This is a genomic window from Burkholderia sp. Bp8992, from assembly GCF_003853705.1.
Lineage (GTDB): Bacteria > Pseudomonadota > Gammaproteobacteria > Burkholderiales > Burkholderiaceae > Burkholderia.
Window position 1 is genome coordinate 1 of the sequence record NZ_QTQI01000031.1, and the last position, 57,671, is coordinate 57,671.

Annotated in this window: 49 protein-coding genes (1 of these 49 running past the window's edge); 21 read left to right on the forward strand and 28 right to left on the reverse strand. The window is 67.5% G+C overall.

Features of this window, described 5'->3' with window-relative positions; all coding sequences use genetic code 11:
* The 5 genes from DIE03_RS32260 to DIE03_RS32280 all read left to right on the forward strand — a co-directional run.
* The coding region (locus tag DIE03_RS32260; protein ID WP_148092909.1) for an OmpA family protein at positions 1-642 on the forward strand (642 nt) is incomplete at its 5' end.
* A 382-nt stretch (positions 643-1,024) separates the two neighbouring features.
* Positions 1,025-2,170: a DUF2827 domain-containing protein gene (locus DIE03_RS32265; protein ID WP_124456222.1), complete on the forward strand. Its 1,146-nt coding sequence runs from the start codon at positions 1,025-1,027 to the stop codon at positions 2,168-2,170.
* Positions 2,171-2,184: 14 nt separating this feature from the next.
* Positions 2,185-3,339: a DUF2827 domain-containing protein gene (locus DIE03_RS32270; RefSeq protein ID WP_124456223.1), complete on the forward strand. Its 1,155-nt coding sequence runs from the start codon at positions 2,185-2,187 to the stop codon at positions 3,337-3,339.
* Between the two features lie 25 nt (positions 3,340-3,364).
* Positions 3,365-3,832 carry a DUF4019 domain-containing protein gene (locus DIE03_RS32275; protein ID WP_124456224.1) on the forward strand — a complete coding sequence of 156 codons (468 nt, stop codon included), beginning with the start codon at positions 3,365-3,367 and terminating at the stop codon, positions 3,830-3,832.
* 33 nt (positions 3,833-3,865) lie between these two features.
* On the forward strand, positions 3,866-5,002 hold the full coding sequence (locus DIE03_RS32280; RefSeq protein WP_124456225.1) for a DUF2827 family protein: 1,137 nt from the start codon (positions 3,866-3,868) through the stop codon (positions 5,000-5,002).
* Positions 5,003-5,030: 28 nt separating this feature from the next.
* Here DIE03_RS32280 and DIE03_RS32285 read toward each other — a convergent pair whose 3' ends face one another.
* The 3 genes from DIE03_RS32285 to DIE03_RS32295 form a co-directional block, all read right to left on the reverse strand.
* Entirely contained in the window at positions 5,031-5,447 is a 417-nt protein-coding gene (locus DIE03_RS32285; protein WP_124456226.1) for a hypothetical protein, read from the reverse strand.
* A gap of 46 nt (positions 5,448-5,493) precedes the next feature.
* On the reverse strand, positions 5,494-6,297 hold the full coding sequence (locus DIE03_RS32290; protein ID WP_124456227.1) for an EAL domain-containing protein: 804 nt from the start codon (positions 6,295-6,297) through the stop codon (positions 5,494-5,496).
* Positions 6,298-7,082: 785 nt separating this feature from the next.
* Entirely contained in the window at positions 7,083-8,225 is a 1,143-nt protein-coding gene (locus tag DIE03_RS32295) for a DUF2827 domain-containing protein (RefSeq protein WP_124456228.1), read from the reverse strand.
* Between the two features lie 413 nt (positions 8,226-8,638).
* Between DIE03_RS32295 and DIE03_RS32300 the strand changes: the two genes are divergently transcribed.
* Entirely contained in the window at positions 8,639-9,958 is a 1,320-nt protein-coding gene (locus DIE03_RS32300; RefSeq protein ID WP_124456229.1) for a galactosyl transferase GMA12/MNN10 domain protein, read from the forward strand.
* A gap of 81 nt (positions 9,959-10,039) precedes the next feature.
* Here DIE03_RS32300 and DIE03_RS32305 read toward each other — a convergent pair whose 3' ends face one another.
* The 6 genes from DIE03_RS32305 to DIE03_RS32330 all read right to left on the reverse strand — a co-directional run bounded on the left by DIE03_RS32305 (position 10,040) and on the right by DIE03_RS32330 (position 18,368).
* Positions 10,040-12,154, reverse strand: a complete 2,115-nt coding sequence (locus tag DIE03_RS32305; protein ID WP_124456230.1) for a phosphocholine-specific phospholipase C — start codon at positions 12,152-12,154, stop codon at positions 10,040-10,042.
* A gap of 42 nt (positions 12,155-12,196) precedes the next feature.
* Positions 12,197-12,400 carry a hypothetical protein gene (locus DIE03_RS32310; RefSeq protein WP_034190574.1) on the reverse strand — a complete coding sequence of 68 codons (204 nt, stop codon included), beginning with the start codon at positions 12,398-12,400 and terminating at the stop codon, positions 12,197-12,199.
* Positions 12,401-12,713: 313 nt separating this feature from the next.
* Positions 12,714-14,708 carry an acetyl/propionyl/methylcrotonyl-CoA carboxylase subunit alpha gene (locus DIE03_RS32315; protein WP_124456231.1) on the reverse strand — a complete coding sequence of 665 codons (1,995 nt, stop codon included), beginning with the start codon at positions 14,706-14,708 and terminating at the stop codon, positions 12,714-12,716.
* Between the two features lie 36 nt (positions 14,709-14,744).
* Positions 14,745-15,530, reverse strand: coding sequence for an enoyl-CoA hydratase/isomerase family protein (locus DIE03_RS32320; RefSeq protein ID WP_124456232.1), 786 nt, complete (start codon positions 15,528-15,530; stop codon positions 14,745-14,747).
* A gap of 17 nt (positions 15,531-15,547) precedes the next feature.
* Positions 15,548-17,155 (reverse strand): carboxyl transferase domain-containing protein, encoded by a 1,608-nt coding sequence (locus tag DIE03_RS32325; protein WP_124456233.1) that lies wholly within the window; start codon positions 17,153-17,155, stop codon positions 15,548-15,550.
* A 31-nt stretch (positions 17,156-17,186) separates the two neighbouring features.
* A complete protein-coding gene (locus tag DIE03_RS32330; RefSeq protein ID WP_069749126.1) occupies positions 17,187-18,368 on the reverse strand; it encodes an isovaleryl-CoA dehydrogenase in 1,182 nt (393 codons plus the stop codon).
* A gap of 170 nt (positions 18,369-18,538) precedes the next feature.
* Here DIE03_RS32330 and DIE03_RS32335 point away from each other — a divergent pair, with 170 nt between their 5' ends.
* Positions 18,539-19,285: a TetR/AcrR family transcriptional regulator gene (locus DIE03_RS32335; protein ID WP_124456234.1), complete on the forward strand. Its 747-nt coding sequence runs from the start codon at positions 18,539-18,541 to the stop codon at positions 19,283-19,285.
* Between the two features lie 72 nt (positions 19,286-19,357).
* Here DIE03_RS32335 and DIE03_RS32340 read toward each other — a convergent pair whose 3' ends face one another.
* The gene (locus DIE03_RS32340) at positions 19,358-19,804 is read right to left on the reverse strand and encodes a hypothetical protein (protein WP_124456235.1); all 447 of its coding nucleotides are present in this window, start codon (positions 19,802-19,804) and stop codon (positions 19,358-19,360) included.
* Positions 19,805-20,201: 397 nt separating this feature from the next.
* Between DIE03_RS32340 and DIE03_RS32345 the strand changes: the two genes are divergently transcribed.
* From DIE03_RS32345 to DIE03_RS32365, 5 genes are all read left to right on the forward strand, one after another.
* Positions 20,202-22,370, forward strand: coding sequence for a TonB-dependent siderophore receptor (locus tag DIE03_RS32345; protein ID WP_124456236.1), 2,169 nt, complete (start codon positions 20,202-20,204; stop codon positions 22,368-22,370).
* Positions 22,371-22,616: 246 nt separating this feature from the next.
* The gene (locus tag DIE03_RS32350) at positions 22,617-23,408 is read left to right on the forward strand and encodes a transcriptional initiation protein Tat (RefSeq protein ID WP_124456237.1); all 792 of its coding nucleotides are present in this window, start codon (positions 22,617-22,619) and stop codon (positions 23,406-23,408) included.
* Positions 23,409-23,416: 8 nt separating this feature from the next.
* Complete coding sequence (locus DIE03_RS32355; RefSeq protein ID WP_124456238.1) at positions 23,417-24,499, forward strand: extracellular solute-binding protein; 1,083 nt, start codon at positions 23,417-23,419, stop codon at positions 24,497-24,499.
* A 52-nt stretch (positions 24,500-24,551) separates the two neighbouring features.
* On the forward strand, positions 24,552-25,250 hold the full coding sequence (locus tag DIE03_RS32360; protein ID WP_124456239.1) for a c-type cytochrome: 699 nt from the start codon (positions 24,552-24,554) through the stop codon (positions 25,248-25,250).
* A complete protein-coding gene (locus tag DIE03_RS32365) occupies positions 25,247-26,188 on the forward strand; it encodes a c-type cytochrome (RefSeq protein WP_124456240.1) in 942 nt (313 codons plus the stop codon). Before DIE03_RS32360 ends, DIE03_RS32365 begins: the two co-directional genes overlap by 4 nt.
* Before the next feature lie 16 nt (positions 26,189-26,204).
* On the opposite strand, the gene DIE03_RS32370 is transcribed toward DIE03_RS32365, so the two are convergent.
* The 3 genes from DIE03_RS32370 to DIE03_RS32380 form a co-directional block, all read right to left on the reverse strand.
* Positions 26,205-28,130 carry an SMP-30/gluconolaconase/LRE-like region family protein gene (locus DIE03_RS32370; protein ID WP_124456241.1) on the reverse strand — a complete coding sequence of 642 codons (1,926 nt, stop codon included), beginning with the start codon at positions 28,128-28,130 and terminating at the stop codon, positions 26,205-26,207.
* A gap of 407 nt (positions 28,131-28,537) precedes the next feature.
* A complete protein-coding gene (locus DIE03_RS32375) occupies positions 28,538-28,969 on the reverse strand; it encodes a GFA family protein (protein ID WP_124456242.1) in 432 nt (143 codons plus the stop codon).
* Between the two features lie 93 nt (positions 28,970-29,062).
* Positions 29,063-30,256, reverse strand: a complete 1,194-nt coding sequence (locus tag DIE03_RS32380) for a porin (protein ID WP_124456243.1) — start codon at positions 30,254-30,256, stop codon at positions 29,063-29,065.
* A gap of 305 nt (positions 30,257-30,561) precedes the next feature.
* Here DIE03_RS32380 and DIE03_RS32390 point away from each other — a divergent pair, with 305 nt between their 5' ends.
* The 4 genes from DIE03_RS32390 to DIE03_RS32405 all read left to right on the forward strand — a co-directional run bounded on the left by DIE03_RS32390 (position 30,562) and on the right by DIE03_RS32405 (position 33,243).
* A complete protein-coding gene (locus DIE03_RS32390) occupies positions 30,562-31,194 on the forward strand; it encodes a LysE family translocator (RefSeq protein ID WP_124456244.1) in 633 nt (210 codons plus the stop codon).
* Positions 31,195-31,206: 12 nt separating this feature from the next.
* Positions 31,207-31,743, forward strand: coding sequence for a GNAT family N-acetyltransferase (locus tag DIE03_RS32395; protein WP_124456245.1), 537 nt, complete (start codon positions 31,207-31,209; stop codon positions 31,741-31,743).
* Between the two features lie 97 nt (positions 31,744-31,840).
* Complete coding sequence (locus tag DIE03_RS32400; protein WP_124456246.1) at positions 31,841-32,575, forward strand: metallophosphoesterase; 735 nt, start codon at positions 31,841-31,843, stop codon at positions 32,573-32,575.
* Positions 32,576-32,631: 56 nt separating this feature from the next.
* On the forward strand, positions 32,632-33,243 hold the full coding sequence (locus tag DIE03_RS32405; protein ID WP_124456247.1) for an alpha/beta fold hydrolase: 612 nt from the start codon (positions 32,632-32,634) through the stop codon (positions 33,241-33,243).
* Positions 33,244-33,317: 74 nt separating this feature from the next.
* On the opposite strand, the gene DIE03_RS32410 is transcribed toward DIE03_RS32405, so the two are convergent.
* Entirely contained in the window at positions 33,318-34,640 is a 1,323-nt protein-coding gene (locus DIE03_RS32410; protein WP_124456248.1) for an ATP-binding protein, read from the reverse strand.
* Positions 34,637-35,377 carry a response regulator gene (locus DIE03_RS32415; RefSeq protein WP_124456249.1) on the reverse strand — a complete coding sequence of 247 codons (741 nt, stop codon included), beginning with the start codon at positions 35,375-35,377 and terminating at the stop codon, positions 34,637-34,639. Before DIE03_RS32415 ends, DIE03_RS32410 begins: the two co-directional genes overlap by 4 nt.
* Positions 35,378-35,601: 224 nt before the next feature.
* On the opposite strand from DIE03_RS32415, the gene DIE03_RS32420 reads away from it, so the two are divergent.
* Positions 35,602-36,189 carry a thioredoxin family protein gene (locus DIE03_RS32420; RefSeq protein WP_124456250.1) on the forward strand — a complete coding sequence of 196 codons (588 nt, stop codon included), beginning with the start codon at positions 35,602-35,604 and terminating at the stop codon, positions 36,187-36,189.
* Positions 36,190-36,241: 52 nt separating this feature from the next.
* Here DIE03_RS32420 and DIE03_RS32425 read toward each other — a convergent pair whose 3' ends face one another.
* Positions 36,242-36,880, reverse strand: coding sequence for an FMN-binding negative transcriptional regulator (locus DIE03_RS32425; RefSeq protein WP_124456251.1), 639 nt, complete (start codon positions 36,878-36,880; stop codon positions 36,242-36,244).
* Between the two features lie 123 nt (positions 36,881-37,003).
* On the opposite strand from DIE03_RS32425, the gene DIE03_RS32430 reads away from it, so the two are divergent.
* Both DIE03_RS32430 and DIE03_RS32435 read left to right on the forward strand, forming a co-directional pair.
* Positions 37,004-38,512: a PLP-dependent aminotransferase family protein gene (locus DIE03_RS32430; RefSeq protein WP_124456252.1), complete on the forward strand. Its 1,509-nt coding sequence runs from the start codon at positions 37,004-37,006 to the stop codon at positions 38,510-38,512.
* 124 nt (positions 38,513-38,636) lie between these two features.
* Positions 38,637-40,865, forward strand: a complete 2,229-nt coding sequence (locus tag DIE03_RS32435; RefSeq protein ID WP_124456253.1) for a penicillin-binding protein 1A — start codon at positions 38,637-38,639, stop codon at positions 40,863-40,865.
* Between the two features lie 37 nt (positions 40,866-40,902).
* Here the strand turns inward: DIE03_RS32435 and DIE03_RS32440 are convergent, their stop codons facing one another.
* The 4 genes from DIE03_RS32440 to DIE03_RS32455 all read right to left on the reverse strand — a co-directional run bounded on the left by DIE03_RS32440 (position 40,903) and on the right by DIE03_RS32455 (position 46,074).
* Entirely contained in the window at positions 40,903-42,792 is a 1,890-nt protein-coding gene (locus DIE03_RS32440; protein WP_124456254.1) for a WG repeat-containing protein, read from the reverse strand.
* Positions 42,793-42,872: 80 nt separating this feature from the next.
* On the reverse strand, positions 42,873-43,319 hold the full coding sequence (locus DIE03_RS32445) for a hypothetical protein (RefSeq protein WP_260434988.1): 447 nt from the start codon (positions 43,317-43,319) through the stop codon (positions 42,873-42,875).
* 259 nt (positions 43,320-43,578) lie between these two features.
* Positions 43,579-44,679, reverse strand: a complete 1,101-nt coding sequence (gene add / locus DIE03_RS32450; RefSeq protein WP_124456255.1) for an adenosine deaminase — start codon at positions 44,677-44,679, stop codon at positions 43,579-43,581.
* A gap of 45 nt (positions 44,680-44,724) precedes the next feature.
* Entirely contained in the window at positions 44,725-46,074 is a 1,350-nt protein-coding gene (locus tag DIE03_RS32455; RefSeq protein WP_124456256.1) for an NCS2 family permease, read from the reverse strand.
* 95 nt (positions 46,075-46,169) lie between these two features.
* On the opposite strand from DIE03_RS32455, the gene DIE03_RS32460 reads away from it, so the two are divergent.
* On the forward strand, positions 46,170-47,081 hold the full coding sequence (locus DIE03_RS32460) for a LysR family transcriptional regulator (protein WP_124456257.1): 912 nt from the start codon (positions 46,170-46,172) through the stop codon (positions 47,079-47,081).
* A gap of 27 nt (positions 47,082-47,108) precedes the next feature.
* Here DIE03_RS32460 and DIE03_RS32465 read toward each other — a convergent pair whose 3' ends face one another.
* The 4 genes from DIE03_RS32465 to DIE03_RS32480 form a co-directional block, all read right to left on the reverse strand.
* Positions 47,109-48,161 (reverse strand): nucleoside hydrolase, encoded by a 1,053-nt coding sequence (locus DIE03_RS32465; protein WP_124456258.1) that lies wholly within the window; start codon positions 48,159-48,161, stop codon positions 47,109-47,111.
* An 8-nt stretch (positions 48,162-48,169) separates the two neighbouring features.
* Complete coding sequence (locus DIE03_RS32470; protein WP_124456259.1) at positions 48,170-49,282, reverse strand: porin; 1,113 nt, start codon at positions 49,280-49,282, stop codon at positions 48,170-48,172.
* Positions 49,283-49,444: 162 nt separating this feature from the next.
* Positions 49,445-50,746, reverse strand: coding sequence for a hypothetical protein (locus tag DIE03_RS32475; protein ID WP_124456260.1), 1,302 nt, complete (start codon positions 50,744-50,746; stop codon positions 49,445-49,447).
* 387 nt (positions 50,747-51,133) lie between these two features.
* Positions 51,134-52,552 carry an MFS transporter gene (locus DIE03_RS32480; protein WP_124456261.1) on the reverse strand — a complete coding sequence of 473 codons (1,419 nt, stop codon included), beginning with the start codon at positions 52,550-52,552 and terminating at the stop codon, positions 51,134-51,136.
* Between the two features lie 439 nt (positions 52,553-52,991).
* Here DIE03_RS32480 and DIE03_RS32485 point away from each other — a divergent pair, with 439 nt between their 5' ends.
* Complete coding sequence (locus DIE03_RS32485) at positions 52,992-55,436, forward strand: DUF3772 domain-containing protein (RefSeq protein ID WP_124456262.1); 2,445 nt, start codon at positions 52,992-52,994, stop codon at positions 55,434-55,436.
* 6 nt (positions 55,437-55,442) lie between these two features.
* On the opposite strand, the gene DIE03_RS32490 is transcribed toward DIE03_RS32485, so the two are convergent.
* The 4 genes from DIE03_RS32490 to DIE03_RS32505 form a co-directional block, all read right to left on the reverse strand.
* Complete coding sequence (locus tag DIE03_RS32490) at positions 55,443-55,886, reverse strand: hypothetical protein (RefSeq protein ID WP_124456263.1); 444 nt, start codon at positions 55,884-55,886, stop codon at positions 55,443-55,445.
* 22 nt (positions 55,887-55,908) lie between these two features.
* Positions 55,909-56,370 carry a VOC family protein gene (locus DIE03_RS32495; protein WP_260434989.1) on the reverse strand — a complete coding sequence of 154 codons (462 nt, stop codon included), beginning with the start codon at positions 56,368-56,370 and terminating at the stop codon, positions 55,909-55,911.
* Entirely contained in the window at positions 56,367-56,789 is a 423-nt protein-coding gene (locus DIE03_RS32500; protein ID WP_185658265.1) for a hypothetical protein, read from the reverse strand. The genes DIE03_RS32495 and DIE03_RS32500 overlap by 4 nt, the downstream gene beginning before the upstream one ends.
* A 233-nt stretch (positions 56,790-57,022) precedes the next feature.
* Positions 57,023-57,671 carry the 3' end of an aldehyde dehydrogenase family protein gene (locus DIE03_RS32505; protein ID WP_124456264.1) on the reverse strand. Its footprint extends 863 nt past the window's final position, so the window shows 649 of its 1,512 coding nt (coding positions 864-1,512); its start codon lies beyond the right edge, outside the window; its stop codon occupies positions 57,023-57,025.

Genomic DNA, 57,671 nt, shown 5'->3' on the forward strand with positions numbered 1-57,671 from the left:
CTCGCGCTTTCCGCAACGGCCCTCGCCGCGTGCTCGACCGCCTCCGGCCCGACCTTCAGCGCCTCCGAACTGCAGCCGCGCGACGGCGTGCGCACGTTCCAGGTGGACTGCCACGGCCTGCTGTCGGGCCCGCAGACCTGCATGAAGGCCGCCCGAAAGATCTGCGGCGACGAGCCCGTGCGCGCCGTCGATTCGGCCCGCGCGCTGCGCGACAAATCCGATCCGGCCACGCTGGTCTTCCAGTGCGGCGCGGCGCCGGCCGAAGCGGCCTCGGCCGCCGCACCGGCAACCGCCGCCGTCGAACAGGTGAACCTGTCGGGCGACGCGCTGTTCGCCACCGATCACGCGACGCTCGCGCCGACCGCGCGCGAATCGCTCGACCGGCTGCTGAACGAGCGCAAGGACCACGCGTACTCGCAGGTGTCGGTTACCGGCTTCACCGACTCGGTGGGCAGCGACGACTACAACCTCGCGCTGTCGAAGCGCCGCGCCGAATCGGTCGCCGCCTATCTGAAGGCACACGGCCTGAAGACCGACTCGATGACGGTGTCGGGCCGCGGCAAGGCCGATCCGGTCGCATCGAACGCGACGCCCGAAGGCCGCGCGAGCAACCGCCGCGTCGAAATCCGGCTGCAGCACTGAGCAGCCGGCCGCCGCACCTGCGGCGGCCGATCCGGCAGGCCGCCAGCGGCGCGCCGGACAACGCGGGCGCCGCAACGCCGGCGCCCCGCTCCCGTGGGGCCGGCGGGGATGTCAAAGTTCGTCACGTCCTGCCAAAACCGGCGATTTCCATGCCACAATCGCCGCAGACAGTCGCCGGGGCAGCCTGCCCGAATCGCGCGCGCGCCAGGCGCGCCCGACGACACGCCGGAATCCGGCTGCCGCCCTCGCGAACCTCGTCGTCCGATTCGCGTACCGCGACGCACCGGCGCGAATCCAACCATGACAACCCACGGCGCGCCGCTTCCGGGCCAGACGCTCGACGCGATGCCCGGACGCACGACGCCGCAGAGGAAACCAACCGGTGACGGACATCAATGAAGCCGCCGCGGGCGGCACCCGCAAGCAACGGCCGGCTGTCGGCATCTCGCTGTTTGCGCGCGACGGCCAGGCGATCTGGGAAAACGGCATTCACCAGAACATCGCGTTCCTCGCGATGATGCTCAAGCGCTCGGATCGCGTCGGCCCCGTCTATTTCCTGAACGGCGGCGATGCGAACGCGCTGCCGGCCGGCCTCGAACTCGACGGCCTCGACATCCCGCTCGTGAAACCCGCCGACGTCACGCACGAACTCGACGTCGTGATCGAAATGGGCGCGCAGCTGCCGGTCGAATGGCTCCGGCACATGAAGGCACTCGGCAAGAAGATCGCCGCGTTCTTCTGCGGGCACGTCTATGCGGGCCTGTGCGAAACGCCGATCTTCGGGAAACCGTCGGGGCACGTGTTCAACGGCGCGCCGTTCGACGAAGTATGGCTGCTGCCGCAATACGACAAGACCGCCGCGCCGATGCTGCAGACCATCCTGCGTGCGCCCGTCCATCTGATGCCGCACATCTGGTCGCCGTACTTCCTCGAGCGCCGCGTCGCCGTGATCGCCGGCGAAGGTGCGACGTTCGGCTATCAGCCCGGCGCCCGCCCGTGGCGCCTCGCGATGCTCGAACCGAACATCTCGGTCGCCAAGTCCTGCCACTACCCGATGCTCGCGTGCGACGAGTTCTACCGCGCGCGGCCGGACGCGGTGCAGCACATGTTCGTCGTCAACGCGATGCACATGAAGGAGCATCCGACCTTCGTGCACTTCGCGAACAGCCTCGATCTCGTCCGCCAGCACAAGGCGACCTTCGAACCGCGCCTCGACCTGCCGGGCTTCATGGCGCGCCACGCGGATGCGGTCGTGTCGCACCACTGGGAAAACGGGCAGAACTATCTGTATTACGACGTGCTGTACGGCGGCTATCCGCTGATCCACAACTCGACGCTGATCGGCGACGCCGGCTATTACTACCCGGATTTCGACGCCGCCGCGGGCGGCCGCGCGCTGCTCGACGCGTGGCTGCATCACGACGAACGCCTCGACGACTACCGCACGAAAGCCGGCCGGCTGCTGCAATCGGTCTCGATCGACAATCCCGCGAACCTCGACGCGTTTGTCTCGCGTCTGGTCGCCTGAACCGGAGCATACGCATGTCGGACTCCAATGCCCGTCAAGCGCCCGGCGAGGGCAAGCGTCTCGTCGTCGGCGTGTCGCTGTTCGTGCGCGGCGCCGGCCAGTCGCTGTGGGAAAACGGCATCTTCCAGAACTGCCTGCTGCTGATCCTGCTGCTGCGCCAGTCGCCGCTCGTCGCGGAAGCCGTGATGGTGAACGGCGGCGAGCAGGTTGCCGACCCGCAGATGATGCTCGGCGAGTGGGACGTGCCGCTGCTGTCGATGGACGAAGCGCTCGAGCGCTGCGACGTGCTGATCGAGATGAGCGCGCAGTTCGGCGCGGACTACCTGCGCGCGTTCCGCGACCGCGGCGGCAAGGTCGTCACGATGCGGGTCGGCAACGACTACGTGATCGACATCGAACGCGCGATGTTCGACAAGCCGTCGGGCTTCCTGTTCTCGGGCGCGCCGTACGACGCTGTGTGGACGATTCCCGAGTTCGAGCGCTCGTGCCTGCACTATTACCAGACCGGCCTGCGCGCGCCCGTCACGATCGTCCCGCACATCTGGCATCCGATGCTGTTCGACAAGGCGCGCGCGACGCTCGGCGCCGGCCTGACGTTCGGCTATCAGCCCGGCAAGCCGCGCTGGCGCGTGACGATGTTCGAACCGAATATCTGCATGGTGAAGACAAGCGTCATCCCGATGCTGGTCACGGAAGAGGCGTACCGCGCCAATCCGAGGTTCCTCGAGTTCGTGCGCGTGTGCAACACGATCCACCTGAAGGAACATGCGACGTTCGTCCACTTCGCGAAGAGCCTCGACATCGTGAACCACGGCGTCACGACGTTCGAAAGCCGCTATGCGGTGTACGAGTTCATGGCTGCGTACGGCGATGCGGTGGTATCGCACACGTGGGAAAACGCGCAGAACTACCTGTACTACGAGCTGCTGTACGGCGACTATCCGCTGATCCACAACTCGCCGTTCCTCGGCAAGGCCGGGTATTTCTATCCGGACTTCGACTGCCAGGCCGGCGGCCGCGCGCTGCTGCAGGCGTTCGACGAGCACGACGCGAATCTCGACGCCTATCGCGAGCAGTCGAAGCACGTGCTCGATTCGGTCAGCATCTACAACCCCGAGAATGTCGCGGCCTACACGGACGCGATCGCTTCCCTCTATCGCGACGCGTGACGCGCCGCCCTTTACGGACTCCGACATGACCGCACGCCCGCTCCTCACCCGCGCCAAATGGCTGATCGGCTGCGCCGCCGCTTCGATCGCGATCGGTGCGCACGCGCAAGCCGCCGGCGAATCGGCCGACACGCTGCTCCGCGACTCGGATGCCGTGTTCAAGCAGCTCGACGCCGGCCAGTACGGCGCGGTGTGGACCGACGCCGCCGCGTTCGTGAAGGCGCGCATCAAGCAGGACCAGTTCGCGGCCGACATGCAGCATGCACGCCAGTCGGTCGGCACGGTCAGCCATCGCGGCTGGGCGCAAGTCACGCGCATCCGCTACGAACGTACGCCGGGGATGCCCGACGGGCTCTACGCGAACGTCGATTACGCGACGACGCTGACGAGCGGCTCCACGGTGTTCGAGAAGCTGAGCTTCCGCCTCGAGGACGACGGCCGCTGGCACCTGACGGGCTACGTGCCGCGCCAGTCGCAAAACTTCGCGCAATAAGCCGCGCGCCGCCCGCCCCACGGAGCCGATCCGATGAAACTCAATGTCGCGATTACGATGAACGTGCAGCGCGACGCGACGCAGTCGATCTGGTACAACGGCGCGAACCAGCACTGCGTGTACCTGTACATGCTGCTGAAGCAGTCGCCGCTGATCGGCGAGGTCTGGCTTGCACACGACAACGGCATCACCGAGTATCCGCAGGCGCTGATGATGGACGCGTTCGGCGACGCGCTGCGGCCGCTGTCGGCCGTCGTCCACCAGACCGACCTGCTGATCGAGATGAATGCGTTCGTCGATCCGTCGCACACGGACGTCGTGCGCCAGCGCGGCGGCAAGTGCGTGTCGTATCGCTTCGGCAACGACTACGTGATCGCGGTCGAGACGATCAACTTCGAGAAGAACGACTGGCGGCCGAACCCGCACCGCGTGCAGTTCGACGAGATCTGGACCAACCCGCAGCACATGCACACGTGCGCGGCCTATTTCCAGGCCGTGTATCGCGCGCCGGTGATCGAACTGCCGCACATCTGGTCACCGTATTTCATCGAGCGCAGCCTCGACGCCGACCCTGAACTGAAGGCGCGCTTCGGCTACCGCAACCACGGCCCGGCCAAGCGCATCGCGTTCTTCGAGCCGAACCTGAACGTCGTGAAAAGCGCGATCGTGCCGATGCTCGCCGCGAACGCGTGCTACGTCGAACACCCGGAGCTCGTCGAGCACGTGTACATGACCAACACGTTCGACAAGAAGGAAAACGTCGCCTTCAAGCATCTCGCGCTCGGGCTCGAGATGGTGCGCGACGGCAAGGCGACCGCCGACGTGCGCGCGCCGTTCGTCGCATGGGCCGCGCATCACACCGACATCGTCGTGTCGCACCACTGGGAAAACGGCCTCAACTACCTGCTGTACGACGCGCTGTACGGCAACTACCCGCTCGTGCACAACTCGCCGTTCCTGCGTGACGTCGGCTACTACTACCCGGACTTCGAGATCTTCGATGCGGCACGCGCGATCGCGACCGCCGCGCAGACGCACGACGCGCGGCTCGACGACTACGCGGCCGCGGCCCGCCGCTGCCTGCACCAGGTCGACACGCTCGCCGAGCACAACGTCCGCGCATACTCCGAGCAGATCCAGACGCTGTTCGCCGGCCGCGCGCTCGGCTGACCGCCCCTTCGGACGCGCGCCGGCTGCGCTACACCAGCACGCGATCGCCGCTTTGCGCGGCGAACACGCGGCCATGCCGCCGTCCCATGCGGGCGAGCACGCCAAAACGACGTAGCGCCTGCCCGCTTACGCTGCCGGCTTGCCTGGCGAGGCTGTCGGACACGCCGCGCGCGATCGCCGAATCGTCGCCGCACGCGCCGGCGATGACGCCCGCGTAATAGTGTCGCGCGGCCAGCTCGCGGTCGTTGGCATCGAGCGGTTTCATCCGCTGGATACCGCGTGCGACGGCTTTCAGGCCGTCGAGATACGGTGCGACGTCGATCGGCACATCGGTCGACTCGGCGCCCAGTTGCCGCAGCATGTCGGCCAACTCGGCGAGCGCGACGAGGTCGCGCGCATCGGTTGCCTGCGTGCCCGTTCCGACTCCGGCCTTCGTCCCCGCCATGCCACACCCCTTTGCGATTCGTCCCGCCGTGCCCGTTTTCACGCCGTCACGCGGCGGCCGGCGACCGCCATGAAAAGCGGATGCCCTGCGCCCATGCAACGCCGGCATCCATGATGATCTGCCGGTCCATCTCGCTCTCCACGCCTTCGACGACGACGTGCCGCGCGCCTTCGTGCGCGAACGCGATCAGCCTGCGGAACTGGTAGCGCCCGATCGCGTTGCGCTTGATCATCGACAGGATCGACCGGTCGAGCTTCACGATGTCGGGATTGCCGACCACCAGATTGTTCAATGCGCTGAAGCCGACGCCGAAATCGTCGATCGCGATCCGGCAACCGGCCTGCTGGAAGCGGTTCACGAACGACCGGCCCGCGACAGGGTTCAGCGGCCCCGTCTCCGTGATCTCGACCACCAGCCGCGCCGCCACCGACGGCTCGCGCTCGAGCCGCCTGAAGATCGCCAGCCACGCGTCGTCGACGACCGCGCTCGCAGCCGCGACGTTGCACCCGTAAATCGCGGCCGGATCGGCGCGCAGCGCGTCGATCGTCCGGCCGACCACGAGCCGGTCGAACCAGCGCATCAGCCCGAGCGCCTCGAGGCGCGGCAGGAAGGCAAGCGGCGGCAGCGCATCGCGCTCGCCCCACCGCAACCGCGCCAGGCGCTCCTGGTACAGCACGCCGCCCGACAGGTCGGCCCGGCACACCGGTTCATGCGCGAACCCGAGCCGGCTTTCCACGAAACTGCGTACCGATGCGAGATCGGCATGATCGTCGGGAGCGCCGAACACGAGATCGATCTCGTCACGATTCACTTCCCGATTCGCCTCCAGGCGAGCTTCGACCGCATTCATCCGGTGCTCCGGCAAATGGCGAGCCGCCGATCGCGGCTCGACCTCAACAAACATGCGGAGCAAACCGACCCTGACGCGCTCCGCCGCCTACCCGGCCCATCCTGTTATGTCGATTTTTTCCGGGAGCGTACTGTTCGCTTCGGCGCGCCGTCAAATTCGATATTTTCAACGATATTCGGTTACTGCAAATACACCATGCGCGGACCGTGCCGACAGTGCGACAGGTCACACAACACAAAGTACGGAACCACGAATCCTGATCGTTTATTTTCACCACCGAGACCGCTTTATGCGAATCGATTTCTTTCGCGATACACGGTACTACAAATGGGAAAATCGTTAATTAATCAGACGAATGCACGCCCATGAAGCACCGCCCGCCTTGGGTGCGCAGGCTCGCGGCAAAGGCCCACGACTCGGGCCGCCAGCCACTGAAAATCGGCCGCCGCACATCATTCGATCGCCGCAGCATTCAATTTTCGCGTTTCAAACGATATTAACTAATCTAAAAACGGAATCGGTTGAGATGAATCAATCATATCAAGTTTCATTTATATGATGATTATTAATTGAAACATCTTTAACAATCTTAAAGACTTGTTAACCTATAAAATTATTTCCGACGGACTTCCCTCGGAGCCGTCAATTTCGTGCCTTCAAAACCGTCGAACCGATCGGGTTCGGCGGTTTCTTTTTTTAACGGCATTATTTCGTCAGACATGAGGGCGGGACAATCCCGATGGCGGCCGGCGGCGCAATGATCATGCGCCGCGGAAAATCGGGCCTTACGCGACCGGCGCGCCGATCAGGTTCGCGAGCAGCCCGTCGTATTCGGCGACGAGCGCCTGATTCGCCGACGTATAGCGGCCGAGGATCTCGCGCTGGCGCCGCGTGTACGCTTCCCAGTCGTCGTCGTGCGTATGCAGCGCACGCAGCAGCGCGTCGGCGCCCTGCTGCACGTCGTTGTCCGGGTAGTAGTAGCCGAGATCGGGGGCGAGGCTCGCGTTGTGCACGAGCGGATAGCCTTGCCAGCACACGTCGAAATAGAAGTAGTTCAGCGGGTTCGACCATTGGTGTGACACGACGATGTCGGTCAGGTCGGCCAGGAACAGCGGCGTGTCGAAGCGCCCGACGAAGCTCGCCTTGCCCGCGCGCACGATGTCGAGATAATTCATCAGCATCACGAACTCGGGGCTGTCGTGCGCGAGGCGATCGGCGTTCGTTACGTGCGCGAAGCAGATCGCGTCGGGGTCGCGCCGATACGCTTCGTCGATGATCAGCATCGGATACACGCAGAACTTCACGACGTTGTGGTTCGGCTCCATCACCGTCAGCCGCTTGCCGGGCTCGCTGCGTGGCCGATATTCGCCGTGCTCGGGCAACGTCTGCGCGCGTGCGCTCAGGAACATCGGATCCCACACGAACGGCACGACGCGCCCCGGGCAGCGGCGCAGCGACTGCAGGAACGGCAGCGACGACGGCGCGATCTGCGGAATCGCCCACACCTCGTCGTAGCCGCGATTGATGAACAGCGAATCCCACAGCCGGCGGCCGAACAGCATCGACTCCATCGCGTTGATGTACTCGACACCGCAGCAGTAGCTGACGAGCTTCGCGCCGCGCGCTTTCAGGTAGGCCGTCTGCTCGCCGTTGATCTGCCCGCCCAGCTCGATCACGACGTCGAGCGCATCCTTCATGTCGGCGAACGCACGCGTGTCGTACACGTTGCGATCCCACGGCAGCGCATCGGTAAGCGGCACGTCGGTGGTGTTGACCAGCGTCACGCGGTAGCCGTGCGGCGACGCCATCAGCAGCTTCGCGAGAAACAGCGCGTTCTGCTTGATGCCGTTGATCCACAGGCTTTCGTCGGGGGCACGCAACCCGATCGTGATACCGATGCGCAGGCCGTTCAGGACAGGAGACGTCATCGTCGGCAGGATGGAAGGTTGAGCGGGAGTGGCATGGCGCAGTGTAGCGCGCGAAGCGCCGGCCGCGTCAAGCGGCGGCGACCAACCCGGCATTCTAGCGGAGCGCCGGCGGCACACTGTCAGGCAGTGTCAGCGGCCGGCCGGCACCTGCGAATCCGCGAAACGGTTATGCGATACTCCGGCGACTGGCCGCGCCATCGGGCGCGCAGTCGAACGGGCGAGCAACGCCCCACAGCAACGCCATCGGGAAACAGGGCTGACAGAATGGAACGCGACGCCGCGCAAATCTTCCGTGCCGTCCGCCACGGACAGGCGCGGCACGCACCGGGCTCCATGCCCGGCGGCAGGTCCGTACGCAAGCACGCCGCGCGAATCGCGCGACGTGCGCCGCTTCCCTGCCCGCGGAGCGCGCGATGATCGTCCTCAGCCACTTCAGCCAGCCTGCCCCCGCCAGCCTCGAGAATCACCGCTGGTACGCGCAGGTGCACGGCTATCGTCACGAGATCGTCGACGCGTCCGCGATGCCGCAGGCGCTGCCGTTGCGGCCGCTGTATCGCTACGAATCGCTGCTCCATGTGCTGCGCAACGCGCAGCCCGACGAACTCGTGCTGCTGCTCGGCGAAGATGCGGCGATCATCGAGCCGGTTGCACTCGAACGCCTGATGGCCGGGCGCGACCGGCTGCTGGTCGACGCGTTGGCGCCGCCGCTGCCGCAGGTCGACGTGCAGATCTGGCGCAACACGCCGGACGTGCGCGCGATCGTGATGCAGCTCGTGCAGCGCTGCAAGCTCGGCAGCGAGCCGAGGCTGACGTCGGAAGCCGCGCTGTTCGCCGGGCTCGACACGCATCGCTACATGACATTGATCGACGGACTGTACGCCGTCATGCCGTGCAGCCCGGACCTCGATCCGATGTGGGGCCGCGCACCGACGTTCGCGATCAGCATCGACGACACGCCTCGGGACCCCGAACGCAAAGGCACGACGCCGCGTTTTCGCGACACGCTCGTCGCGTACGTCAATCGATGCCGCGCCGCCGGCCGGCCGATGTTCTCGTTCGATCACGACGCCGCCGCACCGGACGAAGCCGCCGAACGCAGCACGTACAACCCCGGCCGCCCGATTGCGCTGATGATGCTGTACACGCCCAACATCGGCAGCTACGCACGCGTCGCCGAGCGCAATTTCCGGCGCTACGCCGATGCGCACGGCTACACGCTCTACGTGCATCGCGACATTCCCGCCGAGATCGGGCTGAACGCGACGGGCAACTGGTTCAAGCCGTGGCTGCTCCATGCGTACCTCCAGCATCACGAATGGGTCGTGTGGCTCGATGCCGACGTGCTGATCGCGGACCAGCAGCAACCGCTGGAGCCGCTGTTCGAAGGGCGCGACTGGCTGCTCGCGCAGGATATCGGCCAGTGGTCGTTCAACTCCGGCGTGATGGCGTTCCGCCGCACCGAACGCAACGACGCGATGCTGCAGGACCTGATGACGACGATCGCCGCGCTGCACGACCGGTCGAGCGTCTATGCGAGCGACGGCGACCAGCTGCATTTCATTCGCGCGATGGAGCGCGACGGGCAGCTGCAAGGCGAAGGCGTGGCCGATCTCGTCAGCTTCAACACGCCCTGGCTGTTCCGCCGCGCGGACAGCTACATCGTGCACTACTACGGAATGTGGTCCGCGATGCGCGCGCTGATGATGGCGCACGACGACGGGCTGCTGCGCTGACACCGCCGCTTCGGCATCGATACCGAATAAAAACGCGCCGGCCGGCGTCACCCGGCCGGCGCGTCGTCGTACCGGTTGCCGTCAGACCGGCGTGATCGTCGGCGCCACGGCCGCCGGATCGGTGATGCTGGCCTTGCCGGTTTCGACGTGCCCGGCGATGCGGCGCGTCCAGCCCGCATTGCCGGCCACCGCGAACTGCAGGTCATACCACTGGCTGCTGCACGACAGGTCCCAGTGCGCTTCGACGCGTTGCCCCGCCGGGATCGTCAGCGTGCGCGCCGCGCCGCCGTACGCGACATCGGTCGCCGTGACCGTGAGCGGGCCGGTGCCCGCATTGGCGATCGTCACGTAGACATCGCCGTTCGCCACGTCGTAGCACGGCGTGATTTCAGGCTTCGCGGCGGCATCCGCGGCGGCCGAACCCGCGAAGCGCCGGAAATAGCCGTTCGGCCCCCACACGCTCACCAGGTAGTTGCCGTTCGCGTCGAGTGCCCACGTGTCGGTCAGCTGCTTGCCGGCCTCGACCGTGTAACGGCGCGGCATCGCAGCCGGATCGCCCGTATAGACCCAGAAGTGCGCGCCCTGCGTGCCCGAATTCGCAAACGTCACCGCATAGCCTTGCGCCTGGAGCTGGCCCGTCACGTGCAGTTCGTACGGCAGCGCGCGAGCCGGCCGCGTGCCGGCTTCCTGTGCCGTCACGACCTGCTGCGCGGTGCTGGCCGGTGCGGTCTGCGACGACGCGCGCGAGCATTGCAGGTCGGCCTGTGCGACATAGGCCTGCGTGCTCGGCAGCGACGGCAGCGTGACATCCGATTTCGAGAAGTCGAGCGCCGACGTCAGGTCGCCGCAGATCGCACGGCGCCACGGCGAGATGTTGGTTTCCATCACGCCGAAGCGCTTCTCGATGAATTGCAGCACCGACGTGTGATCGAAGACCTGCGAGCACACGAAGCCGCCCTTCGACCACGGCGACACGACGAACATCGGCACGCGCGGGCCGAGGCCGTACGGCAGGTTGTCGGCCGTATAGGTGCCGGCCTGCGTCGCGGTCACGACGTTGTGCCGCTCGAGCGATACGTCCACGGTGCTCATGCCCGAGCCCGGCAGCGTCGGCGCCGACGGCGGCACGACGTGATCGAAGAAGCCGTCGTTCTCGTCGTACATGATCAGCAGGACGGTCTTGCTCCACACCTCCGGATTCGACGTCAGCGCATCGAGGATCGTCGACAGGTAGTACGCGCCGTACAGCGGCGTGAACTTCGGATGCTCCGAATACGCGGCGGGCGGCAGCAGCCACGACACCTGCGGCAGCGCATTCGCCTGCACGTCGGCCTTCAGCTGCGTGATCGGGCGCGTGCTCATCCCGCGCGTCTGCAGCGACGAGCCGGCCGGCGCATTCACGAAGTTGTTGAAGCACGCGAGCATGTTCGTGCCGTAGTTGCCGGTGAAGTTGTCGAACCCGGTGCCCTGCTGGTAGATCTGCCACGAGATGCCGGCCTTTTCGAGCCGTTCCGGGTAGGTCGTCCAGTTGAAGGGCGGCAACTTGATCTTGTCGAACTGGTTGTCGATGTAGTCGGTGTTGTCGAGCAGCGGGCCGCCGCCCGTGCCGAGCGGATCGACCATGCCCGTCATCAGGTACATGCGGTTCGGATGCGTGTTGCCCGGAATTGAGCAGAAGTAGTTGTCGCATACCGTGAACGCATCCGCGAGCGCGTAGTGGAACGGGATGTCGTCGCGAACGTGATAGCCCATCGTCATGTTCGACTTCTGCACGGCCCACTGGTCCGCGCGGCCGTTGTCGATCGCGCCGTGCGTCGTCGCCCACGTATGCGGCAGGCCGCCGATGCATTGCGCGTTGACGCCCGGGTTGGTCGTGTCGTAGCGGAACGGCGCGATCACGCTCGACTGGTCCTCCTGCCGCGGCTGGAACCACACCGGCCTGCCGTTCGGCAGCGTGACCGGGAACCGGTCGTTGTAGCCGCGCACGCCGCTCAGGTGGCCGAGGTAGTGGTCGAACGAGCGGTTCTCCTGCATGAACACGACGATGTGCTGCACATCCTGGATCGTGCCCGTCACGGAATTCGGCTCGATCGCCAGCGCCTTGCGGATCGATTCCGGCAGCAGTGCGGTGGCGGCGGTCGCGCCGGCGAGGCCGGCGGAGAACTTCAGAAAGTCGCGTCGCGAATGGGTGGCCATGCTGGTTGCTCTTGATTGGATTTCTGGTGGAAACGGCCGGTATCAGGAAGCGGGCGAGGATGCCGGTGCAGTGAAACCCGGCGGGCAGTGCATCTGCGCGGTGGCGACGACGGCGCCGCCGCACGCGGCCTTCTGCTGCGCGACGGGCGCGGCGGGTGCAGTCAGGTCGTCGTTGCAGGCGCCGAGGAGTGCTGTCAGCGCGATCAGGCCAACGACCGCGAAAGGCCGCAGGGCCGACTTTCGCATAACGATTCTCCGTGGGGGTGATGACGTGACACAGGCGCGGGTGCGCACCGGTCATATCGACGGCGAGATGCTAAGTTCGACTTGTTACACGATGGTGTCGCGGGACAGCGTAGCGCGATGTGCGCACGAGCGGTGACATGCGGGGGCGTGGATGTGGCGGATGATGTAATGCGATCGAAAGATTCGCACTGCTTCGGCATGTCGATACGATCGAAGCCGGCCTGATTCGACAGCGGTCGCGCGGGGAATCGCGACGCGTTTTTTTGGGCCGGCAGCCAAGGCAGCCGGCCCGTTCACAGCGAGAAGGCCGCGCTCAGCCTTCCGCCATCATCAGCAACTGCGCGCCATCCGCGACCTGGTCGCCGACGCCGTACAGCACTTCCGCGACGACGCCCGCGCTCGGCGCGCCGATCGTGTGCTCCATCTTCATCGCTTCCATCACGATCAAGGGCGTGCCGGCCTCGACCTTCTGGCCCGGCTCGACCAGCACCGCGATCACCTTGCCCGGCATCGGCGCGGTCAAGCGTCCGCCGCCCTGCTCCGCATCGCCCGCATGCGCGAGCAGGTTGCGCCATTCGAACGTCTCGGCCGCGCCCTGCGTGAACACGTGGAACGTGTCGCCGTCCGCATAGACGCGGCCGCTGCTGCGCACGCCGCCGAGCGTCACGTCGAAATCGAGCGGCGTGGCGCCGCTCGTCCATGCGAACGGTTGCGCGGTTTCGCCGCCGGTCGCGATACGCACACCGGCGCCATCGTCCTCATACGTGACCGTCACGTCCGCGTCGCGATCGGCCGCATGCCATGCGAGCGTGCGGCGATAACCGCCGTTCAGCCGCCAGTCCGGCAATGCGCCCCACGGCGATGGCTCCTCAGCGGCGCCGCGTTCGCGCGCGAGCAGCGCCGCACACGCAAGCGCAAGCGTCGCGCGCGGCGGCTGTTGCGGCGCGAACAGCGCATCGTGGTTGCGCTCGATCAGCCCCGTGTCGAGATCGGCCGTCGCGAACGGTTCGCACGCGACGATCCGCTGCAGGAACGCGGCGTTCGTATGCAGGCCGACCACCTCGCATGCGCGCAGCGCGCGCAGCATCAGGCCCAGCGCTTCCGCGCGATCCGCACCGTGGACGATCAGCTTCGCGATCATCGGATCGTAGAACGGCGTGATCGCATCGCCTTCGCGCACGCCGCTGTCGACGCGCACCGGCGCGCCGATCGAGAACTCGACGCCGGCCGGCAGCCGCAGGTGCTTCAGCGTGCCCGTCGACGGCAGGAAGCCGCGCGCCGGGTTTTCCGCATAGAGGCGCGCCTCGAGCGCATGGCCCTGCACGCGCAGCTCGTCCTGCTTCAGCGGCAGCGGTTCGCCGGACGCGACGCGCAGTTGCCATTCGACGAGATCGAGCCCCGTGACCATCTCGGTGACCGGATGCTCGACCTGCAGGCGCGTGTTCATTTCCATGAAGTAGAACGCGTCGCCCGTCATGATGAATTCGACGGTGCCCGCGCCGACGTAGCCCACCGCGCGCGCGGCCGCGACGGCCGCTTCGCCCATCGCCTGGCGCACGTCGTCGTGCAGGCCCGGCGCCGGCGCTTCCTCCAGCACCTTCTGGTGACGGCGCTGCACCGAGCAGTCGCGGTCGAACAGGTACACGGTGTTGCCGTGCGTGTCGCCGAACACCTGCACTTCGACGTGGCGCGGGCGCGTCAGGTACTTCTCGATCAGCACGCGGTCGTTGCCGAAGCTGCTCGCGGCTTCGCGCTGGCACGATGCGAGCGCCGCCGGGAAATCGCCGGAGCGCTCGACCACGCGCATCCCCTTGCCGCCGCCGCCCGCGCTCGCCTTCAGCAGCACCGGATAGCCGATTTCATCGGCTTCGCGATGCAGGTTGCCGGCGTCCTGGTCGTCGCCGTGATAGCCGGGCACGAGCGGCACCGCGGCCGCATGCATCAGCGCCTTCGCGGCGGCCTTCGATCCCATCGCCGCGATCGCATCGACCGGCGGCCCGATGAACACGATGCCGGCCGCTTCGCACGCATGCGCGAAATCTTCGTTCTCCGATAGAAAGCCGTAGCCGGGATGGATCGCCTGGGCGCCGGTCGTGCGCGCGGCCTCGATGATGCGCTCGATGCGCAGGTAGCTGTCTGCCGCGGCCGAGCCGCCGATGTGCACGGCTTCGTCGCAGGCGGCCACGTGTTTCGCGTTCGCGTCCGCGTCGGAATAGACGGCGACGCTCGCGATCCCGAGACGTTTGCACGTCGCGGCGACACGGCACGCGATTTCGCCGCGGTTGGCGATCAGAATCTTGTCGAACATGGCTTCGATGTCGTCCGGAGAGTGGGGGTCACGCGATCATTCACGCCACGACGGCGTGCGCTTTTCGAGGAAGGACGCGATCCCTTCGCGCGCTTCCGCGCCGGCGCGGGTCTTCGCGATCCAGCCGGCGGTCTGCTCGATCAGCGTCGCGTCCAGCGCGCGGCCGGCCACGTCGGCGACGAGCCGCTTGCACGCCTTCACCGCGTCGGGACCGTTCGCGACGAGCGTCGCCGCCAGCTTCGCGACCGTTTCGTCGAGCGCATCGGCCGGCACCGCATCGTGGATGAAGCCGAGCGATGCGGCACGCGCGCTGTCGAACACCTCGGCCGTCGTGAAGTAGCGCCGCGCCGCGCGCTCGCCCATCGCGCGCACGACGTACGGCGCAATCGTCGCGGGAATCAACCCGAGCCGCGCTTCCGACAGGCAGAACTTCACGCCGTCGGCGGCAATCGCGATATCGGCCGCAGCCACCAGGCCCACGCCGCCCGCATACGCGTCGCCATGCACGCGCGCGATCACCGGCTTGCCGCAGCGATGGATCGCCTCGAGCATCCGCGCGAGCTTGCGCGCATCGGCACGGTTCTCGTCGTCCGAGTAACCGGCCATCTTCTTCATCCAGTTCAGGTCCGCACCCGCGCAGAACGCGGCGCCTTCCGCCGCGAGCACGATCGCGCGCACGCCTTCGTGCGCATCGAGCCATTCGAACGCGGTGGTCAGCTCGGCGATCGTCGTCTCGTTGAACGCGTTGCGCACGTCGGGGCGTGCGAGCGTGACGGTCGCCACGCGGCCGGCTTCGCTTACCTTGATCGTTTCGTATCGCATCTCGGTCCTCCCGGGCGTTACATGCGGAACACGCCGAAGCGCGTATCGTCGATCGGCGCGTTCATCGATGCGGCCAGGCCGAGGCCGAGCACGTCGCGCGTCTGCGCGGGATCGATCACGCCGTCGTCCCACAGCCGCGCGCTCGCGTAATACGGATGGCCCTGGCGCTCGTACTGGTCGCGGATCGGCTGCTTGAACGCTTCCTCTTCGTCGGTCGACCACGAACCGCCCTTCGCCTCGATGCCGTCGCGACGCACCGTCGCGAGCACCGACGCGGCCTGCTCGCCGCCCATCACCGAGATGCGCGCGTTCGGCCACATCCACAGGAACCGCGGGCCGAACGCGCGGCCGCACATCCCGTAGTTGCCGGCGCCGAACGAGCCGCCGATGATCACCGTGAACTTCGGCACCTTCGCGTTCGACACGGCCGTCACCATCTTCGCGCCGTGCCGCGCGATGCCTTCGTTTTCGTACTTGCGCCCGACCATGAAGCCCGTGATGTTCTGCAGGAACACGAGCGGGATCTTGCGCTGGCAGCACAGCTCGATGAAATGCGCGCCCTTCACGGCCGATTCCGAGAACAGGATGCCGTTGTTCGCGACGATCCCGACCGGATGGCCCCAGATGTGCGCGAAGCCCGTGACGAGCGTCGTGCCGAAGCGTGCCTTGAATTCGTCGAACTCCGAATCGTCGACGATGCGCGCGATCACCTCGCGCACGTCGAACGGCTTGCGCGTGTCGACGGGAATCACGCCGTACAGGCTCTTCGCGTCGTAGCGCGGCGGCTTCGGCTCGCGCAGCGCGACCGGCGACGCGATCTTCGGCGCGAGGTGACTGACGATGTTGCGGGCGATCGACAGCGCGTGCGCGTCGTTCTGCGCGAGATGGTCGGCCACGCCCGACAGGCGCGTGTGCACGTCGCCGCCGCCGAGATCCTCGGCGCTCACTTCCTCGCCGGTCGCGGCCTTCACGAGCGGCGGGCCGCCGAGGAAAATCGTGCCCTGGTCCTTCACGATGATCGACTCGTCGCTCATCGCCGGCACGTACGCGCCGCCGGCCGTGCACGAGCCCATCACGACGGCGATCTGTGCGATCCCCGCCGCGGACATCGTCGCCTGGTTGAAGAAGATGCGGCCGAAATGGTCGCGATCGGGAAACACGTCGTCCTGGTTCGGCAGGTTCGCGCCGCCCGAATCGACGAGGTACACGCACGGCAGCCGGTTTTCCGCGGCGATTTCCTGCGCGCGCACGTGCTTCTTCACGGTGACCGGGTAGTAGGTGCCGCCCTTGACCGTCGCGTCGTTGCACACGATCACGCATTCGCGGCCGGCGATGCGGCCGATCCCGGTGATGACGCCCGCGCCCGGCGCATCGTCGTTGTACATGCCGTTCGCCGCGAGCTGCGAGAACTCCAGGAACGGCGCGCCCGGATCGAGCAGTTGTGCGATGCGGTCGCGCGGCAGCAGCTTGCCGCGCGACAGGTGCTTGTCGCGCGCGGCCTGGCCGCCGCCCTGGGCAAGCTGTTCGATCTTCGCGCGCAGGTCGGCGACGACCGCCTCGAGCGCCGCGGCATTCGTGCGGAAGTCTTCCGAACGCGGGTTCAGTTTCGATTCGATGATCGGCATCGACGGGGCTCCGTTCGCGTGACGTGGGGCGTTACATCGTTTCCGCGAACAGCTCGCGGCCGATCAGCATCCGGCGGATCTCGCTCGTGCCGGCGCCGATCTCGTACAGCTTCGCATCGCGCCACAGCCGGCCGACCGGGTATTCGTTGATGTAGCCGTTGCCGCCGAGGATCTGGATCGCCTCGCCGGCCATCCACGTCGCCTTCTCGGCCGTGTAGAGGATCACGCCCGCGCAGTCCTTGCGCACCTGGCGGATGTGGTCGCTGCCAGCCGAGTCGAGATGGCGGCCGACCGCGTACAGGTAGGCACGGCATGCCTGGAACGTGGTGTACATGTCGGCGACCTTGCCCTGGATCAGCTGGAATTCGCCGATCGACTGGCCGAACTGCTTGCGGTCGTGGATATACGGCACCACGGCGTCGAGGCACGCGGCCATGATGCCCGTCGGGCCGCCCGACAGCACCGCGCGCTCGTAGTCGAGGCCGCTCATCAGCACCTTCACGCCGCCGTTCAGCTGGCCGAGGATGTTCTCTTCCGGCACCTCGACGTCCTGGAACACCAGCTCGCCCGTGTGCGAGCCGCGCATGCCGAGCTTGTCGAGCTTCTGCGCGACCGAGAAGCCCTTCATCCCCTTCTCGACGATGAACGCGGTGATGCCGCGCGAATTGGCTTCGATGTCGGTCTTCGCGTAGACGACGAGCGTGTCGCAATCGGGGCCGTTGGTGATCCACATCTTCGTGCCGTTCAGCACGTAGCGATCGCCGCGCTTGTCGGCGCGCAGCTTCATGCTGACGACGTCGGACCCGGCGTTCGGCTCGCTCATCGCGAGCGCGCCGATGTGTTCGCCCGACACGAGCTTCGGCAGGTATTTCTGCTTTTGCGCTTCGGTGCCGTTGCGGTGGATCTGGTTCACGCACAGGTTCGAGTGCGCGCCGTACGACAGGCCGATCGACGCCGATGCGCGCGAGATCTCCTCCATCGCGACCATGTGCGCGGTGTAGCCCATGTTCGCGCCGCCGTATTCCTCGGCGACCGTCATGCCGAGCACGCCGAGATCGCCGAACTTCTTCCACAGATCCATCGGAAACTGGTCGGTGCGGTCGACCTCCGCCGCGCGCGGCGTGATTTCCTTCGCCGCAAACGTCGCGACGGCGTCGCGCAGCATCTCGATGTCTTCACCGAGCATGAATTGCACGCCGGGCAGGTTGATCATGTCTCCTCCGTCTCCAGAAAGTGTGTCGCACTCACTGATTTCTGAGTTTCGCTCAAATCAAATGAATGCACCGATTCATTGACAAATACAGCGTAAATTTTGCACAGTTTCGCGCCTCGTCGGGTTCGGCGTCAATAGTTTTTTGAGTGCCACTCAGATATCATGCGAACATGACAGCCGCTACCGCCGACACCATGACCGACACCGTCAAAGCCGACCGCGCCGACGCGCCGCGCGCCCCCGCCGGGCGCAAGTCCCAGCAGCGCGTGCAGGACATCCTGCGCGCCGGTCGTGAAGTGTTCGCTGAAAAGGGTTACGAGCATGCGACGGCCGCCGAGATCGCGCAGCGCGTGGGCGTGTCGGAGGCGACCGTGTTCAGCTACTTCCGCGGCAAGCGCGAGCTGTGTGCACGCGTGATCGCGGACTGGTACGACGAAATCATCGCCGCGTTCGAGCACGGGATGCCGCAGGATGCGTCGGTGCAGCAGCAGTTCGCGTTCATCGTGCGCACCCACCTGCGGCTGATGCTCGTGAACGGCACGGGGCTGTGCGCGCTGGTGCTGTCGGAAGGCCGCGCGAAGCAGCATGCGCTGAGCAACGAGCTCACCGCGCTGCAGCGCCGCTACACGGCGCCGCTGATGGACGTGCTCGCGCGCGGCCAGGCAGCCGGGCAGGTGCGTGCGGACCTGCCGCTGAGCCTGCTGCGCTCGATGGTGTTCGGGCCGATCGAGCACGTGCTGTGGGATGCGATCCTCGGGCACCGCAAGCTCGATACGGAAACGACGGCCGCGCAGCTGATCGACATGCTGTGGGCCGCCGTGCAGCCGCCGGCGCCGGAACAGGCTGCGCTCGTGCGCTTCAGGAACGAAGTCGCGGAAGCCGTGCGGCGGCTGGAAGCCGAAGGCCCGCGCGCGTGACGCGCGGCGGCGGGGTTGCGCCGCTGCGATGCGGCCGCGGCAGCGTGCGGTCGCAATCGCAATCGCAGTCGATCAGTTGGCGAGACGGCAGTGCGCCAGCTTCAACCCCGGCAACACGGGCGCATCGATGTAGCCCTCGTTCACGCAGCTGAACCGGAACGCCGCCGACGTGACGAACGGCTTGATCTCCCCGCCGGGGAATTTCGGCTTCAGCGCTGCCTGGTCGTCCACGTCGAAATGCGTATCGAACTGCTCGCCGTCGGCCGTCAGCGCGCCGAAGTACGTGCCGCCCGGGTCGCCGCCCATCCGGATCACGGCGCCGACGAATACGAGGCGCTTGCCGTCGTATTTCGTCTTCGCGGCGGCCATGTCCTGCGTATAGGCCTCGATCACGGCGCCGTAGTGCGCGTCGATCGCGGGCTCGGCGTCCGACGCCGCACAAGCGGACTGGTGAATCCCTGCCAGCAGCGTGCAGGCCGCAAGCGCGGCCGCCGCGAACGGCGCGGAAATCTTTTTCATGATGGTCTCCCGTCTAGCGTGGTGGTTGAAGTGATTGAAGCCCGGCGCTCGTGCAGGCCGAATTCGCTTCCGTTGCTCTAATCGTTCGAATGGCGGAATACGGCTGCGATCACTTCATCGCCCGCATGGTCGTGCGCGGTGCGTGGCGCCGCGCGGAACGCGACGTGACAGGAAGATGACATGGTGCGGCCCCCGGCTCTCTCATTGGTTTTCACTGCGTCTGATTTTGGCCGCTACGGTAGCAGACGGCCGACGGCCCGGCAACCAATGGCCGCGCGCAGCCGGACAGGTCATTACAATTGCAAATGATTCTCATTACATATATCATGCGCCACCTGACTGCAACAAAACGCTGCGGCCCGCGACACGATCCTTAGTACTCCTCCTGCCTCGATTCATGCCATCCCGTCGAACGCCCCGCCGCGCCCGGACCCTGTGTCCGTGGCGCACGAGCCTGCCTGCCCTGATCACCCTGTGCGTCGCGAGCGGCGCGCATGCGGCCGATACCGAACCCGCCACGCCCGCCTCGACTCCCGCGACACCCGCCGGACAGGAACTCCCCGCGATCAGCGTCAACGCATCGTCGGCCGTCGAGCCGACAGTCGGCTATCAGCCGCGCACCACCGGCATCGCGGGCGGTGACGACCGTTCGCTGAAGGAGATTCCGCAATCGGTCGCAGTGGTCAGCAGCAGCGTGCTGCAGGACCAGCAGGCACGCTCGCTCGACGACGTGCTCGGCAACATCAGCGGCGTCACGCAGACGAATACGCTCGGCGGCACGCGCGACGCGTTCATCAAGCGCGGCTTCGGCTCGAACAACGACGGCTCGGTGCTCGTCGACGGCGTACGCACGCCGGTGCTGCACAGCTATCTCGCGACGATCGACCGCGTCGAAGTATTGAAGGGCCCGGCCTCGCTGCTGTACGGGATGCAGGATCCCGGCGGCGTGATCAATCTCGTCACACGCAAGCCGGAAGACACGTTCGGCGGCTCGGTCTCCGCGTCGCGCACGAGCCACGGCGGCAGCAGCGCGCAGTTCGATCTCACCGGCCCGCTCGGCAAGCGCGGCCAGGTCGCGGGCGGCACGCTCGCGTTCCGGCTGACCGGCGAATACGACACGAGCCGCTACTGGCGCAGCTTCGGCCGCGAACGCCATGCGCTGATCGCGCCCGCGCTGTCGTGGCACGACGCGAACACGTCGATCGACGTCAGCTACCAGTACGTCGACTACACGATGCCGTTCGACCGCGGCACCGTGCTCGTGAACGGCCAGCTCGACGATGCGCTGCGCTATCGCCGCTACGAGGAAGCGTGGTCGCAAAGCGGCGGCATCCAGGAAACGCTGCGCACGCGCATCGAGCACCGCGTCTCCGATGCCTGGCGCGTCCGCGCGACCTACGGTTGGGGCCGCGACCGCTACGACCAGTTCATCACTCGCGCCACCGCATTCAACAGCAGGACCGGCGCGCTGACGCGCTCGTCCGATGCGAACCTCGGACGCAACGACTCCGACCAGATCGCGACGCTCGGCCTGCTCGGCAACGTGACGCTCGCGGGGATGAACCACGCGATCTACGTCGGTGGCGAATACGAGCGGCAGCGCAGCTTCCGCGGCGACACCATCCGCGGCAAGGCGACGACGGGCTTCGATCTCTACGATCCCGTATACGGGCTGCTCGCGGCGGGCGGTACGCCGAACGCGAAGCAAAGCGATTCGCGCTCGGTCGTGCATGCTTACTCGACGATCGTGCAGGACTCGGTGAAGATCACCGATCGCCTCACCGCAGTGGGCGGGCTGCGCTGGGAAAACTGGCAGCAGGAATCGGGAATGGGGCGGCCGTTCGTATTTGCCGACCGCTCGCGCGGCAGCGTCTGGCTGCCGCAGTTCGGACTCGCGTATGCGCTCACTCCGGCACTGACCGCCTACGCGAACGTGAGCCGCTCGTTCAAGCCGAACGTCGCATCGAACGTCGCCGCACCGCTCGCGCCGGAATACGGCCGCGTGCTCGAGGCCGGGCTGAAGTTCAGCCTGAAGCCCGCGATCACCGGCACGCTCGCGGTGTACCAGATCGACAAGCGCAACGTCGCGATCACGGTCGGCGACCTCACGTCGACGATCGGCACCGCGCGCTCGCGCGGGATCGAGCTCGACGTGGCGGGGCAGATCACGCGCCACCTGAGCGTGATCGGCAGCTATGCGTATACGAACGCGACCGATCGCGACAGCAACACGCCGCTCGTCAACGTCGCGCGGCACACGGGCAGCCTGTTCGCCGTGTACGACACGGCCATCGCGAACCTGCCCGGCCGCTGGCGCTTCGGCGGCGGCGCGCGCGTGGTCGGCGCACGCGCCGGCGACACCGCGAACAGCTTCACGCTGCCCGGCTACGTGACCGTCGACGCGTTCGCGGCGTACGAAACGACGATCGGCAAGTTCCCGACGCGCTTCCAGCTCAATGTGAAGAACCTGCTCGACAAGACCTACTACCCGTCGAGCAACAACAACCTGATCGTCGCGGTCGGCGAGCCGCGGCTCGTCACGCTGACGACGACGGTGTCGTTCTGACGCACCGGCTCGGCCGAAGCCGGCAAGCAGCATTCGTCGGCCGCGCATCCCGCACCGCCGTCACGCCGCCGCACAACGCGGCGGCGCCCGCCTCCTGCGCAATCATCGTCCCCCCGAATATCTCCCATCCGATATCGCGATTTCCGGTATCGATTGCGCGCCTCTAGACTGGCTACGCGACAGTGACGCCGCGCCGCCGCACGGCAACGCGGCACGCCTCCACAAAAACGATTCCGGGAGATATCCATGTCCGACCGGCAGGCGCGCCGAGGCGCGCTCAAGACACTCGGCCTCGCGGCCGGCACCGCATTGCTCGCCGCTGCGCGTCACGCGCACGCTGCTGCCCCCGAAACCGGTGCGCTGCTGCCCGGCGGCGCCGCGCACCTCGCCGACCTCACGCGCCGCCTCGCGGCCACCCCGCGACGGCGCGACTTCAAGACGGTGCCGATGATTCTCGAACGCCCCGACCAGTGGGATCACGCGGCGCTTGCCGAAGTGATCGGCTATCGCGGCGGTCCGAAGCAGGTGTGGGACAACACCGACCTTGGCGGCCCGTGGCTGAACCTGATGCGCAATTCGCTGAACGCGCAGATCTGGTCGTACGGTCACCCGGATTTTCTCGTCGTTTCGGCCACGCACGGCAGCGCGCATCTCGCGCTGTTCGACGAGGTTGCGTGGGACAAATACGGCCTCGCAAAGCTCGCCGGCGCCGCGTTCCCGACCAACACGCTGCTCGACGCAAGGCCCGCGCAATCGAAAGGCGCGCAGGACCACGAAGCACCCGACGGCGCATTCTCGTCGCACGACAACAGCCTCGCCGCGCTGCAGCAGCGCGGCGTCGTGTTCCTGTCGTGCCACAACGCGATCTGGGAACTCGCGGAACGGCTCGACGGCGCGAACGCAAACCCCGACAAGCTGCCGCTCGACGCACTGGCGGCCGACCTGACCAACCACGTGATCCCGTCGGCAATCGTCACGCCGGGTGCAGTCGGCACGCTACCCGAGCTGCAGCAGGCCGGTTTCACGTACGCGAAATGAGACCCGTGATGACAACGATCCGCACGAAACCGCCATTGCAATCGCCTTCGCGCCGCCGCACGTATACGCTGCGGGCCGCACTGGCCGCACTGGCCGCGCTGACCGCCGGGCTGTGCGGAATGTCGGCGCTCGCGCTCGCCGCGCCTTCCACCACCGACGCAACCTTCTTTCCGCCCTGGCAGGACGGCCGCAACAACGATGCGATCCATCGCGGCCTCGAATTCACGGTGCCGCAAGTCGACGTGCTCGCCGATTTCCATGGCGACCTCACCGCGCCGAAGCTCGTCCTGTACGTCGGCGGCAACTACTTCTTCGCGATGGCGCCGCTCGTCGCGAAGTTCGAGGAAGACCATCCCGAGTACCGCGGCCGCATCTACTGGGAAACGATCCCGCCCGGCCTGCTCGTGAAGCAGATTCAGGCAGGCGGCACGATCACCGTCGGCAACATGACGTGGACGGTCAAGCCCGACGCGTATTTCGCGGGGCTCGGCAAGATCAACGGCCTGATCGCGGACGGCACGCTCGCGGGCCCGGCCGTGCCGTACGTGACGAACCAGCTGACGATCATGGTGCGCGCCGGCAATCCGAAGCGCATCGCGTCGCTGAACGATCTCGCGCGGGCCGACGTGAAGCTCGCGATGCCGAACCCCGCATTCGAAGGCGTCGCGCGGCAGATCCGCGCGTCGCTCGTGAAGGCCGGCGGCGACACGCTCGCCCGCACCGTCTATGACGACAAGGTGCACGCCGGCACGACCGAACTCACGCACATCCATCATCGGGAAACCGCGCTGTTCCTGATGCAGGGGCGCGCGGACGCGGGCGTGCTGTGGCAATCCGAAGCCGCGTTCCAGGAACAGGCCGGGCATCCGTTGATGCACGTCGACATTCCGGCCGAGCAGAATACGACGGCGATCTACGCAGGTGCGATGGCGAAGGACGCGCCGCACCCGGAAGCCGCGCGCGCATGGCTCGCGTTCATCCGGTCGCCGGAAGCGTTCCGGATCTTCGCGCGCTACGGCTTCGGCCGATATGATGCGAACCAGCCGACACCGCGCCTCGCACCGGGGCAGGACGGGCCCGCCGCAGGCTGACGGCCTCGCCGCCGCCCGGCGCGCACGCTACATACAACAAGGAGGGGGACACGTGAACGATACGGTCGAAACACGGCGCGAACCATCGCGACGCCGGTTCGCGCCGCTGCTGCTCGCCGCGGCCGCGCTGCTGGCCGGGAATGCACACGCGGAGGACGCCGCGTCCGGCAAGACAATCGCGACACAGGGCACGTCGACGGGCGTCGCCGCCTGCATCGGCTGCCACGGCGGCCAGGGCGAAGGCAACGCGGCGGCCGGCTTCCCGCGCCTCGCGGGCACGAATGCCGCGTACCTGTCCGCGCAGCTCGCCGCGTTCGCGGACGGCAGCCGCCAGAACCCGGTCATGCAGCCGCTCTCGAAACTGCTGTCGCCGCACGAGCGCGATGCAGTCTCCGCGTATTTCGCGAGCCTGCCCGCGCCGGCCGGCGTCTTCACGCCCGACGATGCATCGATCGATCCGGCGAGTACCGGCGCGTGGCTCGCGACGCGCGGGCGCTGGTCGCAGGGCCTGCCCGCGTGCGCGCAATGCCACGGCGCCGGCGGCCTCGGCGTGGGCACCGCGTTTCCGCCGCTCGCGGGCCAGCCGGCCGCGTATGTCGCCGGCCAGTTGAACGGCTGGAAACACGGCACGCGGCCGCCCGGGCCGATGGGATTGATGCCGGTGATCGCCGGCAAGCTGTCCGACGCCGACATCGACGCAGTGGCCGCCTACTATGCGCGCAGCGGCGCCGCCCAAGGAGACAAGCGATGATCGACCGCACGACGCTGATCCGCCACGCCCGCGCGACGCTGCTCGGCGCAGCCTGGTTGCCCGCGCTCGCGTGCGCGGCGACACCGCAGGACGCACCGACGGCCGCTTCCGCCGCCGCAATACCGCCCGCCGTCGCCGTGCCGGCAGCCAGGCCGTTCACGCCGCCGCCCGAATCGGCGATCCCGGCCGACGACTTCGGCAAGACCGTCAGGCTCGGCGAGCAGATCTTCCTGCACACGCCCGAGTTCGCGGGCAAGTACGTCGGCAACAAGCTGACCTGCGCGAGCTGCCACCTCGACGCCGGCCGCCGGCCCGATTCGAGCCCGATGTGGGCCGCGTACCTGCTGTATCCGGCGTACCGCGCCAAGAACGGCCACGTGAACACGTTCTCCGAACGCCTGCAGGGCTGCTTCCGGTACAGCATGAACGGCAAGGCGCCGCCGGCCGGCGACCCGATCCTCGTCGCGCTCGAGACGTATTCGTACTGGCTTGCGAAGGGCGCGCCGGTGGGCACGAAGCTGCCGGGCCAGGGATTCCCGAAATTGCCGCCGCCCGCGCAGAAGGCCGACTACGCACGCGGCGCGGCCGTCTACACGCAGCACTGCGCGCTGTGTCACGGCGCGGACGGCCAGGGCCAGTCGAGCGGCGGCAAGCCGGTGTTCCCGGCACTGTGGGGCACGCGCTCGTTCAACTGGGGCGCGGGGATGGGCGACATCCGCAACGCGGCCGGCTTCATCAAGGCCAACATGCCGCTCGGGCTCGGCGGCACGCTGACCGATCAGGAAGCGTGGGACGTCGCGACGTTCATGGACAGCCACGAACGCCCGCAGGACCCGCGCTTCACGGGCTCCGTGCAGGACACACGCGCGAAGTTCCACGATTCGCCCGACTCGATGTACGGGCGCAGCGTGAACGGCCGCGTGCTCGGCGCGCCCTGACGATCGGCCGGGCCGGTCACGGACGCCAGCGGTACACGACGATGCTCGATCCGTTGTAGTTGTCCTTCGTGATCACGTACTCGCCGGTCGAGCGCAGGTAGGCCCGCACGCCGTACATCGAGTCGACGTCGTTGCCGACGTCCATCGCCGACGTGTTCGAGTTCGTCAGCGTCGTGACGAGCGCACCGGTGTTCAGGTCGAACACGTCGATGTTCGGCACCGTGTGCACGTAGCCGACGAACAGGTAGTGACCGGCCGCCGCGATCGATTTCGGGTTCGCGCTCGTCAGGTTGATCACCGGGTTCGGCGCGCTCGTGTTGCCGTTCTTCCAGCCGTGATAGACCTCGATGTGCCCGTTCATCGCCGTCCAGTCCCAATTGCCCGCGAGACCCTGCGCGAGAATCATCGTGTCGCTGTCGGCCTGGTAGATGATGCGCGTGACGGGCGCGACGCCGGTCGGCACGGGCGTCGTCGTCGGCTTGCCCCACGACGGCTTGCCGGTCGCGTCGAAGCCCGTCATCGGGTAGCGCGCGATCACGTTCGATCCGTTCAGCCCGGCCCACACGTCGCCGTTGCCGTCGATGTCGAAACCGGCCGTGACCTGCAGCGTCGTGTTGAACGGCTTGCCCGGCAGAGACCCGGCCGGGATCGCGATGTAGCCGCTCGCGGCGTTGAAGTAATAGAAGTTGAAGTTGCCCGGGTTCTGGCCCGACGCGACGAGGATCCGGTTGCCGCCGACGTTCACGAGCTGGCCGAAATGCTGGCCGCGCTGATAGTCGTTCATGTCGAGGCGCGGGTCCTTCGGATAGGTGAACGGGTCGACCGTGTTCGCGACGAACGTGCCGCCCGCCGAGCCCGTATACACGTTGTTGCCGCTGTAGAACAACGTACCGTCCGTGACCGGATCGGGCGCGGCGATCCCCTCGAAGTTCAGCGCCTGCAGCTTCCACTGCAGCGCGCCCGTCGGGCTGTACGAATGGAGGTCGGTGCTGCCGTTGCGGCCGAGATCCCAGCCGCCGCCCCACGCGTTGTTCAGCACGTACAGGTTGCCGGCCGAATCCTTGCCGAGCGCGGCGACGCGCGTGAAGCGCTTGTCGCCGACCTGCCCCTTGATGCCCGTCGTCGTGTCGAGATAGCCGCCCTGCACACCGAACGTGCCGACCTGGACCGGCAGGCCGAGCAGCCCGCTGTAGACCTTGATGTTCATGTCGGGCCCTTCGTCGCCCACCATCAGCCGGCCCAGCGACGCATCGAAGTACAGCGACGCCGGCCGTGCGCCGGCCGCCATCTGGATCGTGCTCATCGCGGCGCCGGTCGCGCTGAACTGCGCGACGACGCCCGCGCTCTTGCGCGCGACCCACAGGTTGCCGGCCGCATCGAGCGCCAGCGCGCCCGGTCCCGATACGCCGATGTCGCGCTGCCATACGCCATCGGTCGTATAGACGCGCACGCGGTTGCCGTAGAAGTCGCTCACGTACAGCAGGTTGCCGCCTGTCGCGAGGCCCGTGATCACGTCCGCGTACTGGATGCCCGTCCACGTGCTGACCGGGATGCGCAGGTCGCGCTGGTTCGAGCTTCGGTTGTAGCGGCCCACCGAGCCGCTGCCGAACGTGCGGTTGTAGCCGAGCGCGACGAACAGCGACGTCGAATTGCCGGTGATCGCCCCGCCCTGGAATTCGTCGTGGATGCCGATCGTGCCGAGCGGCTGGCCGTTCTGGTAGATCGCGACGCCGCCCGCGTTCTCGTCCCAGCGCGACGCCGTGTAGATCACGCCCTCGGGCGCGACCCACATCGAGCGCGCGCCGTTGCCGACGTGCGAGACCAGCGTGCCGTACGTGTTCGCGAGCCAGTCCGTCGAGTACTGCACCTGTGCGTGACTCGCCGGCGCCAGCATCGCCATGCACATTCCCAGCAACGCCGCGCGAATTTGTTTCATTGACATGAATAATGCTCCCAGACGATCAATGGTCGACACTGTAAATCGCGGCGCATGAAATATTGGTGATTCCGGCAAAACCGTATTCGCCGGCATCCCGAATTATTCACTCCGCGCCATTTGCCGTCCGGTGCTTTTTCGTCAACGAAGGTCAAACCCGCGAAACCACGCCGCAACGGCATGCCGGCCGCGCGATTTCGGCGCCTTTCCCGGCATTTTCTTCCGGGCGCCCAATGCGGATACGTCATTTTTTCTGACATGCCCGCATTGCATTTTCATTCCCCGGAAATCGCTTCAATGATTACAAATCGAAATTGAAATGAAAGGGAAAAAATAATATCCGGCGCAATCGCTTTTTCGCGATTCGGCGCACCGGATAAACGGCAGGAAAAGAGGAACGCGGCAGCGATCGTTCAGGTCGCCGGGTCGAGCGTCGGGCCATCCCAGCCGTCGACGTATTTCGGCAGCGCGTCGACGACGTCGATCACGCGTTGCCGGTAGAACAGGTGCATCGTCGGCTGCAGGTCGCCGGGCAGTTGCCCGCCGTGTGCTCGCGCGGCCAGGCTGTTCGGCACGACACGCATGTCGAGCCGGTTCGTCCCGAACACGATCTCGCCGCACGACGCGCACCACGTGCGCGACATCGACTTCTCCGGATGCGGGAACGTCGCGTGGCTGCCGTCGATGCTCACCTGCTCCGGCGGCCATGCGGTTGCGGACAGCATCGGCGTGCCGTAGAAATCGCGGCACGTCGCGCAATGGCAGTTCGCGCGCGCCGCCGGTTCGCCATGCAGCGTGACGGTCACGGCGCCACACAGGCAGCGCGCGGAAAGCGTTCGGGTCATGTCGTCTCCTGTGAAAGGGAGACGGCAGTATAGGAGCATGCATCGAGGCCCGCATCGACCGCGCGCCCCGTTGCGGCTACAACGACCGCTGCGTCAGAACTTCTGGCGCAGCCCGAGGCTGACGATCGCCTGCGAGCGCGAGTCGGACGAGTGGCCGTTCGCCTTGTCGGACACCGACGCAGTCGCAGCCACCGGCCGGCCGAGCGCGTCGAGCGTCATGCCCGATGCATGCTGGTACGCGCCGAGCAGGTACACGCTGGTGCGCTTCGACAGGTCGTACACCGCGCCGAGCGTGACGTTGTGATACTGCGCGCGGTCGTCGACGCCATCGACATCGCTGCCGCGCGTGTAGCTGTAGCCCGCGAACAGCTGGGTCTGCGGCTGCACGTTCCAGCGCGTGAACACGCCCGCGACGTTGAATGTCGCATGACCGCTGAACAGCGACTGGCCGCCGCTGCGGTACTGCACGTTGCTGTAGTTCACGCCGACGACGGCCGGGCCGAAGTCGTACGTCGCGCCCGTCGCGATCACCTGCTGCGATTGCGCGCTCGCATAGCCTTCGTTGATCGACGAGTTGAAGAGACCGTCGTCGGTGCTCCGCCACTTGCCGGCCGTCGGGTCGGTCGCGCCCGTCTTGCTGTTGTCCGAGCGCTCGTAGCCGACGCCGACGCGCAGCGGGCCCGCCGCGTACGCCGCGCCGACGCTCCACGTGTTGCGCTGCTTCATGCTGCCCGGCTGGCCGCCGAAGCCGTACAGCGCGCCGAACGTGAAGCCCGAGTAGTTCGCGCTCGTGTACTTGATCGAGCTGTCGACGCGCGCGGTCTGGTCGAGATCGTCGATGTCGCCGGGGTGCGCGCCGAAGCCGCCGATGAACGACGACGGCCCGACCGGGCTCACGAAGTCGTCGAGCGACGTGTACTGGCGGCCGAGCGTGACCGTGCCGTAGCGGTCGCTGCCGACGCCGACGAACGCCTGGCGGCCGAACTGGCGGCCGCCCTGGCCCGACGTGCCGTTCGTGATGTCGAAGCCGTTCTCGAGCACGAACAGCGCGCGCATCCCGCCGCCGAGATCCTCGGAACCCTTGATGCCCCAGCGGCTGCCGGACAGGTTGCCGGTCGTGAGCCCGACGTTCGAATGGCCGGTGTACGCGCCCGCCGAGCCGACCCGTTCGTTGCTGCGATAGGTCACGCCCGCGTCGACGATGCCGTACAGCGTGACGGAGCTTTGCGCAGCGGCGATACCGGCGAGCGAGAGCAGCAGCGGCGCTGCGATCAGTTGCTTGTTCATGGTTGTATGTCTCCGGGCGGTGAACCCGTTGTTCTGGCTTGCTGTTGCGAGTAGCGCGCGCGGGCGCCGACATCCGCCGGCGGTGCGAGGCCGGCGGCGTCCGCGCGCGACGACGCGGCGGGCATGCCCGCTGCGGCCGCCATGGTAGATGGAACCGGTTCTATTCCACAGTGGAATAACGACAACAGTTTTTTGCCAAAATCGAGATAGTCGGCGCACGGCGGAAGTTGATGGCTGCCGCGCCTGTACAGCGCGGGCCGGCGCACCCGATAATCGAGCGCACACCTTCCGCCGGGAGCGCCGTCATGCATGAAACGACCTTGCTGATCTTTGCCGCCGTCGCGTTCGTCGGCATCGCGACACCCGGCCCGACCGTGCTGCTCGCGCTGACCAACGGCTCGCGCTACGGCGTGCGCCGCGCGGCCTACGGTTTCGCGGGCGCGATGCTGTCCGACTTCGTGCTGATCGTCGCGGTCGCGCTCGGCCTCGGCGCGCTGCTGATGGCGTCCGCGTTCTGGTTCTCGGTGGTGAAGTGGCTCGGCGCCGCTTACCTCGCGTATGTCGGCATCCGGCTGCTGATGTCGAAGGGTTCGCTCGATGTCGCCGCCGCGCAAAACGGCACGGCAACCGAACGCAATGCGTCGATCTTCGCGAAGAGTTTCCTCACGGCGGTGACGAACCCGAAGGGCTATCTGTTCTTCTCCGCGTTCCTGCCGCAGTTCCTCGATCCGTCCGCGCCGCTCGCGCCGCAGTACGTCGCGCTCGCCGTCACGTTCGCGCTGCTCGACGGCGCGGTGATGTTCGGCTACGCGCTGCTCGGCGCACGCGCGGTGCGGCTGCTGAAGCGCTCGGGTGCGCTGTGGCTCGAGCGCACGTGCGGCGCGATGCTGCTCGCGCTCGCCGGTTCGCTGGCGCTGTACCGGCGTCATGCAGCGTAGGAGCAGGTTCCGATGAAAATTGCCGCACCGCCCCGCTCCGGCTTCCCCGGCCTGTCGCTCCGGCAACTCGAACGCGCCGACCTCGACGCGTGGTACGCGTACCTGACGAACCCCGACGTCTTCCGTCACACGAGCTGGAACCTGCGCACGCCCGACGATCTGCTGCCGCTGTTCGACAACATCGAATCGGCCGACCCGGATTCGATCCGGCGCCTCGCGATCGTCGATACCGCATCGGGCGCGCTCGCTGGCACGATCGGGCTGCACACGGTATCCACCGTGAACCGCTCGGCGGAAATTGCGTACGACCTCGCGCCGTCGCACTGGGGGCGCGGCATCGCGAGCGCGGTGTGCGAAGCCGTCACCGCGTGGGCGCTCGCGAACGGCGGCTTCATGCGCATGCAGGCCGTCGTGCTGACCAGCAACGCGGGCTCCGCGCGTGTGCTGCAGAAGTGCGACTACCGCTACGAGGGCCTGTTGCGCGCCTACAGGATGGTGCGCGGCACGCCGGGCGATTTCGCGATGTACGCACGGCTCGCGACCGACTGACGCGCCGTACGCGGCATCGCGCGCCGATGCCGTGAAGCGATTGGACGACCCGTGCCGAATTGGCGACAATCGCCGTTCCCCTCATCGACGCTCCGCCATGAAAATCGCCGCGCTTTCCGACATCCACGGAAACCTCGCCGCGCTCGACGCGGTGCTCGACGACGTCCGTCGCCGCGGCGCCGACGTGATCGTCAATCTCGGCGACATCGTATCGGGCGCGCTCCATCCGGCCGAAACGGCCGACCGCCTGATCGCGCTCGACTTGCCGACGGTCAAGGGCAATCACGAACGCCAGTTGCTCACCCACGATCGCGAAGCGATGCGGCTGTCCGATCGCTGGGCGCACGACACGCTGCGCGACGACCACCGCGCGTGGATCGCCGCGCTGCCCGAACGCATGATGCTCGACGACGACGTATTGATGGTGCACGGCACGCCGGACAGCGATCTCGTCTACTTCCTCGAAACGGTCACGCCCGACGGCTGCCGCGCGGCAACGCCCGCCGAAGTCGCGCAGCGCGCAGGCGACGAGGCGGCATCGCTGATCCTGTGCGGCCACACGCACGTGCCGCGCACCGCGAAGCTCGACGACGGCCGCTTGATCGTCAATCCCGGCAGCGTCGGGCTGCAGGCGTACGCGGACGACCTCCCGCATCCGCACCGGATCGAGACGGGCTCGCCGCATGCGCGCTACGCGATGGTGTCGCGCACGGCGGGCGGCTGGAACGTCGAATTCCATGCGGTCGAATACGACTGGCACACGGCCGCCGTCACCGCGGCTTCGCGCGGGCGCGACGACTGGACCGTCGCGCTACGCACCGGCCGGTGCTGATACTCGCGCCGCCCGACCGCCCCGCTTCGCTTCTTTCGAAGGAGAACCGACTCGCCATGCCCGTTCCGTCGCAACTGCTCTTCCTGCCCGGCGCATCGGGCAGCACCGCCTTCTGGCAGCCGCTGGCCAACCTGCTGACGCATCCGGCCGAGCGGCGGATCGTCGCCTATCCGGGTTTCGGCGACACGCCGCGCGATCCGGCTGTCGACGATTTCGACAGCCTCGTGCGTGAGGTCCTCGATAAAATCGACCGGCCGACCGCCGTGATCGCCCAATCGATGGGCGGCGTGATCGCGATGCGCGCGGCGCTCGACAAACCCGGGCTCGTCACGCACCTCGTGCTGACGGTCACGTCCGGCGGCCTCGACATGGCAACGCTCGGTGCGCAGGACTGGCGGGCCGGTTTCGCCGAAGCGAACCCGCAGTTGCCCGACTGGTTCCTGACGTTCCGCGCGGACTTCTCGCACGAGATCGGCCGCATCGCGCAGCCGACGCTGCTGCTGTGGGGCGACGACGATCCGATCAGCCCCGTCGCGGCCGGCCGGCGCCTGCTCGAACGGCTGCCCGATGCGCAGTTGCATGTCGTACCGGGCGGCCGGCACGATCTCGCGGCCGTGCATGCGCAAGCGCTCGCGCCGCTCGTCGACGCGCATCTGCAGCGCGTGTGACATCGCGCGCTTCAGGTTCGGCTTGCACGTCGGCATGAACCTGAAGCCGTGCAACCGCCCCCCCGCGCGTCGCGTCACCCCGCGCTCCTCAGCGTGAGCCTCGCCTCCAGCCCGCCGCCGTCGGGCCGGTTGTTCAGCGTCAGCGTGCCGCCCATCGCGAGCGCGAGCTGCTTCGCGATCGCCAGGCCCAGCCCCGTGCCGCCCGTATCGCGGTTGCGCGACGTCTCCACGCGCCGGAACGGCTCGAACACGGCGTCGAGCTGATCGGCCGGAATGCCGGGCCCGCGGTCGAGCACGGCAATCACCGCGCCGCCGTCCGGCGCGGCCCGCACGTCGATCTCGGCCGCACCCGCGAACTTCAGCGCGTTGTCGACGAGGTTGCCGACGATGCGGCGCAGCGCCTTCGGCCGCGTGACGAGCGCGAGCGGCGCACGGCTGTGCAGCGCGACGTCCTGCCCCGCGTCCATGTAGTCGCACACGATGCTGTCGAGCAGCGCGTCGAGATCGATGCGGCGCGCGGCTTCCTCGGTGCCGTGCAGCGTCCGCGCGTACGCGACGCCCTCCTTCACCAGATGCTCCATCTCGAGCAGGTCCTGGCGCAGCTTCGCGCCCTGCGTGTCGTCGTCCATCACGTCGACGCGCAGCCGCATCCGCGTGATCGGCGTCTGCAGGTCGTGCGAGATCGATGCGAGGATCTGCATGCGTTCGGCCATGTACTGCGCGATACGGTCCTGCATCGCGTTGAACGCCCGCGCGGCACGCGCGACTTCCGACGGCCCGCCTTCGTTCAGCCGCTCGCCCTTCAGGTCGGGGCCGAGCGCATCGGCGGCCTGCGCGAGCTGCTTGAGCGGCCGCGTCGCGAGCCGCACCGCGAGCCAGCAGCATGCGGCCAGCACCGCGAGCTGGACCACGAGCACGGCCGGCAGCCAGCCCGACAGCGGCACCGTCGACATCGGATGGATGTCGATCGTCAGCGGCGACCCGTCGGTCAGGCGCAAATGCACCTGCAGATGCTCGCGGTCGCCGGGGATCGCGTTCGCGGTCAGCGGGTAGTCGCCGCCGATGCCGTCCGAGATCGAGCGCTCGACGCGTGCCGACAGCCGCGCTTCCGGCGGCGTGCCGGTCTCGCCGGGCCCGAGGATGAACGTATAGCTGCGCCGCGCGAGACGCGGCAGCCACGCGGCGCGCTCGGCCGGCGGCAGATGATCGAGCAGCGCGACCGAACTCGCGACCTCGCGCTCGATGTAGCCCATCATCAGATTGGTGGTCGCCTGGTCGCGCTCGGTCACGGTGAGCCAGAACGACAGCGTCTGCGCGAGCGCGAGGCCCACGCACAGGATCAGCGCGAGCCGCGCGAACAGCGAACGCGGCCAGTGCCACGGCATGCGCACGCTCATGGCGTACCGTCGACGGCGGTCACGGCCGACGAGAACACGTAGCCCTCGTTGCGCAGCGTCTTGATGTAGCGCGGTTCGCGCGCGCCGTCGCGCAGGCGCTGGCGCAGCCGGCTCACGAGCAGGTCGATCGAGCGGTCGAACGGGTCGGACTGGCGCCCCTGCGTGAGGTTGAGCAGCTGGTCGCGCGTCAGCACGCGCTGGGGATTGTCGAGGAACACGCGCAGCAGCCGGTATTCGGCGCCGCTCAGCGCGACCAGCGTGCCTTCGGTATCGAGCAGGTGGCGCCCCGTCGTGTCGAGCCGCCATTCGCCGAACGCGAGCATCCCGGCCGTTTCCGTCACCTGCATGCCGGGCGGCAGCATGCGCGCGCGGCGCAGCACCGAGCGGATCCGCGCGAGCAGCTCGCGCACCGCGAACGGCTTGGCCAGGTAGTCGTCGGCGCCCATCTCGAGGCCGATGATGCGGTCGGTTTCCTCGCCGCGCGCGGTCAGCATCAGCACGGGCACCGTACGAAACTTGCCGGCGCGCAGGTCGCGGCACAGCGTGAGGCCGTCCTCGCCCGGCATCATCAGGTCGAGCACGATCAGGTCGGGCGCGCCGTCGTCCAGCGCGTTGCGCATCTCGCGACCGTTCGCGGCCAGCGACACGCGCATGCCGTTCTTTTCCAGGTAGTCCGCGATCAGTTCGCGAATCGCGCGATCGTCGTCGACGATCAGCACGTGGTCGATCTTGTCCATGAGTCGTGGTCGGTGTCGTGGTTCGGGCAGGCGATGTCCGCTGTTATACCGCAAGGCAGGCACGCGTTTGTATCCCAATGTATCGCGCCGCCGCGACGACACACAACATTGCACACGGGCGGCTGGCCGGACACATCGCAGATACGTCGACGCAGCTTAATGGGGCCTGTCGAAACCCGTCCGGCCGCGCCCCCGAGCAGCGGCCCCCCGATCAGGAGAACGCCATGCTGCCCCGACTCAAGACCGCCGCCATCGTCATCGCCCTCGCCGCCACGGCCGGGCTCGCCGCCTTCGCCGGCACCCGCGACGACGCGGGCATGCAGCCCTCGCAGGCCGGCATGCCCGCGCCCGATTTCACCGGCATCGACCGCTGGCACAACAGCGCGCCGCTGACGCTCGGCCAGCTGCACGGCAAGGTCGTGCTCGTCGATTTCTGGACGTACTCGTGCATCAACTGCATTCATACGATTCCGTTCGTGAAGGAGTGGGACCGGAAGTATCGCGACCAGGGGCTCGTCGTGGTCGGCGTGCATACGCCCGAATATCCGTTCGAGCGCGACGCGGGCAACGTCGCCGACGCGATCAAGCGCTTCGGCATCCGGTACCCGGTCGCGCAGGACAATCGCTACGACACGTGGCGCGCGTACGGGAACCAGTACTGGCCCGCGCTGTACCTGATCGACGCGAACGGCAAGGTCGTCTATACGCGCTATGGCGAAGGCGGCTACGACCAGACCGAGGCCGCGATTCGCGGCGCGCTCGCGCAGGCGCAGGCGGGCACACCGGCGAAGGACGCGACGCGCACGCAGTGACCCGTGCGGCGTGCGGGCGCTGTGCGCGCCGGCACGCACGGCGTGCCCTCGCTCACTCGCGTTTCGCGTCGGCCGCCGCGAGCATCGCCTCGCCGATCGCGAGGTTGCCGTCCGCGACCAGCGCTTCGCCGGCGCCCCGGATATCGGCCTCGGCCTTGTTCTGCCCGAGCTTGCGCTTGCCGACGAGCCGCGTGATCTCGATCTGCAGCCCGACGATCGACTGCAGCATCGTGTCGATGTAGTCCTTCGGCGCGTCGCCCATCTTCCACGGCAGCGGCTGCGACGCCTCGTGCGTGCGCGTGAGCCGCGCGACCACGCCGCGCACGAACTTCTCGTCGTCACGCACCGTGATGCGGCCGTGCGCATGCACGACCACGTAGTTCCACGTCGGCACCTGCCGGTGCGCGACGTGCTTGCTCGGGTACCAGTTCGGCGAGATGTACGCGTCGCCGGCGCGGAAGATCACGAGCACCTCGTCGCCGTCCGCGACGTCCTGCCAGACCGGATTCGCGCGGGCGACGTGCGCATGCAGTTCACCGAGCCCGCCGTCAGCGGGCAGCAGTTCGAACGGAATGTGGTTCGCGTCGAGCCCGCTTTTCCCGTGCGTGATCAGGCTGCCGAACGGATGCTGCACGATCAGCTCGCGCAGCGCGTCGGGATTGGGCTCGTTGAAATCGGCGGGGACGTACATGTCGGCTCCACGGTCGTACGGGGTTGGAAATGGCGCGGGCGCGAGCCCGTCATGCGCCGATTGTGATCCCAAACTGGTTTATGCTGTAGAGCCGGTTTGGAACAATTTCAGCAGACCAGAATCATGGCAAGAACGGCCCGGATCGTCGAAATCCCGTCGCTCGGCGCGCTCGACCGCGCGGCCGGTGACCTGAGCCGCCAGCTCGCGCAGGCGCTGCGCGACGCCGTGCGCCGCGGCGACGTCCGGCCGGGCGATACGCTGCCGTCCACGCGGCTGCTGGCGGCGGCGCTGCAGGTCGCGCGCGGCACCGTCGTCGATGCGTATGCGCAGCTCATCGCCGAAGGTTTTCTCGAATCGCGCGGCGGCGCCGGCACGCGGGTCGCGAACGCGCTCGCCGAACCACCGCCCGGTGACGCGCCCGAGCCGCCGACGCGACGCCAGCCCCCGTCGCACGCCGGGTTGCCCGAACCCGCCGCCACCTTCGCGCGGATCGCCCGCGAATTCAGCCCGTTGCCGGCCATGCCGTTCGCGATCTCGGTGCCGGTCGGCCTTACCGCGCCCGACGACATCTGGCGCCGGCTCGGCAACCGCCTGCGCGCCCGCGGCGCCGGCGCGCCGTCCGGCTATGCCGATCCGCAGGGCGCGTTGCCGCTGCGCGAAGCGATCGCCGACTATGTGCGCCGGTCGCGCTCGGTGCGCTGCGATGCCGGCCAGGTCGTGATCACGAGCGGCACGCAACAGGGGCTGCATCTCGCGAGCCAAGTGCTGCTCGGCGACAACGACCGCGCATGGGTCGAGAATCCTGCCTATCGCGGCATCACCGCGCTGCTCGAAAGCACCGGGCGGCGCGATGCGATGGTGCGCGTGCCGGTCGATGCCGACGGCCTCGACGTCGACGCCGGCATGCGGCTCGCCCCGGATGCGCGCGCCGCGTTCGTCACGCCTTCGCACCAGTACCCGCTCGGCATGCCGCTGAGCATGGCGCGGCGCAACGCGCTGCTCGCGTGGGCGCGCGCGCACGGCGCATGGGTCGTCGAAGACGACTACGACAGCGAGCTGCGCTACGAGGGCTATCCGTTCCCGTCGCTGCAGGGGCTCGACCCCGACCGCGTGATCTACCTCGGCACGTTCAGCAAGATCCTGTTTCCGTCGCTGCGGCTCGGCTACGTGATCGCACCCGACGATCTCGTGCCCGCGTTCTGCGGCGCACGCGTGCTGATGGATCGCCACGCACCGACCGCGGACCAGCACGTGCTCGCCGCGTTCATCGCGGAAGGCCATCTCGACCGCCACATCCGCCGCGTGCGCGGCGTGTACGCGGAACAGCGCGCGCTGCTGATCGACACGCTCGGCGCGCGGCTGCCGCGCGAACGCGCATGGGTGCAGCCGGGCGACCAGGGAATGCACGTCGTGCTGTGGCTTGCCGACGGCATCGACGATCTCGACGTGGTCGCGCGTGCCGCGCAGGCCGGCGTCGCGGTGCGTGCGGTGTCGCCGATGTTCGCGCCCGGCACGGCACGACCGGGGCTCGTGCTCGGCTTCGGCGGGTTCGGCCGCGCGCAGATGGAGGCCGCCGCGCAACGGCTCGCGGCAGTGGTTTCGTCAGCGGAATCGTGCCCCCGCACGCGGTAAAAGGTTGTCGGCGGGCAACAAACGTAATCGTCTGTAAATCCTGCAAGCAAACGGCCGTTTCGGCCGCCGGCGCGCATGCGCCGTTTGCTAGGATCGCGCGTCTTCCATCCGCGCTCCTGCCGCCTTGAATCGCTTCGTGCCGTTTCTCCGAGACGCGTGGCTCCGTTGCCGCGCCCGTGTCGCACCGCTCGCCGCCGCCGGCGCCGCGCGCCTGAGCGCACTGTGCGCGGGCGTGCTGCGTCGCCTGCGCCACCCGACGCGCCGCGGCGTAGCGCTGACGCTCGCCGCGATACCGGTGCTGGGCCTGCTGGTCCTGCTTGCGTTCGTCCCGTTCACGCCGAGCATCGGCGACATCCGCAAGGCGCGCATCGACCGCCCCGCACGCGTGTTGTCGGCCGACGGCCAGCTGATCGCCGAGTTCCGGCCCGTCAACCGCGAATGGGTGCCGCTCAAGCAGATCTCGCCGCACATGGTCGACGCGCTGATCGCGACCGAAGACCACCGCTTCTATTCACACCACGGCATCGACTTGCGCCGTACGCTCGCGGCCGGACTGCGTACCTTCTCGGGCGACCGCCAGGGCGGCTCGACGATCACGCAACAGCTCGCACGCAACCTGTATCCGGATGAAGTCGGCCGCGCGCCGACGCTCACGCGCAAGGTGAAGGAGCTGATCACCGCGTTCAAGATCGAGTCGGTGTACAGCAAGGACGAGATCCTCGAGACCTACCTGAACACGGTACCGTTCCTCTACAACGCGTACGGTGTCGAAATGGCCGCGCGCACCTACTTCGGCAAGTCGGCAGACCAGCTCGACATCGCGGAAAGCGCCACGCTCGTCGGGATGCTGAAGGGCAACAGCTACTACAACCCGGTGCTGAATCCGGAGCGCGCGGTCCAGCGGCGCAACATCGTGCTCGGCCGGATGGCGCAGATGGGCATGCTCACGCCGCAGCAGCTCGCGAAACTGCAGCGCCAGCCGCTGCGCGTCGACTTCGAACCGCAGACGGCGCAGCCGAGCCTCGCGCCGCATTTCGCGGTCCAGCTGCGCAAGTGGCTGATCGCGTGGGCCGACCGCAACAACTACGATCTCTACGCCGACGGGCTCGTCGTGCGCACCACGCTCGACGCGCAGTTGCAGGACATGGCCACGCAGGCACTGACGCGGCAGACCGAACGGCTGCAGTCGATCGCCGACAGCGCGTGGCGCGGGCCGTCCGGCTGCGGGCTGCGCAACGATCTGTTTCGCGGCTTCATCCGCCAGACGCCCGAATACCGCCAGGCACGCGACGCGGGCGTTGCCGATGTGCCGGCGCTGAAGCAGCTCGGCGCAAACCGCGCGTTCATGCGCGCGCTGTGCGAGCGCAAGATCCAGGTACAGGCCGGCTTCGTCGCGATCGATCCGCGCAACGGCGCGATCCGCGCATGGGTCGGCAGTCCCGATTTCGGCAGCGAGCCGTTCGACCACGTCACGCAGGCGCGCCGCCAGCCGGGTTCGACGTTCAAGCCGTTCGTCTATGGCGCCGCGTTCGCGGACGGCATGCGGCCGGACGATACGTTCGTCGACCGCCCCGTCGCCATTCCGATCGGCGGCCGCGCCGTGTGGCATCCGACCGACGCGGAGCCGCCGACCGGCGAGCCGATGACGCTGCGCGACGCGCTCGCGCTGTCGCGCAACCGCATCACCGCGCAGGTCATGCAGCACGAAGGCGCCGCGAAGGTCGCGCAGCTTGCGCGCGCGATGGGCGTGCGCGACAGCCCGCTCGACGCGGTGCCGTCGCTCGCGCTCGGCACGAGCCCCGTCACGCTGAAGGAAATGGTGTCCGCGTACGGCACGATCGCGAACCGCGGCGTGTACGTCGCGCCGCAGATGATCACGCGCATCGAGGACCGCGACGGCAAGGTGCTCGCCGCCTTCGGCAGCGCACCGCCTGAACGCGCGCTGCCGGCGGCCGCAGCGCAGACGCTCGTCGACGTGATGCGCGGCGTCGTCGATTACGGCACCGGCGCCGACATTCGCTCGCGCTACGGAATCCGGATCGACGTTGCCGGCAAGACCGGCACGACGCAGGACAACACGGACGGCTGGTTCGTCCTGATGCATCCGCAGCTCGTGGCCGGCGCATGGGTCGGCTTCGACGACGGCAGCGTGACGCTGCGCAGCGACTACTGGGGCGCGGGCGCGCACAGCGCGCTGCCGATCGTCGGCTCGTTCTACGACGCGGCGCTGCGCGCGCGGGCGATCGATTCGCACGTGCAGTTCTCGCCCGACTTCCGGCCGCGCAGCGCGCCGGCGCCAAAGCGGCGCGCGCAGCATTCGGGCCTGTTCGACTGGCTGCGGTTCTTTCGCTGATCGCGGTACCGCCGGCCGGTCACGCCGGCGGCCCGTCTTACCGGCGCGCCGTCGACACGTGCCCGTCCGCGTACAGCCAGACGGGTACGCCGTCGTCGCGCAAAGCCGCGACCGGCTCGCCGTTGCGCCAGTTCTGCGCGATCGCAATGCGGCGGACATACCACGGCATCAGGAATGCCTGCGCCGTACCGTCGAACAGCGCGCCGTCGCCGATCCGCACGTAACGGGCCGGATGCAGGACGGTGCCGTCCGCACGCAATATCGTCGCGTGCACGTCGTCGCCGTCTTCGTCCTGCACCCATCCCAGCCAGCCGCGATCGGCTCCCCAGTACAGGCCGGACACGATGTCGTACGGCCCTTGCGCGATCGTCGCCCCCGTATCGAGATCGCAAATCGCCAGTTGCACCGGCTCGCCCGGCAGGACGCCGAGCGCGTAACGCTTGGACAGCGCGCCCGGCACCGCTTCGTCGTCGGACAACCACGACAGTGCGCCGAGGTTCACGAAATCGAACGGCACCAACGCGCGGCCGTGCCCGTCGACGACCGCGCAACGCCCGTCGTCGCGCCGCACGATATGGCGGATCGCGCCGAGGTCTGCCACGCGCTCCGTCGGCGTGTCGTCGAGCTTCGCGATTTCCGCGTAACGCGGCTCGACGACCGTGCGACCGTTCAGATCGACGAGGCCGACGTGATCGTCGTCTCGCTGCGCGAGAAACGCGCCGCACTCGGACGACCATTCGAGCGACGCCCATTCGGGTTTCGTCAGCCATTGCCCGTCGCGGCCGACCAGCCCCCAGCGCTCGCCTTCGCATGCCGCGACGGCGGTGTCGTTCACGAACTCGTGCGTATCGTCGAAACGCGGCGGAATCACCCACGCGCCCTGCGTATCGACGAAGCCCCAGCGGCCGTCCACGCTCGCGGACGCCAGGCCGCCGGAGAATTCGCCGAAATTGTCGAGGGTCGGTTCGAGCACCCACGTGCCGTCCGTGCGCACGAGCCCGAACCGCTCGCCCACGCGTACGCATGCGACGTCACCGCTGAAATCCCACACGGCGTCGAACGCCGGTTCGCGCACGATCCGCGTCTCGTCGCCGTCGCCATCGGCGAGCAGCAAACCGACCTTCCCGTCGCGCGCGGCCCACAGCAGCCGGTCGTCGCGTGCGCCGCTCGCCCACAGGTTCGTCCACTCGGGCGGCACGATCACGTCCCACGCATCGTCGGTTTCGCGCCGCACGCCCCACAGTCCGTTACGCCCGCGAAAGCTGAACGTGTCGTGATCGAGCCAGTTGCCGTGCAGTTCGCCGGCGTCGAACATCTCGGCGAACGTCACGCCGCGCGGCGGATTCTGGCGCTGGAAATAATGATGCGACACGCCGCCGAACCCGAAGCCCCACGCCCAGTCGCCCCAGTCCGCGGGTGTATCGATCTCGAGCGCATCGCGCACGCCGCGCACGTCGCGAAAGTCCATGCAGTTCGCGACCTGCCACCACAGGCGCGTGCAGTTGTCGCGTTCCGCGTCGATGAAGTCGTCCGGATCGCCGCCGTCGAGCCATGACAGCTCGTCGAGGTTCGCAGACAGCCGCGGCGCGCCGTGCGCATCGCCGATCGCATCGATCGACTCGCCGAGATGGCGCACGAGCGCATCGAACTGGCGCGCGAGCGCCGGATCGTCGCCCGGCAACGGATACGCGGTGACGAACGCCGCAAGCCGGCTGATGCGCGCATGTGCGGCGCGCGCGTCGCTGGAAAGATTCGGCGTGCCCGCGTCGCCGAACACGCGCTGATCGGTAATCGCGTCGCCCGCGCCGCCGTCGGCGAGCAGCACGCGCCACAGCAGCGGAAAGTGATTGTTGGATTCCGCGAACTCGACCGTTCGCGCGTCGTCTCCGTCACCTGGCTGGAGATAGAGCCATGCTCGATTGCCCATCGGAAGGAATCGCCTCGTTGTCGTGTCGTCGTGTGCAGCAACCTGCCGGTCCGCGCGCCGTCAGCGCGCGGTAACCGCCTTCACGGCGCCGTCGGCGAATCGCCGCTGCGCGCGACCCGATACAGTTCGATGCCGTCGACCTGGAAGCCTTGTGTCATCAGCAGCAGGACACCGGTGGTCGAATGCTTCGTCGTGAAGTTGCTGCCCGTGATCGACGTGACCTGATAGGGCGAGCCGATCGGCATCCTGATCAGCTCGCCTCCCGGCACGTCGAGCACGCACGCGTCGGCAGGCGGCTTCTCCGGACCGTCCATATCGAGCTCCGCCACGCGCGCCGGGGCCGTTTCGGCACTCCAGCGGCCGGCATCACGCGCGCGCAGCACGAAGCCGTCGCCCGCCTTCTCCACCCGCAGGGTCGCGGGCTTGCCGGCGGCCGGCGCGTAGTCGCCCAGCAGCCCATCGCAGGCACTGCCGGCTCGCGCGGACAGCGAGACGAACAACATCAGACAGAAGACGGGGATGCGCACGTAAAGCCTCTCAGATTCGAATTATTGTCGGAATGCCGGCGCGGGCGCGCGCGGCGGCAGCGACACGCTCGGGCGCTGCCGGACGCCAATATAGCGAATGCGATCGAGGTATGCCAGCCTGACACGCGCAGCGCGGTGCGGTGCGGAGAGACGACAGGACGCGTGCGCGGCACCCTGTTGCGGCCGTGCACGGCCCGGAGCCGTGTGAACGAAGCGCCGACCGGTCGAGCGACCGGCCGGAATGCACGCGCAGTCGCGCTCAGCCCGCCGCGAGCGTATCAGCCAGCCTGTCGAACTCCGGCGCCCATGCCGCACGCCACGCCGCCTTCGCCGCCTCGTCGGCCCATGCGCCGTCGATCCCGTTCAGCATGAACTGCTTCAGCTCGGCCACGGCGAAGCCGAAGTGGCTGAACATCAGTTCCCACGCTTCGCTCGGATTGACCTTGTGCAGCGTCGGATCGTCGGTGTTCGGATGGATCTTCAACCCGAGCCCCGGCATCCTGCGCATCGGATGCAGTTCCGCCCATTGCTCCGGCGGCAGCGTGCGCAGGTAGTACGAATTCGTCGGCACGACGGTGAAGACGATCCCGCGCTCCGCATAGCGTGCGCACAGCTCGGGGTTGTCGACGATCGTATAGCCGTGATCGACGCGATCGACCTGCAGCAGGTCGACGGCCGTCTCGACGTTGCGCCACGGCATCCCGAACTCGCCCGCATGCGCGGTCGTGCGGAAGCCGGCCGCGCGCGCATTGCGGTACGCCTTCCAGAACAGTTCCGGCGGCCGGTCGTTCTCGCGATAGTCGATCCCGAGCCCTGCGACTTCGTCCGCGCGATTCGTCTTCATCCACTCGACGATCGCAACGGCTTCGTCGGGATCCTGCTCACGGTCGATGCTCGGAATCAGGCGCGCGCCGATCCCGAAGTCGCGCGCGGCATCGCGGATCGCGGTGACGATCGCGGCCTGCGCGTCGGCATACGCAATGCCCGATACGCGAACCGTGCCGGTCGGATTCCAGAAGAATTCTGCATGCCGAACGTTGTGCGCGGCTGCATCCTCCAGATACTCGTACGCGATCCGCCGCAGGTCGTCGGGCTGCGTGAGCAGATACTTGTCGAGCGCGCGCAGCACGTGCAGCACGCCGACCGGTTTCTCGCCGCGTGCGTAGAACGCGTCGATCTCCGCGCGCTCGATCGGCGCGCCGCTGCGCTCCGCGAGTGCGATGAACGTGTCGTGCCGCACCGCGCCGAGCAGGTGGCAATGCAGCTCGACCTTCGGCAGTGCGTGGAAGAACGCCCGATGGGCCGGCGTGATCTCGATGCCCGTGCGCGCGGCCGGGACGTTGCCTGGTGTTGCCTTCATGTCAGTCTCTTTCAGGTGGTGCCATTGCGTCGCGAAAGCCGTCTCTCAGTGCGGCTTCACGACGGTCCAGAAGTAGTAGCCGAGCGGAATCGCAAGCACGACGAGCCCCCACGACACGTCGCGCCAGCGGCCGGCCAGCAGCTTGACGAGCACGTAGCACAGCAGTCCGCCCGCAATGCCGGTGCCGAAGCTGTTCGACATCAGCGTGAGCAGCACCATCGACATCACGGGCAGCGCGTCGGTGAAGTCGTCGAAATGCGTATGGCGGATCGTCGCGAACATCGACAGCCCGATCAGGATCAGCGCCGGTGCGGTCGCCTCTTTCGGGATCGCGAGCGCGACCGGCACGAACAGCAGCATCGCGGCGAACAGCACGGCCGCGGCCAGCGACGACAGTCCGCTGCGGCCACCGGCCTCGACGCCCGCCGCCGATTCGATCAGCGCGGTCAGCGCGGGAATGCCGAACACGGGCCCGAGCGTCGCGGCGAGCGAATCGACGAGGAACGGCCGGTTGATGTTCGGCAGGTTGCCGTGTTCGTCGAGCAGGTTCGCCTTCGCGCCGACCGCGAGCGCGGTGCCGAGCGTCGAGAAGAATTCCGCCGCGAAGAACGCGAACAGGTACGGTGCGGCCGCGAGGCTCAGTGCGCTGCGGATGTCGAGCTTGAACGCGATCGGCGCGATGCTGTGCGGCAGCGACACGAACGACGCGGGCAGGTGCGTGACGCCCAGCGGCACGCCGGCCGCGGCTGCGACGAGAATCGCGATCAGGATCGCCCCGGGCACCTTGCGCGCCTGCAGCACGATCGCCACCGCGAGCCCGATCAGCGCGACGAGCGCACCCGGCCGCGAGAAGTCGCCGAGTGCGAACGCGTTGGTCTTCGCGTTCGCGACGACCATGCCCGCATTGCGCAGCCCGAGCATCGTGACGAACAGCCCGATCGACGCGCCGAGCCCGAGCTTGATCTGCACCGGTATCAGCCGCACGACGACGCCGCGTGCGCCAAGTATCGTCAGCAGGAAGAACAGCACGCCCGACACGCATGCGATGCCGAGCCCCGTCTGCCAGCCGACGTGTTCCGTCGTCGCGAGCGTCACGCCGATGATCACCGAGCCGCCGATGCCGGGGCCGACGAGGAACGGCAGGTTCGCGTAGAGCCCCATCAGCGTCGTGAACAGCACGAACACGATGATGGTCGCGGTCGTTGCCGCGCCGCGCTCCATGCCGCCCGTCGCGAGCAGCGACGGGATCACGACGAGCAGATACGCGGCCGCGAGGAACGACGTGACGCCCGCGATCGTCTCGGTGCGCACGCTCGTGCCGCGCGCGGCGAGCGCGAAGCGGCGTTCGAGCCAGCTGGCCGGCGCGCGCGCCGGGATCGTGTCAGTCGCTGACATGGTGGTTCTCCTGTGATTCCGAATATTGTCCTGTGCCGGTTTCCGCGGCGCAGGTCTTATACTGCCGCGTACCGCATCCCGACCGTCATTGCCCGATGTCGTCCGACCGCTCGTCGCTGCTGCCCGCGCTCACGCTGCGGCAGGTCCAGCACTTCGTCGTCCTTGCCCACGCACGCAGCTTCACGCAGGCCGCGCAGGCGCTGTCGCTCACGCAGCCCGCGCTCACCGCGTCGATTCGCCAGATCGAATTCCTGCTCGGCGGGCGCCTGTTCGCGCGTACCGCGCATCGCCTCACGCTCACCACCGCGGGCGAAGCCGTGCTGCCGCTCGCCGAACGCCTGCTCAACCAGGCGCGCGGCACTTTCGACGACATGACGCGGCTCATCGGCGAACGCATCCAGACCGTGCGCATCGCGTTCATCCCGTCGGTCGCGGGCCGCCTGCTGCCCGCGCTCAACGCACTGCGCGGCACGCACCCGACGCTGCGCTTCACGCTCACCGATTTGCCGAACAGCGCGCTCGTCGAAGCCGTGCGCGACGGCGTCGCGGATCTCGGCATCGGCGTGCGCGAACCCGACAGCGACGACGGCACGCTGCGCTACCAGCAGTTGTTCGAGGACGAGATCGTGATCGTCGTGCGGCATGACGATCCGCTCGCCCGCGCGAAGAGCGTCACGTGGGCGAAGCTCGTCGATCGCGAGCTCGCGGTATTCGTGCGCGGCAGCGTCAGCGAATCGCTGCATCGCACCGGCGGCGCCGAAAAGCTGCGCCTGAACGTCACGTACCGGATGGAGTACACCGAGCCGCTCTACGCGCTGGCGCGCAACGGCCTCGCGACCGCCGTGCTGCCGAGCCTCTACACGATGCATCTGCACGATCCCGAACTCGTCGCGCTGCGCGTCGACAAACCGCGCGTCACGCGCGCGATCTCGCTGATCTCGCTCGCCGCCGACGATCGCGGCCCGCACGTGCGCGCGTGCCGCGAGTGGATTGCGAAACACATCTGATCCCGATTGCGTTGCAATGGCCCGCGCTCAGGGCAGCGTCGCGATGCGCTCGACGAGCGTCGCATAGAAACGGTCCGCGTCGACCTCGTTGATCCACGTCGCGTTCGCCGCGCGGCCGCTGCGGCCGTTCCAGTCGACGATCGTCTCGCCAAGCGTCCACTGCCCGGCCGTCTCGACCACCACGTTCACCTTCCGCCCGCCGAACAGTGTCGGGTCGACGAGATAGCCGACGGCCGTCGGGTCGTACATCGGCGCATCTTCGACGCCGCGCCGCTTCTTGTTGTATGCAAGCTCGGCATCCATGATGTCCGCGACGATCGCGCCGCAACGGTTGCCGAGTGCACGGAACGGCGCAACGCGCGCCGGCGTGATCGGCGCCTTCACCGCGACGTCGCGCGGCAGCACGACGACCGGCACGCCGCTGCCGAACACGACTTCGGCCGCCTGCGGATCGACGTAGATGTTGAACTCGGCAGCCGGCGTGATGTTGCCGCGCTCGAAGAACGCGCCCCCCATCAGCACGATCTCGCGCAGCGCGCCGCGAATCTGCGGCGCTTCGACCAGCGCAGTCGCGATGTTCGTCAGCGGGCCGAGCGCGCACAGCGTCACGCTGTTCGGCGCCGCGCGGCTCAGCATGTCGACGAGGTACGACACGGCGTGACCGGCAGCAAGCGGCGCGCGCGGCTCGTGCAATTCGACGCCTTCGAGCCCTGTCTTGCCGTGCACGTTCGCAGCCGTCACGAGCTCGCGCACGAGCGGACGCGGGCAGCCCGCGTAGACCGGCAGCGTCTTCGTGCGACCGGCCCAGTCGCGGATGATTCGTGCATTGCGTTCGGTCAGGTCGAGCGGCACGTTGCCCGCAACGGCCGTCAGCGCGCGCACGTCGAGCCGGTCCTGCGCGCCCAGCGCGAGCAGGATCGCGATGGCGTCGTCCTGCCCCGGGTCGGTATCGATGATCACCGTGCGGCGCGCGGCGTCGCCGCCTGCCGCGAACGCGCCCGCTTCGGGCAGCAGCGCGGTGCCGGCCAGCGCGGCGGACTGTTTCAGGAAGGTGCGACGGGATGCGATCGGATAGGTCATGGTCGAACTCAGAAAACGTGCCGGACGCCGAGCGTTGCCATCATCTGGCGCGTGCTGGTCGAGCGTGCGTAAGCGAAGATCTGCGCATGGTCCGCGTCGCCGGCCGCCTGCTGCGCGATCACCGTCAGCGCGACGTCGGTGCGCTTCGACAGGAAGTAGTCGGCCTGCAGGTTCACCTGGTGCCATCTCGGACGCTTGTCGATCACGTCGTACTTGCCGTTCGTGAACGCATACGCGGCGCCGAGAAAGAGCTGCGGCGTCATCGTGTAGACGACGTTCACGCCGAGGTTCTGCAGGCGCAGGTGCGAATTGTCGAGGTAATCGTAGCGCACGTCGGTGAACATCGCGGCGAACTGCGCGCGGCCGATCGTGTAGAAGCCGCCCGTGCCCGCGATCCGCTGCCGGCTTGCATACGCCGCCGGCGTCATCGCACTCTTGCTGAAGATCAGCAGCGGCGACGCGTAGTCGTTCGCAATCGCGCCGTCCTGGTTCGTCGCGCTGTAAGGATGGTTGTACTGAGCATAGACCACGCTCCAGCGCAGCGGGCCGCGCTCATAGCCAAGTCCGAAGCTGTATGCGCTGTTGTTCGCGAAACCGGTCGCGTTGCTGAAGCCGTACAGTGCGGTGAACTTCAGCCCGTAGTAGACGGGGCTCACGTACTTCACCGAATTCTGCACGCGGATGTCGTTGTAGCCGTTGTCGTTGTCGCCGATGTTCACGCCGTTGCTCGCGATGATCACGGGCCCGATGTAGTCGTGGATCGCATCGTACTGGCGGCCGAACGTCAGCGAGCCGTAGGTGCGGTCGGCAAGGCCCACGTAGGCCATGCGCCCGAACTCGCGGCCGTTCTGCGCGGCCGTGCCCGTCATCACGTTGAAGCCGTTCTCGAGCTGGAAGATCGCGGACAGCCCCTGCCCGAGATCCTCCTTGCCCTTCAGCCCCCAGCGCGGGTTCTGGTTCGTGCCCGACAGCGCCTGCCAGGCGTTCTTGCCGCCCTGGTTGGTTGCGAACCCGACGCCTGCCGAGATGAGACCGTACAGCGTGATGCTGCTTTGCGCACAGGCATGGGTCGCGAAGGCGCCGAGCATCGCGAGCGGAGCGAGCTTGTAGAGAGTTTTCATGCGGGTCGTGTGGTCGGTGGTGGTCCAGGCGCGGCAGGGTTCCGCGAAACTGGACTCGACTATACGAACCCGAATCGGATAATAAAAGTTTGCTTTTGTTATGGTTCAATAAAACGGATTTATTCTCATCCCTGCATCTCCACCGGGCCGGCGCACCGGCGGTCAGTCCGCCGTGTCGCCGCCCTTCGGCACCTTCGACCATGCCTTGCGCCCCGGCATCGGCGCCCAGGCCGGGCGGGCCTTGCGCGCGCTGTCGATCACGACCAGGTAGCGGCCCGCGATCGGCGTGATGTCGCGATCGCGGCGCAGCACCCACAGCGACTTGCCGGCCTCGACGCGCGCCTGGTAGTCGTCGTCGAGCAGCCCGTGACGGTCGAAGAACGTGTTCAGCGACGCCGGAATCCGCACGCAGCCCTTCGAGTGCCGGATGCCGAGCAGCGCTTCGAGGCGGTCGGGGTCGGTCGCATGCATCTGGAAGCGCATCGGCGACACGCCGCCCTTGCCCCAGCCGCGCTCGCCGTCGACCCAGCCGAAGTCGTAGATACGCATGTCGCGGTGCCCGTAGCCGCGAATGCCGTTCTCGTTCGTCGTCCCTTCCGCGCGGAAATCCATGTTGTCGGGCGAGTGATGGAACACGCCCAGCGGCGTCAGGAAGTGATCGTACTTGCCCGGCAGCCCGGTGCCGACCGGCGATGCGCCGATCATCATCCATGCGTTGGCCGGTGTTGCGCGGAAGTAGATGAAGAGCGCCTGTACGTTCGGCGTGCGGTCAACCATCGCAACGTATTCGCCGGCGAGGTCGCCGAGGTCCGCATCGACGAGTGCTCTCTGGAGCCGCTCGCCGTAGGCGCGCTGCTCGCTCGCGGGTACGTTCAGGCGGCGCGTGACTTCCTGCATGAAGCGCTTGCGCATGTCGACCGCACGCTCCGTTGCGTTCTTTGCTTCGTCGGCCGAGAGTGGCGGATGGCGACGCGGCGGGGTCGGTGCCGGTGCTTCAGCCTCGCTGGCCGCGGTCGCCGATGCGGCCGACGCCGGTTCAGCAGCGGACGCCGCGGAAGCAGCCGATGCGCCCGATGCCGTGCTGGCCGGCTCCGCAGGATGCGCATGTGACGCGGCGGGCGCCGCAGGCGCGGACGATGCGCCCGACGACGCATGCGCAGCCGAGGCGGGATGCGCATTAAAAACCGCCGACGCGGGCGACGCAGCTGATGAGGATGACGTAGCAACTGGCGACGATACGTCGGACGCGGCAAAGGCAGGCCGCCCGGCAAGAATGGAAATCGGCAGCGCGGCCGCGAGCCATACGTACATGGCTGCCGCGCGGGCAAGGCGGTTCGGCTTCGCAAATGGCCGCTTCAGGCTGGACAGGATCATACGTTCGAAGCCATCGGCCGATCCGGCCGCCGCAGGGTGCTGTTGCGAGCGGCGCATCTTCCGCGCGAGCCATCGACACGTCCGGCGCATCGTGTGCGCCCGGCGCCGACGCCTCTTTGCGGCGGAGCCGTTCGCTGATGCAACGCGTGCGGTCCGATGGCGGCTAATGAGTCGTCAGGCCCTTCATTTTACGCGTCAGTGCAGGATTCAGCAGCGGCAAAAGTCGCGGTTCTACGGCAGTTTTTCGCTTCGTCACGCTTTGTTTCAACTCGTTGCCCTTTGCGGCTTCGTTGCGTGTCACGCTTATAGGTTGGACGGTTTGGCGCGCGGCCCCCGGCGCCCGTGCGTTCGATACGAAACGCATGCTCCGGCATAATCAATTCGCATGTCAAATCATTATGGCGATGCGATGTCCGCATTGAAACCACATCGCACGCATGCCGCACAAACGAGGCGACACGCATGCGCACCTGCCGACTACTTCGAAATGGTTTCGAGCGCGATGCCCTTCGTGCGCGGGCCCATGAACCCGATCGCGGCCATCACGATCACCATCGCGCCTGCGATGAACGCGAACACGCCGAGCGTGCCGAAGCCGCGCAGCACGGCCGCGATCACGAACGACGAGAAGATCGCCGAGAAGCGGCTCCACGAATAGACGAAGCCGACGGCTCGCGCGCGGATCGACGTCGGGAACAGCTCGGCCTGGTATGCGTGGAAGCTGTACGACATGATGTTGCTCGCGAGCGTGAGGCCGATGCCGAGCACGATCAGGAACGCCCCTACCGTCGTCTGGCTGAACAACAACCCGCAGACGACGATCGCCGCCGCCATCGCGACGATCACCGACTTGCGCTCGAAGCGGTCGGCGATCACGAGGCCGATCAGCGGGCCGATCGGTGCCGCGAGTGCGATCACGCTCGAATACATCAGGCTCGACGTGATCGTGATGCCCTGCTTGATCAGCAGCGTCGGCACCCAGTTCGCGAAACCGTAGAAGCCGACCGTCTGGAACACGTTGAAGATCGTCATCATGATCGTGCGGCTGCGATACGGCGCAACCCACATGTCGCGGAAGCGGCCGCGCGGCGGCACGGGCTCGGCCGGCGCGGGCGTCGGCAGCGGCCGGCCGTACTCGGCTTCGACCTTCGCCTCGAGTGCGCGCATGATGCGATCGGCTTCGTCGACGCGCCCCTGCTGCGCGAGCCAGCGCGGGCTTTCCGGCAGTTCGCGGCGGATCCACCACACGAACAGCGCGCCGTGCGCGCCGATCAGCACGACCCAGCGCCAGCCGTCGAGGCCGAGCGGCGCGTGCGGCACGAGCAGGTACGCGAGGAACGCGACCACCGGCACCGCGACGAACCCGACCGCCTGTTCGCACGCGAACGCGCGGCCGCGGATCTGCTTCGGCACGAGTTCGGAGATGTACGTGCCGATCGTCACCATCTCGACGCCGAGGCCGAGACCGACGACGAAGCGCCAGAAGTTCAGCCCAGCCGCGGTGTCCTGGAACGCCATCACGACGTTGGCGGCCGTGTACCACAACAGCGACCACGTGAAGATCGCGCGGCGGCCGAAGCGGTCGGCGAGGAAGCCGCACGCGATCGTGCCGATGAAGAGCCCGGAGAACAGCGCGGCGATGAAGCTCGCGACGCCCGTGGTGCCGAACAGGCCGTGCGTCGTCGCGGAAAGGATGCCACTTTTCACGAGGCCGGGCGCGACGTAGCCGCTGTAGAGCAGGTCGTACAGTTCGAAGAAGAAGCCGAGGCTCAGCAGGACGACGAGTTTCCAGACGCTGCGGGTCGGCGGCAGGCGGTCGAGGCGGGCCGAGATGGAGCCGGGGTCGATGGAGGGGGATGGGGCTGCTGCCTGCGGAAGGCTGTCCGTTGAGGCCATCTTGGGCGCGTCTCCTGGTCGTGTCGTGTTGTGTATTGTTGTCCGGCGACCGTCGAGCCGCCGTCCGGCGAATCGCTGCATTGTACCGGCACCCCGTTCGGCGTACGCGCCGGCAAGCCGCGCAGCAGGCGTCCAAGCGGTTCGGACACCCCATTTTCGCGCGGGATAATGTGTAACTTGCGTAACCGTGTGTCGGGGACGGATAACGCACCGGACCGGCCCGCCGGTGCTGCCCGCCCCTAGCCGCTGGCGGCGCAGGCCCGGCGGTACGGGCCTGCCGTCGGGTTTCGCGCAAACGCGCGTCGCAGGCTTCGCGACAAACGGGGTACGCAATCGGTACAACCACGCCTTCCGCGGCCCGGTAACATGCTACCGGGCCAACTACCGGCTTCCGGCTGCCTTTCGGCATCCGATATTGTCGGCAAATCGTAAGCATTCCATGTCCATACAACGACTCTCCACGTACGCCCGCCGGATCGCGCTGATCGCGTTGCTGCAGTTCGCCGCGATCGCCACCGCATCGGCGTTTCCGGCAGCCGCTTCCGCCCCAGGCGCGAGCGGCGTCGGCGCGCCCGTGCCGGCCATCTCGCTGAACGACGCCGTCGCGCAACTCAAGCAGATGCAGGTCGAGCTCGACCGCATCAAGCAGCAGACTTCGACGTCGACCAACAGCAAGGAACTCGATGCGCTCGGCGACTCGGCGCAGGAGCTGAGCAGCGACGTCGCGAAACTGCAAAGCGATCTCACGCCGCAACGCGCGCAGATCCAGGCGCAACTCGACGTGCTCGGCCCGCCGCCTGCCGAGGGCGCCGCGCCGGAAACGGCGGCCGTCGCGAAGCAACGGGCCACGCTCGACGCGCGCAAGACGCAGATCGATGCGGCGCTGAAGCAGGCGGCAGACCAGAAGACCAGCCTCACGAACCTGACCGAGCAGTTCGCGAAGCTCCATCGCGGCCTGCTGAAGAACCAGCTCGCGTTCCGTTCGGGCAGCATCTTCAGCGCGCAGTTCTGGCTGCCGCTGTTCCACCTGTCGCCGGACGACCGCGAGCGGCTCGATGATTTCAACGGCGAACTGTTCGACATGCTGCGTTCGTCGTGGGTGCCCGGACAACGGGCGATCACCACGCTGCTGCTGATTGCCGCGTTCGCGGCGTGGCTCGGCGGCCGCAGGCTCATCGAGCGCTGGCTCGCCTGGATCGCGCTGAACCGCCTGCCGCACACCCGCCTGCGCCGCAGCGCGCTGGCGCTGACGACAGCCCTGTCGACCTTCCTGGCGACGGCCATTGCGATTCAGATCCTCTACCTCGCCGTCGCGCGCCACTACGAGCTCACGCCGTCGCTGACCGATCTGTGGGACCAGTTCGCGAAGCTCGCCGCGACCTGCGCGTTGATCGCCGGGCTCGGCCGCGCCCTGCTCTGCACGAAGCATCCGTCGTGGCGCCTGCCCGCGCTCGCCGATCCCGTCGCACTCGCGATGAAGCCGTTCCCCGCCATCCTGGCTGCGCTACTGCTGGTGTCGGGCACGCTCGAATCGATCAACCGGATCGTCGACACCAGCCTGTCGGTCACGCTGTTCGGTCGCGGCATCGTATCGCTCGTCGTCGCGCTGACGGTCGGCGCATCGCTGTTGCGCGCAAACCGCGCACGCACCGCGCTCGCGGCGGCCGGCGAGGCGCCCGAACAGCGCTCGACGCTCGCGGGGCTGATCCATGCCGGCGTCACGCTCGCGATCATCGCATCGCTGATCGCACTCCTGATCGGTTACATCACGGTCGCGCGCTTCATCACGTACGAACTCGTGTGGTTCGAGATCGTGCTGTGCGCGACCTACATCCTGATCCAGTTGACGCGCGACGCGAGCGAAAGCCTGTTCTCGTCGAGCCTGTCGACGGGCCAGCAGATCAAGCACCTGTTCGCGCTCGAAGACCGCCACCTCGACCAGGCGCGCACGGTCCTGTCCGGATTCGGCACGAGCCTGCTGATGCTGATTGCCGCCATCGCGCTGCTGACGGGCGGCTTCGGCACGACGCCGGGCGACCTGCTCGACAGCGCGGTCGCGATGATCGGCAGCCAGCGGCTGCAGAGCCTGAACATCATGCCCGACCGGATCCTGAACGCCGTGATCGGGTTCGCGATCGGCTTCTACCTGTTGCGCTCGCTGCGGCGCTGGCTCGACGGCGAGTTCATGCCCGCGCTCGGCATGGACACGGGGATGCGCGTGTCGCTGATCACGCTGTTCACCAATGTCGGCTACGTGCTGCTCGTGCTGATGACGCTCGGGCTCCTCGGCGTGCGGTGGAGCAACCTCGCGTGGATCGTCAGTGCGTTGTCGGTGGGTATCGGCTTCGGCCTGCAGGAAATCGTGAAGAACTTCGTGTCGGGGCTGATCCTGCTGACCGAGCGTCCGGTGAAGGTCGGCGACATGGTCAGCATCGCGGGCGTCGAAGGCGACATTCGCCGCATCAACGTGCGCGCGACCGAGATCCAGCTGAGCGACCGCTCGACCGTGATCGTGCCGAATTCGCAGTTGATCTCGCAGAACGTGCGCAACGTGACGATGGGCAACAGCACGCAGGGCGTCGCGACGCTGGTGCTGACGTTCCCGCTGAACACCGATCCCGAGCAGGTGCGCGACCTGCTGCTCGACGCGTACCGCGAACACCAGGCGATTCTCGAGAAGCCGGCGCCGTCGGTGACGTTCAGCCAGCTCACGCCGGAAGGCATCACGCTGAGCGTGACGGGTTACGTGTCGAGCCCACGGATTGCGAGTTCGACGAAGAGCGATCTGCTGTTCGAGATCCTGAAGCAGTTGCGCGCGGCCGGGATCACGCTGTCGAGCCCGCAGATGCTGGTCGTGCAGAACATGCCGGCGGCGGAGAAGTGATGCAGGCTACACGCCGGGTGGAATCCCGCTGAACGGCCGGGCAGGCTGTCCGCGGTCGATGCGCAGGTTCGCGACATCGTCCGCGGACACGACCCACGCATCGCCGGCCTGCGTCACGAATGCGATGGCGCCGTCCGCATGCCGGGCGGCGACGAACGGCTCCGACGTCGTCGACATCACGACCCAGTCGACCTGGTTTCCCGTTCGCTTGTAGAAGAACCCGTATGACCCGTGCACGGCGCCCTCGCCGCCCGCATAGGTCGCGCCGTCGATCTCGATCGAGAATCGCTCGAACGCATCGGTGACATCGGATTCGTCGATGCCGATCGCGTCATCCAGCGCCAGTCGCGCACCGGCCGTCGTATAGCCGATCACGCGCGTGCGGCTCAACGCGATGCAGTCGGCGTAGAAAAGCGACTCGCTCCGTATCAGGTCCGCGAGCGTGTCCATTCGTGTCCCCGTCCTGATCCGGTCAAGCGATCGTGACCGTCTCTTTCCAGCCGTAGACGATCTCGTCGTTCGTCTCGTCGTCCACATCACACAGGATCGTGATCAGGTTTCCGCTGGGATCCAGAACGCGCGCAGCATATCCGGCTGGCATTCGCGCGATCTCCTTGAACGTCGCACCGACCTCCTTCAGATGCTGGCAAAAGACACCGAAGTCTTTTTCGACCCGGACCCGAAGGATCGAGATGCCACTCACCGGATCGCATTTTTCCCGAGAAACGAACTGACCAGTTCCGCCGTCGCCCCCGAACAAGACTTCCCGTTCGTCGACGACCTGAAAGCCCAGGCCACGGCCATAAAAATCCACCATGGCCCGAATACCCTTCGGCTTCACCGGAATGACAAACCTGACCTTGTTTTTGATGTCGTCCATATCGTCCCGCTTGCCTGCGGTTGGTTTGGCGGTATTCAGCGAGATGCCGATCAACCCGACGCATTCGTCAATGGTGGCAACGAAATCCCGCCCTGCTCCAGGACAGCGATCGTCGTGCGAAGAAAAGCCAGCGGCTGATCGGTTCTCGCACCATACAAATCGACGATCCCGACCTCGACAACGGCCTCGACCAGCGTCATAAACCTTTGCAACTCTCCATCCGGCAGTGCCGATTCGACTCCTGCCGGAACGGGATCGCCTCTGCCGTTGAGTTCGAGCAGTGCCCCTTTGCGCTCCCACTCGGGCAGGCTCCCGGCGACAGCGATGGAATCGAGATGAGCCAGAAGCGCATCGATGGCCGCGTGCGAAAGCCCGTTTGCGTCGCAATAACGACGCAAACACGAAGACGCATAGACCTGCATGCCGACTGGCGACAACATCGCCAGTCTCTCGATAAGCTCTTGTCCGTTCACGATCTCGGCACCGTCAACCGGGGCCGGCAGATCCTTTCGCCGGAGAAAGCGTCTGTCGACGTGTCACCCGCGCGCTCCCGGCCCGTCATCGATCAATCCCCTGCGTCAATCGCCCCGATCGACGCCCACGCGCACGATACCGCATTGCGCCGTCCCAAACACAAACGGCCGGCACCGCAACGCGGCAGCCGGCCCTTTCTACTCACACGCAGCGCCCGTCCGGGCGCCCAGTATCACACGTCGAACTTCACGCCCTGCGCCAGCGGCAGTTGCCGGCTGTAGTTGATCGTGTTCGTCGCACGACGCATATACGCCTTCCACGCATCCGAACCCGACTCGCGGCCGCCGCCGGTTTCCTTCTCGCCGCCGAACGCGCCGCCGATTTCCGCGCCGCTCGTGCCGATGTTCACGTTGACGATCCCGCAGTCGCTGCCGGCCGCCGACATGAACTGCTCGGCTTCACGCATGTCGTTCGTGAAGATCGCCGACGACAGGCCTTGTGGCACCGCGTTGTGCAGCTCGATTGCGTCGTCGAAGTTGTCGTAGACCATCACGTACAGGATCGGCGCGAACGTCTCGCGCTCGACCACCGCCGATTGCTTCGGCATCCGCACGATTGCCGGACGCACGTAGTACGCATCGGCATGACCAACATCGACGCGCTCGCCGCCTTTCACTTCGCCGCCCTGCTCGCGCGCATCGCCCAGCGCCTTCTGCATCGCGTCGAACGATGCGCGATCGACCAGCGGGCCGACCAGCGTGCCTTCTTCAAGCGGGTTGCCGACCTTCACCGACGTGTAGGCCTTCTCGATGCGCGGCAGCAGCTGCTCGACCAGGCTGCGATGCACGATCAGGCGGCGCAGCGTCGTGCAGCGCTGGCCG

What these genes read in the sequence shown, in the direction of transcription:
- DIE03_RS32270 (WP_124456223.1), top strand. Translation starts at nt 2,185, where the DNA reads ATGTCGGACTCCAATGCCCGTCAAGCGCCCGGCGAGGGCAAGCGTCTC.
- DIE03_RS32275 (WP_124456224.1), top strand. Translation starts at nt 3,365, where the DNA reads ATGACCGCACGCCCGCTCCTCACCCGCGCCAAATGGCTGATCGGCTGC.
- DIE03_RS32280 (WP_124456225.1), top strand. Translation starts at nt 3,866, where the DNA reads ATGAAACTCAATGTCGCGATTACGATGAACGTGCAGCGCGACGCGACG.
- DIE03_RS32285 (WP_124456226.1), bottom strand. Translation starts at nt 5,447, where the DNA reads ATGGCGGGGACGAAGGCCGGAGTCGGAACGGGCACGCAGGCAACCGAT.
- DIE03_RS32290 (WP_124456227.1), bottom strand. Translation starts at nt 6,297, where the DNA reads ATGAATGCGGTCGAAGCTCGCCTGGAGGCGAATCGGGAAGTGAATCGT.
- DIE03_RS32295 (WP_124456228.1), bottom strand. Translation starts at nt 8,225, where the DNA reads ATGACGTCTCCTGTCCTGAACGGCCTGCGCATCGGTATCACGATCGGG.
- DIE03_RS32300 (WP_124456229.1), top strand. Translation starts at nt 8,639, where the DNA reads ATGATCGTCCTCAGCCACTTCAGCCAGCCTGCCCCCGCCAGCCTCGAG.
- DIE03_RS32305 (WP_124456230.1), bottom strand. Translation starts at nt 12,154, where the DNA reads ATGGCCACCCATTCGCGACGCGACTTTCTGAAGTTCTCCGCCGGCCTC.
- DIE03_RS32310 (WP_034190574.1), bottom strand. Translation starts at nt 12,400, where the DNA reads ATGCGAAAGTCGGCCCTGCGGCCTTTCGCGGTCGTTGGCCTGATCGCG.
- DIE03_RS32315 (WP_124456231.1), bottom strand. Translation starts at nt 14,708, where the DNA reads ATGTTCGACAAGATTCTGATCGCCAACCGCGGCGAAATCGCGTGCCGT.
- DIE03_RS32320 (WP_124456232.1), bottom strand. Translation starts at nt 15,530, where the DNA reads ATGCGATACGAAACGATCAAGGTAAGCGAAGCCGGCCGCGTGGCGACC.
- DIE03_RS32325 (WP_124456233.1), bottom strand. Translation starts at nt 17,155, where the DNA reads ATGCCGATCATCGAATCGAAACTGAACCCGCGTTCGGAAGACTTCCGC.
- DIE03_RS32330 (WP_069749126.1), bottom strand. Translation starts at nt 18,368, where the DNA reads ATGATCAACCTGCCCGGCGTGCAATTCATGCTCGGTGAAGACATCGAG.
- DIE03_RS32335 (WP_124456234.1), top strand. Translation starts at nt 18,539, where the DNA reads ATGACAGCCGCTACCGCCGACACCATGACCGACACCGTCAAAGCCGAC.
- DIE03_RS32340 (WP_124456235.1), bottom strand. Translation starts at nt 19,804, where the DNA reads ATGAAAAAGATTTCCGCGCCGTTCGCGGCGGCCGCGCTTGCGGCCTGC.
- DIE03_RS32345 (WP_124456236.1), top strand. Translation starts at nt 20,202, where the DNA reads ATGCCATCCCGTCGAACGCCCCGCCGCGCCCGGACCCTGTGTCCGTGG.
- DIE03_RS32350 (WP_124456237.1), top strand. Translation starts at nt 22,617, where the DNA reads ATGTCCGACCGGCAGGCGCGCCGAGGCGCGCTCAAGACACTCGGCCTC.
- DIE03_RS32355 (WP_124456238.1), top strand. Translation starts at nt 23,417, where the DNA reads ATGACAACGATCCGCACGAAACCGCCATTGCAATCGCCTTCGCGCCGC.
- DIE03_RS32365 (WP_124456240.1), top strand. Translation starts at nt 25,247, where the DNA reads ATGATCGACCGCACGACGCTGATCCGCCACGCCCGCGCGACGCTGCTC.
- DIE03_RS32370 (WP_124456241.1), bottom strand. Translation starts at nt 28,130, where the DNA reads ATGTCAATGAAACAAATTCGCGCGGCGTTGCTGGGAATGTGCATGGCG.
- DIE03_RS32375 (WP_124456242.1), bottom strand. Translation starts at nt 28,969, where the DNA reads ATGACCCGAACGCTTTCCGCGCGCTGCCTGTGTGGCGCCGTGACCGTC.
- DIE03_RS32380 (WP_124456243.1), bottom strand. Translation starts at nt 30,256, where the DNA reads ATGAACAAGCAACTGATCGCAGCGCCGCTGCTGCTCTCGCTCGCCGGT.
- DIE03_RS32390 (WP_124456244.1), top strand. Translation starts at nt 30,562, where the DNA reads ATGCATGAAACGACCTTGCTGATCTTTGCCGCCGTCGCGTTCGTCGGC.
- DIE03_RS32395 (WP_124456245.1), top strand. Translation starts at nt 31,207, where the DNA reads ATGAAAATTGCCGCACCGCCCCGCTCCGGCTTCCCCGGCCTGTCGCTC.
- DIE03_RS32400 (WP_124456246.1), top strand. Translation starts at nt 31,841, where the DNA reads ATGAAAATCGCCGCGCTTTCCGACATCCACGGAAACCTCGCCGCGCTC.
- DIE03_RS32405 (WP_124456247.1), top strand. Translation starts at nt 32,632, where the DNA reads ATGCCCGTTCCGTCGCAACTGCTCTTCCTGCCCGGCGCATCGGGCAGC.
- DIE03_RS32410 (WP_124456248.1), bottom strand. Translation starts at nt 34,640, where the DNA reads ATGAGCGTGCGCATGCCGTGGCACTGGCCGCGTTCGCTGTTCGCGCGG.
- DIE03_RS32415 (WP_124456249.1), bottom strand. Translation starts at nt 35,377, where the DNA reads ATGGACAAGATCGACCACGTGCTGATCGTCGACGACGATCGCGCGATT.
- DIE03_RS32420 (WP_124456250.1), top strand. Translation starts at nt 35,602, where the DNA reads ATGCTGCCCCGACTCAAGACCGCCGCCATCGTCATCGCCCTCGCCGCC.
- DIE03_RS32425 (WP_124456251.1), bottom strand. Translation starts at nt 36,880, where the DNA reads ATGTACGTCCCCGCCGATTTCAACGAGCCCAATCCCGACGCGCTGCGC.
- DIE03_RS32430 (WP_124456252.1), top strand. Translation starts at nt 37,004, where the DNA reads ATGGCAAGAACGGCCCGGATCGTCGAAATCCCGTCGCTCGGCGCGCTC.
- DIE03_RS32440 (WP_124456254.1), bottom strand. Translation starts at nt 42,792, where the DNA reads ATGGGCAATCGAGCATGGCTCTATCTCCAGCCAGGTGACGGAGACGAC.
- add (WP_124456255.1), bottom strand. Translation starts at nt 44,679, where the DNA reads ATGAAGGCAACACCAGGCAACGTCCCGGCCGCGCGCACGGGCATCGAG.
- DIE03_RS32455 (WP_124456256.1), bottom strand. Translation starts at nt 46,074, where the DNA reads ATGTCAGCGACTGACACGATCCCGGCGCGCGCGCCGGCCAGCTGGCTC.
- DIE03_RS32460 (WP_124456257.1), top strand. Translation starts at nt 46,170, where the DNA reads ATGTCGTCCGACCGCTCGTCGCTGCTGCCCGCGCTCACGCTGCGGCAG.
- DIE03_RS32465 (WP_124456258.1), bottom strand. Translation starts at nt 48,161, where the DNA reads ATGACCTATCCGATCGCATCCCGTCGCACCTTCCTGAAACAGTCCGCC.
- DIE03_RS32470 (WP_124456259.1), bottom strand. Translation starts at nt 49,282, where the DNA reads ATGAAAACTCTCTACAAGCTCGCTCCGCTCGCGATGCTCGGCGCCTTC.
- DIE03_RS32475 (WP_124456260.1), bottom strand. Translation starts at nt 50,746, where the DNA reads ATGCGCCGGACGTGTCGATGGCTCGCGCGGAAGATGCGCCGCTCGCAA.
- DIE03_RS32480 (WP_124456261.1), bottom strand. Translation starts at nt 52,552, where the DNA reads ATGGCCTCAACGGACAGCCTTCCGCAGGCAGCAGCCCCATCCCCCTCC.
- DIE03_RS32485 (WP_124456262.1), top strand. Translation starts at nt 52,992, where the DNA reads ATGTCCATACAACGACTCTCCACGTACGCCCGCCGGATCGCGCTGATC.
- DIE03_RS32490 (WP_124456263.1), bottom strand. Translation starts at nt 55,886, where the DNA reads ATGGACACGCTCGCGGACCTGATACGGAGCGAGTCGCTTTTCTACGCC.